The 57,671-nt window shown below is 75.0% G+C and carries 47 protein-coding genes and 1 other RNA gene (1 of these 48 running past the window's edge); 28 read left to right on the plus strand and 20 right to left on the minus strand.

Annotated elements, in window-relative coordinates; genetic code table 11:
- Positions 1-481 precede the first annotated feature (481 nt).
- The 8 genes from amrb99_RS24115 to amrb99_RS24155 all read left to right on the plus strand — a co-directional run bounded on the left by amrb99_RS24115 (position 482) and on the right by amrb99_RS24155 (position 17,476).
- A complete protein-coding gene (locus amrb99_RS24115) occupies positions 482-1,699 on the plus strand; it encodes an alpha/beta hydrolase (protein WP_190859874.1) in 1,218 nt (405 codons plus the stop codon).
- A gap of 235 nt (positions 1,700-1,934) precedes the next feature.
- Entirely contained in the window at positions 1,935-9,269 is a 7,335-nt protein-coding gene (locus amrb99_RS24120) for a type I polyketide synthase (protein ID WP_206700082.1), read from the plus strand.
- The gene (locus tag amrb99_RS53280) at positions 9,266-13,525 is read left to right on the plus strand and encodes a beta-ketoacyl synthase N-terminal-like domain-containing protein (RefSeq protein ID WP_190859876.1); all 4,260 of its coding nucleotides are present in this window, start codon (positions 9,266-9,268) and stop codon (positions 13,523-13,525) included. The genes amrb99_RS24120 and amrb99_RS53280 overlap by 4 nt, the downstream gene beginning before the upstream one ends.
- Entirely contained in the window at positions 13,522-13,803 is a 282-nt protein-coding gene (locus tag amrb99_RS24135; protein WP_190859879.1) for an acyl carrier protein, read from the plus strand. The genes amrb99_RS53280 and amrb99_RS24135 overlap by 4 nt, the downstream gene beginning before the upstream one ends.
- Positions 13,796-14,617, plus strand: coding sequence for an alpha/beta hydrolase (locus tag amrb99_RS24140; protein ID WP_190859881.1), 822 nt, complete (start codon positions 13,796-13,798; stop codon positions 14,615-14,617). Before amrb99_RS24135 ends, amrb99_RS24140 begins: the two co-directional genes overlap by 8 nt.
- 11 nt (positions 14,618-14,628) lie before the next feature.
- Positions 14,629-15,837, plus strand: a complete 1,209-nt coding sequence (locus amrb99_RS24145; protein ID WP_190859883.1) for a glycosyltransferase — start codon at positions 14,629-14,631, stop codon at positions 15,835-15,837.
- Positions 15,834-16,595, plus strand: a complete 762-nt coding sequence (locus amrb99_RS24150) for a hypothetical protein (RefSeq protein WP_190859885.1) — start codon at positions 15,834-15,836, stop codon at positions 16,593-16,595. The genes amrb99_RS24145 and amrb99_RS24150 overlap by 4 nt, the downstream gene beginning before the upstream one ends.
- Before the next feature lie 29 nt (positions 16,596-16,624).
- Positions 16,625-17,476, plus strand: a complete 852-nt coding sequence (locus tag amrb99_RS24155; RefSeq protein WP_190859887.1) for a hypothetical protein — start codon at positions 16,625-16,627, stop codon at positions 17,474-17,476.
- Between the two features lie 9 nt (positions 17,477-17,485).
- On the opposite strand, the gene amrb99_RS24160 is transcribed toward amrb99_RS24155, so the two are convergent.
- From amrb99_RS24160 to amrb99_RS24195, 8 genes are all read right to left on the minus strand, one after another.
- On the minus strand, positions 17,486-17,830 hold the full coding sequence (locus amrb99_RS24160) for a hypothetical protein (protein WP_190859889.1): 345 nt from the start codon (positions 17,828-17,830) through the stop codon (positions 17,486-17,488).
- Between the two features lie 112 nt (positions 17,831-17,942).
- Positions 17,943-18,500 (minus strand): hypothetical protein, encoded by a 558-nt coding sequence (locus amrb99_RS24165; RefSeq protein ID WP_190859891.1) that lies wholly within the window; start codon positions 18,498-18,500, stop codon positions 17,943-17,945.
- 34 nt (positions 18,501-18,534) lie between these two features.
- The gene (locus tag amrb99_RS24170) at positions 18,535-19,269 is read right to left on the minus strand and encodes a WXG100 family type VII secretion target (protein WP_190859896.1); all 735 of its coding nucleotides are present in this window, start codon (positions 19,267-19,269) and stop codon (positions 18,535-18,537) included.
- 19 nt (positions 19,270-19,288) lie between these two features.
- Complete coding sequence (locus tag amrb99_RS24175; protein ID WP_190859898.1) at positions 19,289-19,579, minus strand: YbaB/EbfC family nucleoid-associated protein; 291 nt, start codon at positions 19,577-19,579, stop codon at positions 19,289-19,291.
- A gap of 102 nt (positions 19,580-19,681) precedes the next feature.
- Positions 19,682-19,942, minus strand: coding sequence for a YbaB/EbfC family nucleoid-associated protein (locus amrb99_RS24180; protein WP_190859900.1), 261 nt, complete (start codon positions 19,940-19,942; stop codon positions 19,682-19,684).
- Between the two features lie 203 nt (positions 19,943-20,145).
- Positions 20,146-20,544, minus strand: a complete 399-nt coding sequence (locus amrb99_RS24185) for a hypothetical protein (RefSeq protein WP_347256826.1) — start codon at positions 20,542-20,544, stop codon at positions 20,146-20,148.
- A 52-nt stretch (positions 20,545-20,596) separates the two neighbouring features.
- Positions 20,597-20,959 carry a DUF6191 domain-containing protein gene (locus amrb99_RS24190; RefSeq protein WP_190859902.1) on the minus strand — a complete coding sequence of 121 codons (363 nt, stop codon included), beginning with the start codon at positions 20,957-20,959 and terminating at the stop codon, positions 20,597-20,599.
- 45 nt (positions 20,960-21,004) lie between these two features.
- A complete protein-coding gene (locus amrb99_RS24195; protein WP_190859904.1) occupies positions 21,005-21,589 on the minus strand; it encodes a pyridoxamine 5'-phosphate oxidase family protein in 585 nt (194 codons plus the stop codon).
- Positions 21,590-21,699: 110 nt separating this feature from the next.
- Here amrb99_RS24195 and amrb99_RS24200 point away from each other — a divergent pair, with 110 nt between their 5' ends.
- The 5 genes from amrb99_RS24200 to amrb99_RS51385 all read left to right on the plus strand — a co-directional run bounded on the left by amrb99_RS24200 (position 21,700) and on the right by amrb99_RS51385 (position 25,292).
- Positions 21,700-22,521, plus strand: a complete 822-nt coding sequence (locus tag amrb99_RS24200; protein WP_190859912.1) for a Nif3-like dinuclear metal center hexameric protein — start codon at positions 21,700-21,702, stop codon at positions 22,519-22,521.
- Positions 22,518-23,261: a C4-type zinc ribbon domain-containing protein gene (locus amrb99_RS24205; RefSeq protein WP_190859914.1), complete on the plus strand. Its 744-nt coding sequence runs from the start codon at positions 22,518-22,520 to the stop codon at positions 23,259-23,261. Before amrb99_RS24200 ends, amrb99_RS24205 begins: the two co-directional genes overlap by 4 nt.
- On the plus strand, positions 23,258-24,349 hold the full coding sequence (locus tag amrb99_RS24210) for a bifunctional RNase H/acid phosphatase (RefSeq protein ID WP_307799688.1): 1,092 nt from the start codon (positions 23,258-23,260) through the stop codon (positions 24,347-24,349). Before amrb99_RS24205 ends, amrb99_RS24210 begins: the two co-directional genes overlap by 4 nt.
- 30 nt (positions 24,350-24,379) lie before the next feature.
- An RNA gene (gene rnpB / locus amrb99_RS24215) (RNase P RNA component class A) lies at positions 24,380-24,762 on the plus strand.
- A gap of 44 nt (positions 24,763-24,806) precedes the next feature.
- On the plus strand, positions 24,807-25,292 hold the full coding sequence (locus amrb99_RS51385; protein WP_241755867.1) for a hypothetical protein: 486 nt from the start codon (positions 24,807-24,809) through the stop codon (positions 25,290-25,292).
- Between the two features lie 48 nt (positions 25,293-25,340).
- On the opposite strand, the gene amrb99_RS24225 is transcribed toward amrb99_RS51385, so the two are convergent.
- The gene (locus tag amrb99_RS24225) at positions 25,341-26,300 is read right to left on the minus strand and encodes a helix-turn-helix domain-containing protein (RefSeq protein ID WP_190859915.1); all 960 of its coding nucleotides are present in this window, start codon (positions 26,298-26,300) and stop codon (positions 25,341-25,343) included.
- A gap of 70 nt (positions 26,301-26,370) precedes the next feature.
- Between amrb99_RS24225 and amrb99_RS24230 the strand changes: the two genes are divergently transcribed.
- A complete protein-coding gene (locus amrb99_RS24230; protein ID WP_206700083.1) occupies positions 26,371-26,703 on the plus strand; it encodes a cupin domain-containing protein in 333 nt (110 codons plus the stop codon).
- A gap of 95 nt (positions 26,704-26,798) precedes the next feature.
- On the opposite strand, the gene amrb99_RS24235 is transcribed toward amrb99_RS24230, so the two are convergent.
- The 3 genes from amrb99_RS24235 to amrb99_RS24245 form a co-directional block, all read right to left on the minus strand.
- Positions 26,799-27,290 (minus strand): hypothetical protein, encoded by a 492-nt coding sequence (locus amrb99_RS24235; protein ID WP_190859920.1) that lies wholly within the window; start codon positions 27,288-27,290, stop codon positions 26,799-26,801.
- A gap of 432 nt (positions 27,291-27,722) precedes the next feature.
- Positions 27,723-29,429 (minus strand): sialidase family protein, encoded by a 1,707-nt coding sequence (locus amrb99_RS24240; RefSeq protein WP_190859922.1) that lies wholly within the window; start codon positions 29,427-29,429, stop codon positions 27,723-27,725.
- A gap of 123 nt (positions 29,430-29,552) precedes the next feature.
- Positions 29,553-30,290, minus strand: coding sequence for an FCD domain-containing protein (locus amrb99_RS24245; RefSeq protein ID WP_190859924.1), 738 nt, complete (start codon positions 30,288-30,290; stop codon positions 29,553-29,555).
- Positions 30,291-30,456: 166 nt separating this feature from the next.
- On the opposite strand from amrb99_RS24245, the gene amrb99_RS24250 reads away from it, so the two are divergent.
- The 7 genes from amrb99_RS24250 to amrb99_RS24280 are packed head-to-tail and all read left to right on the plus strand — an operon-like array spanning position 30,457 to position 38,571.
- Complete coding sequence (locus amrb99_RS24250; RefSeq protein ID WP_190859926.1) at positions 30,457-32,052, plus strand: ABC transporter substrate-binding protein; 1,596 nt, start codon at positions 30,457-30,459, stop codon at positions 32,050-32,052.
- Positions 32,053-32,085: 33 nt separating this feature from the next.
- Positions 32,086-33,045, plus strand: a complete 960-nt coding sequence (locus amrb99_RS24255) for an ABC transporter permease (RefSeq protein WP_190859929.1) — start codon at positions 32,086-32,088, stop codon at positions 33,043-33,045.
- A complete protein-coding gene (locus amrb99_RS24260; RefSeq protein WP_190859932.1) occupies positions 33,042-35,021 on the plus strand; it encodes a dipeptide/oligopeptide/nickel ABC transporter permease/ATP-binding protein in 1,980 nt (659 codons plus the stop codon). Before amrb99_RS24255 ends, amrb99_RS24260 begins: the two co-directional genes overlap by 4 nt.
- Positions 35,018-36,034, plus strand: a complete 1,017-nt coding sequence (locus amrb99_RS24265) for an ABC transporter ATP-binding protein (protein WP_190859933.1) — start codon at positions 35,018-35,020, stop codon at positions 36,032-36,034. The genes amrb99_RS24260 and amrb99_RS24265 overlap by 4 nt, the downstream gene beginning before the upstream one ends.
- The gene (locus amrb99_RS24270) at positions 36,031-36,981 is read left to right on the plus strand and encodes a dihydrodipicolinate synthase family protein (RefSeq protein WP_190859935.1); all 951 of its coding nucleotides are present in this window, start codon (positions 36,031-36,033) and stop codon (positions 36,979-36,981) included. Before amrb99_RS24265 ends, amrb99_RS24270 begins: the two co-directional genes overlap by 4 nt.
- A complete protein-coding gene (locus tag amrb99_RS24275) occupies positions 36,978-37,826 on the plus strand; it encodes an ROK family protein (protein ID WP_190859937.1) in 849 nt (282 codons plus the stop codon). Before amrb99_RS24270 ends, amrb99_RS24275 begins: the two co-directional genes overlap by 4 nt.
- Positions 37,827-37,863: 37 nt before the next feature.
- Positions 37,864-38,571, plus strand: a complete 708-nt coding sequence (locus tag amrb99_RS24280) for a putative N-acetylmannosamine-6-phosphate 2-epimerase (RefSeq protein WP_190859939.1) — start codon at positions 37,864-37,866, stop codon at positions 38,569-38,571.
- Here the strand turns inward: amrb99_RS24280 and amrb99_RS24285 are convergent.
- A complete protein-coding gene (locus amrb99_RS24285; protein ID WP_206700084.1) occupies positions 38,543-39,508 on the minus strand; it encodes an alpha/beta hydrolase in 966 nt (321 codons plus the stop codon). The genes amrb99_RS24280 and amrb99_RS24285 overlap by 29 nt on opposite strands.
- 256 nt (positions 39,509-39,764) lie before the next feature.
- Here amrb99_RS24285 and amrb99_RS24290 point away from each other — a divergent pair, with 256 nt between their 5' ends.
- The gene (locus tag amrb99_RS24290; RefSeq protein ID WP_190859944.1) at positions 39,765-40,049 is read left to right on the plus strand and encodes a hypothetical protein; all 285 of its coding nucleotides are present in this window, start codon (positions 39,765-39,767) and stop codon (positions 40,047-40,049) included.
- Between the two features lie 76 nt (positions 40,050-40,125).
- Here the strand turns inward: amrb99_RS24290 and amrb99_RS53285 are convergent, their stop codons facing one another.
- The 3 genes from amrb99_RS53285 to amrb99_RS24305 all read right to left on the minus strand — a co-directional run bounded on the left by amrb99_RS53285 (position 40,126) and on the right by amrb99_RS24305 (position 45,335).
- On the minus strand, positions 40,126-42,357 hold the full coding sequence (locus tag amrb99_RS53285; protein WP_347256827.1) for a SulP family inorganic anion transporter: 2,232 nt from the start codon (positions 42,355-42,357) through the stop codon (positions 40,126-40,128).
- A 203-nt stretch (positions 42,358-42,560) separates the two neighbouring features.
- Complete coding sequence (locus tag amrb99_RS24300) at positions 42,561-44,495, minus strand: hypothetical protein (protein WP_190859949.1); 1,935 nt, start codon at positions 44,493-44,495, stop codon at positions 42,561-42,563.
- Between the two features lie 255 nt (positions 44,496-44,750).
- Positions 44,751-45,335 carry a YbhB/YbcL family Raf kinase inhibitor-like protein gene (locus amrb99_RS24305; protein WP_190859950.1) on the minus strand — a complete coding sequence of 195 codons (585 nt, stop codon included), beginning with the start codon at positions 45,333-45,335 and terminating at the stop codon, positions 44,751-44,753.
- A 380-nt stretch (positions 45,336-45,715) separates the two neighbouring features.
- Here amrb99_RS24305 and amrb99_RS24310 point away from each other — a divergent pair, with 380 nt between their 5' ends.
- Together amrb99_RS24310 and amrb99_RS24315 are read left to right on the plus strand one after the other, a co-directional pair.
- Complete coding sequence (locus amrb99_RS24310) at positions 45,716-47,089, plus strand: NAD(P)/FAD-dependent oxidoreductase (protein WP_190859952.1); 1,374 nt, start codon at positions 45,716-45,718, stop codon at positions 47,087-47,089.
- Positions 47,090-47,179: 90 nt separating this feature from the next.
- Complete coding sequence (locus amrb99_RS24315) at positions 47,180-50,461, plus strand: BTAD domain-containing putative transcriptional regulator (protein ID WP_190859954.1); 3,282 nt, start codon at positions 47,180-47,182, stop codon at positions 50,459-50,461.
- A 35-nt stretch (positions 50,462-50,496) separates the two neighbouring features.
- On the opposite strand, the gene amrb99_RS24320 is transcribed toward amrb99_RS24315, so the two are convergent.
- The gene (locus amrb99_RS24320) at positions 50,497-51,009 is read right to left on the minus strand and encodes an Lrp/AsnC family transcriptional regulator (protein ID WP_206700085.1); all 513 of its coding nucleotides are present in this window, start codon (positions 51,007-51,009) and stop codon (positions 50,497-50,499) included.
- Positions 51,010-51,065: 56 nt separating this feature from the next.
- On the opposite strand from amrb99_RS24320, the gene amrb99_RS24325 reads away from it, so the two are divergent.
- Together amrb99_RS24325 and amrb99_RS24330 are read left to right on the plus strand one after the other, a co-directional pair.
- A complete protein-coding gene (locus tag amrb99_RS24325; RefSeq protein ID WP_206700086.1) occupies positions 51,066-52,457 on the plus strand; it encodes an RNA-guided endonuclease TnpB family protein in 1,392 nt (463 codons plus the stop codon).
- Positions 52,458-52,529: 72 nt separating this feature from the next.
- The gene (locus tag amrb99_RS24330) at positions 52,530-52,928 is read left to right on the plus strand and encodes an MFS transporter (RefSeq protein WP_206700087.1); all 399 of its coding nucleotides are present in this window, start codon (positions 52,530-52,532) and stop codon (positions 52,926-52,928) included.
- 178 nt (positions 52,929-53,106) lie between these two features.
- On the opposite strand, the gene amrb99_RS24335 is transcribed toward amrb99_RS24330, so the two are convergent.
- A complete protein-coding gene (locus amrb99_RS24335) occupies positions 53,107-53,916 on the minus strand; it encodes an ABC transporter permease (RefSeq protein WP_190859958.1) in 810 nt (269 codons plus the stop codon).
- A complete protein-coding gene (locus amrb99_RS24340) occupies positions 53,913-54,905 on the minus strand; it encodes an ATP-binding cassette domain-containing protein (protein WP_190859967.1) in 993 nt (330 codons plus the stop codon). The genes amrb99_RS24335 and amrb99_RS24340 overlap by 4 nt, the downstream gene beginning before the upstream one ends.
- A gap of 199 nt (positions 54,906-55,104) precedes the next feature.
- Here amrb99_RS24340 and amrb99_RS24345 point away from each other — a divergent pair, with 199 nt between their 5' ends.
- On the plus strand, positions 55,105-55,665 hold the full coding sequence (locus tag amrb99_RS24345; protein ID WP_190859975.1) for a PH domain-containing protein: 561 nt from the start codon (positions 55,105-55,107) through the stop codon (positions 55,663-55,665).
- Positions 55,662-57,221, plus strand: coding sequence for a PH domain-containing protein (locus amrb99_RS24350; RefSeq protein ID WP_190859982.1), 1,560 nt, complete (start codon positions 55,662-55,664; stop codon positions 57,219-57,221). The genes amrb99_RS24345 and amrb99_RS24350 overlap by 4 nt, the downstream gene beginning before the upstream one ends.
- 27 nt (positions 57,222-57,248) lie before the next feature.
- Here the strand turns inward: amrb99_RS24350 and sepH are convergent, their stop codons facing one another.
- Positions 57,249-57,671: the final stretch of a septation protein SepH gene (sepH, locus tag amrb99_RS24355; RefSeq protein WP_190859984.1), read on the minus strand. The gene runs 1,437 nt beyond the window's last position; the window shows 423 of its 1,860 coding nt (coding positions 1,438-1,860); its start codon lies off the right edge, out of view; it ends in the stop codon at positions 57,249-57,251.

Below are 57,671 nucleotides of genomic sequence, written 5' to 3' on the forward strand. Positions count from 1 at the left end.
GCGCCCGCGGCCCGGTGGGCGCCCGCCGCAGCGGCGGGAACCTGGACCGCCCGTGCGCCGGGACGGGCGCGCCGGGAGGCGCGGCCCCGCCCGGCGGTGCGTCCGCGACGGAGGCCGTGCCTGTGGAGTTCGCCGGATCGAGGGTCGTCATCACGCACCCACCTGCCGCCCGCCCCGGTAGCGTCCCTGCTACTGGGTGTAACCGACATTATGCGCGACGCCGCGGCCGTGGCGGGAGACCGGGGCGTCCGTGTCGGCCCGGCGCCGCCGGGCGCGCGCTGGAGCGTGCCACCGCCGGGCCGTCCCGCACGCCCATTACGGACCCGCCGGGCCGGGCTGTCAAGGCGATTTAACACGCACTTCACGCGCCGGAGATTTCCCGGCCCCGCTGACCAGTGTATTAATGCGGTGAAGGGCGAAGGGCCGCCTTTGGTCAATGGCCTCGCGCCGTGCTCTGCCAGGACGGTTGGATAATGGCGAAATGATCCTCTCCCCGCGAGGCGTGCGCGACGCCGCCGTCAATGCCGTCCAGCTCGCGCGGCACGGTCATCTCGCCGATCTGCGGCCGATGCCGGCCGACCCGGTGGAGGGCGGGGAGGCCCGCGGGGTGCTGCGCTACCGCCCGCCGGAGGGGGTGGTCCCGGCCGGGCCGCCGGTGCTGTTCGTCCCGCCGCCGTCCGCGCCGGCCCGCTGCTACGACCTGCGCCGCGGATGCAGCCTCGCCGAGCACGTCGTCCGCGCGGGACGGCGCAGCTACCTGCTCGACCCCGCCCGCGCCGGCGGCCCCGCCCGTGCGGGCGACACCGCCCGCGCCTACGCCGCGGGCCGGGCCGGACACGACGCCGGCCTGCGCGAATGGGTCCGCGACCTGCTGCCGGCCGCGATCCGCGCGGTCAGCCGCGACGCGGGCGGTCAGCCGGTCCAGCTCGTCGGCTGGTGCCTGGGCGGGGTGGTGTCGCTGCTCGCCGCCGCCGACGACCCGGACCTGCCGATCGCGTCCGTCGCCGCGATCGCCGCGCCGGTCGACGTCCGCGCGGCGCGGCTGCCCGTGCGGCTGCCGGCGCCGCACCTGCCCTCGCCGCACCTGCCCGTGTCGCGCCTGCCCGTGCCGCACCTGTCCGTGCCGCCGCCGTGGCCCGGGCTCGCCCGCGCCGCCGCCGCGGAGGTGTTCGGCACGCCGTTCGGCGGCGTCCCCGGCGCGCTGTTGAAACGGGTCCGCCGGGCGGCCGGAATCGACAAAGGACTGCTCCGCCCCTATCGGACGCTGACGCACCTCGACAATGCCGATCTCCTCGCCCAGATCGAAGCCGTCGATCAATTCACCGAAGCCGTTCCCGGATTCTCCGGGCGCGCCGCGCGGCGTATTCAGCGCGCCCTTTTCCAGGAGAACGCGCTGGCCGCGGGAGTCCTGGACATCGACGGCCGGCGGGTCGAGCTGCGCCGCGTCGGCGTGCCGGTTCTGGCCATCGCGGGGCGTGGCGACGGCGTCGCACCGGTCCGGTCCGTCCTGCCGCTGATCCGGCTGCTGCCGGGCGCGCCGAAGGTGCGGTTCGAGGTCGCCTCCGGCGGCCACCTCGACGTGCTGACCGGGCGGTCCGCGCGGACGACCACGTGGGCGCACCTGGACCGCTGGCTGGACGAGGGGACCGTCCGGCACGGGATCCGCCGGCAGCGCCGCGCGCCCGCCGTCACCGGCTAGCCCGGTCCCGCCCCGCCCCCGGGATGACCGCCCGGTCGGGTCGGCCGCGGGTCTTCCGCAGGCCAAGGAAGCGTCCAAAGTCCTTTGCGGTGCCGCCATCAGCGCGTCCCCGGGTGTGTCGCCCCCGTGCTCGGCCGCTCACTGACCGTAGTGTTGCCGACCGTTGTCGAGAGCGAGGGTCACCAGCCGCGCGGTCGCCGGGCCGGGCCGCGCGGGACGCGTCGGGGGGCAGTGCATGGCCGCGGACAGGGACACGGCGGCGGGCGGGGACGAGGCGAGGGCCGTCCAGGACGGCCCGGAACGCCGGGCGCCCGGGACCGAGATCGTCGGCGTCACGCCGTTCGGCCGCCCCGCGCCGCACGTCGCGGTGGCCGTCGCGCGCGCCGGCGGGCACGGCGTGCTCGACCTCGGCACCGACCGGGAGCCGGCGCTGGCCGCGCTCGCCGACGTCCGCCACTGGTGGGCGGGCCGCTTCGGGGTGCGGGTCCCGGCGGGCTGCCGGGTCCGCCCGCAGGAGCTGCCGGACGCCGTCGACACCGTGGTGTTCGACGCCCCGGCGCTGCTCGCCGACGACTCGCTGGACATCGCCGGGTTCGCGCGCGGACGCCGGCTGCTGGTCGAGGTCGTGGACGCCGCCGAGGCCGCCGCGGTGCTGCCCGTCGCCGGCGGGTTCCCCGGGACGCGCGGGACCGCGCTCATCGCCCGGGGCCGCGAGGCCGGCGGCCGGGTCGGCGACCTCACCACGTTCGTGCTGCTGCAGCGGCTGCTCGCGGACGCCGCCGTGGACGTACCGGTGCTCGCCGCCGGCGGCATCGGCCCGCGCACCGCCGCCGCGGCCGTCGCCGGGGGAGCGGCGGGCGTCGTGCTGGACGTGCAGCTCGCGCTCGTCCGGGAGCTGGACCTGCCCGCCGACGTCGCCGCGGCGCTCACCGCGATGGACGGCTCGGAGACCCGCGTCGTGCACGGCCACCGCGTCTACACGCGCCCCGACCTGCCGGACATCGGCCTCGCCGGCCTCACCCCGGCGGAGGTCAACGCGCGGCTCGGCGCGACCGGGCTGCGGTCGCGGCTGCTGCCGGCCGGGCAGGACGCGCCGCTCGCCGCCGCGCTCGCCGCCCGGCACCGCACCGCGGGCGGCGTCGTCCAGGCCGTCCGCGAGGGGATCGCCGAGCACCTGCGGGCCGCCGTGCAGGCCGCGCCGCTGGCGTCCCGGCAGACCCCGGACGGCCCCGAGTACCCGGTCGTCCAGGGGCCGATGACGCAGGTCAGCGACCGTTCGGCGTTCGCCGCGGCCGTCGCCCAGGAGGGCGGCCTGCCGTTCCTGGCGCTCGCGCTGATGGACGGCGACCGGGTGCGGACGCTGCTGCGCGAGACCGCCGACCGGCTCGCCGGACGGCCGTGGGGCGTCGGCGTCCTCGGGTTCGCGCCGCCGGAGGTCCGCGACGCGCAGCTCGCCGCGGTCCGCGAGGCCGCGCCCCCGTACGCGATCGTCTCCGGCGGGCGGCCCGCGCAGGCCGCGGCGCTGGAGGACGCGGGCGTCAGCGCGTACCTGCACGTCCCCTCGCCGGAGCTGCTGGAGCGGTTCCTCGCCGAAGGCGCCCGCAAGTTCGTCTTCGAGGGGCAGGAGTGCGGCGGGCACGTCGGGCCGCGCGCGAGCTTCCCGCTGTGGGAGGCGCAGGTCGAGCGGCTCATGTCGTTCGGCGGCGACCCGGCCGAGCTGTCGGTGATGTTCGCCGGCGGGATCCACGACGCGCGGTCCGCCGCGATGGTCGCCGCGCTCGCCGGGCCGCTCGCCGAGCGCGGCGCCGACGTCCGCGTCCTGATGGGCACCGCCTACCTGTTCACCACCGAGGCGGTCGCGGCCGGGGCGATCCTGCCGGGGTTCCAGAAGGCCGCCGTCGAGTGCGCGGGGACGGCGCTGCTGGAGACCTCGCCCGGGCACGCGACCCGCTGCGCCCGCACCCCCTACGTCGAGCGGTTCGCCGAGGCGCGCCGCGAGCTGGAGGCCGCCGGGACGTCCCGCCAGGACATGTGGGGGCAGCTCGAACGCCTCAACCTCGGCCGGCTGCGCATCGCCAGCAAGGGCCTGCGCCGGTCCGCCCCCGTCGGGCCCGACGAGCAGCGCGCCGAGGGCCTCTACATGATCGGGGACGTCGCGGCCCTGCGCGACTCCACGACCACCGCCGCCGCCCTGCACGAAGAGGTCACCGACGGCGCCACCGCGCTGCTCGCCGCGCGCGCCGCCGACCTCGGCATCGCCGGGGACCGCGCCGCCGCGTCCACCGCCGCCCGCCCCGCCGACATCGCGATCGTCGGCGTCGGCTGCGTCTTCCCCGGCGCCCGCGACGCCGACGCCTACTGGGCGAACATCGTCGGCGGCGTCGACTCGGTCACCGAGGTGCCCGCCGAACGCTGGGACCCGGCGATCCACTACGACCCGTCCGAGCCCGGCAAGACCCCGTCGAAGTGGGGCGGGTTCCTGCCGGACGTCCCGTTCGACGCGCTCGCCTACGGCATCCCGCCCAGCGCGCTCGGCAGCATCGAGCCGATCCAGCTCCTCGCCCTGGAGGTCGCGGCGCGCGCGCTGAAGGACGCCGGATACGCCGACCGCCCGTTCGACCGGTCCCGCACGTCGGTGTTCTTCGGCGCCGAAGGCGGCAACGAGCTCGCCACCGCCTACGGCCTCCGCGCCGCCCTGCCGTCCTACTACGGCGAGGTCCCGCCCGGCCTGGACGAGCAGCTCCCCGAACCCACCGAGGACTCCTTCCCCGGCGTCCTCACCAACGTCATCGCCGGGCGCATCGCGAACCGGCTCGACCTCGGCGGCGCCAACTACACCGTCGACGCCGCGTGCGCCGCGTCCCTCGCCGCCCTCGACGCCGCCTGCAAGGAACTCGCCACCGGCGGCAGCGACATGGTGCTGTGCGGCGGCGCCGACGTGCACAACGGCATCCAGGACTACCTGATGTTCTCCGCCGTCCGCGCGCTGTCGCCGTCCGGACGCTGCGCCCCGTTCGACGCCGCCGCCGACGGCATCGCGCTCGGCGAGGGCGTCGCCTGCGTCGTGCTCAAGCGCCTCGCCGACGCCGAACGCGACGGCGACCGCGTCTACGCCGTCGTCAAGGCCGTCGCCGGGTCCAGCGACGGCCGCTCCCTCGGCCTCACCGCGCCCCGCGCCGAAGGCCAGCGGCTCGCCCTCGACCGCGCCTACGAGCGCGCCGGGGTCCGCCCGTCCGACGTCGGGCTCGTCGAGGCGCACGGCACCGGCACCGAGGTCGGCGACCGCACCGAGCTCGCCACCCTCACCGCCGCGTTCGCCGCCGCCGCGCCCGGGTCCGTCGCGCTCGGCTCCGTGAAGTCGCAGATCGGCCACACCAAGTGCGCCGCCGGGCTCGCCGGGCTCGTCAAGACCGCGTACGCGCTGCACACCGGCGTCCTCCCGGGCACCCTGCACCTGACCAGCCCGAACGCCGCCTGGAAGCCGGACGGGCCGTTCGCGTTCGGGACGACCGCGCGGCCCTGGGCCGCCCGCCCCGGCGACCGGTACGCCGGCGTCAGCGGCTTCGGGTTCGGCGGCGCCAACTTCCACGCCGTCCTCGCCGGCTACGACGGCGGCCCCGAACCGGTGTCCGGGCTCGCCGAATGGCCCGCCGAGCTGTTCCTGATCCGCGGCGCCGACCGCACCGCCGCCCGCGCCGAGATCGCCCGGCTCCGGCGGCTGCTGGACGTGCCGTCCGCCCGACTGCGCGACCTCGCGCGGACCTGCGCGTCCGCCGAAGGGCGCGTGCAGGTCGCCGTCGTCGCCACCGGCCTCGACGACCTGCGCGGCAAGCTCGCCGCCGCCGCCGAGTTCCGCACCGCGCCCGGCGTGCACGTCCGCCGGTCGGGCGACCCCGGGCAGGTCGCGTTCCTTTTCCCCGGGCAGGGCAGCCAGCGGCCCGGCATGCTCGCCGGACTCTTCGTCGCCTTCCCCCGCCTGCAGCGCCTGCTCCGCCTCGCCGGCGGACGCTACGCGCCCGTGATGTTCCCGCCCGCCGCGTTCGGCCCCGGCGAGGCCCGCCGGCAGCGCGAGGCGCTCACCGACACCCGGGTCGCGCAGCCCGCCCTCGGCATCGCGGGACTCGCCGTCCACCGCCTGCTCACCGCCGTCGGCGTGCACCCCGACCTCGCCGCCGGGCACAGCTACGGCGAGCTCGTCGCGCTCTGCGCCGCCGGTGTCTTCGACGACACCGACATGATCGAGCTCAGCGCCGCCCGCGCCGAGGCCATCCTCGCCGCCGCGGGCACCGACCCCGGCGCCATGGCCGCCGTCGCCGCGCCGCTCCGGCAGGTCAGGGAGGCCGTCTCCGGCGTCTCCGAGATCGTCGTCGCCAACCACAACGCGCCCGACCAGGTCGTCGTGTCCGGCACGACCGCCGGAGTCGCCCGCGCCCTCGCCGTCCTGGCCGAACGCGGCCTCGCCGCCGAGCGCCTGCCGGTCGCCTGCGCCTTCCACAGCCCCCTCGTCGCCGCCGCGTCCGGCACGCTCCGCACCGCCCTCGCCGGACGCGACCTGCGCTCGCCCGCGTTCCCCGTCTGGTCCAACACCACCGCCGCCCCCTACGACAGCGACCCCGCCGACCTCGCCGCGACCCTCGCCGGGCAGGTCGCCGCGCCCGTCCGGTTCGTCGAGCAGATCGAGGCGATGTACGAGGCGGGCGCCCGCACCTTCGTCGAGGCCGGACCGGGACGCGTCCTCACCGGCCTCACCCGCCGCATCCTCGGCGACCGCCCGCACACCGCCGTCGCCTGCGACGCCGCCGAGGACGGCTCCGTCGAACGGCTCCTGCACGGCCTCGCCGACCTCGCCGCCGCCGGCGTCCCCGTCGACCCGCTGCCGCTGTTCGCGGGCCGCGACGCCCGAGTCCTCGCCCCCGCGTCCGTCCCCGCCGCGCCCGGCTGGATCGTCAACGGGCACCTCGTCCGCACCGCCGACGGCGGCTACCCGGCGGGCGCGCTCCGGCCCGCCGAGCGCGTCCCGGCCGCGGCGCCGGCCCGCCCGGCCGGCTCCGACACCGCCGTCCTGGAGTATCTGCGCGCCGGCCGCGAACTGATCGCCGCGCAGCGCGAGGTCATCCTCCGCCACCTCGGCGCCGAGCCCGCCGGCCCCGGCGTGCCCGCCGCGCCGATCCCGGCGCCCCGCCCCGTCCTGCCCGGCGAGACCCTGCCCCTGCACTCCGCCGAGCCCGAACCGCCCCGCGACGTCCACGCCACCGTCCTGTCGGTGATCAGCGCCCGCACCGGCTACCCCGAGTCCATGCTGGGCGCCGACCTCGACCTCGAGGCGGACCTGTCCATCGACTCCATCAAGCGCACCGTCATCATCGGCGAGGTCACCGAGCGCGTCGGCCTCACCGCCCCGGACGCCGTCATCGAGCAGCTCACCCGCCTCACCACGATCGGCGACATCGTCGACTGGCTCCGCACCCGCCTGCCGTCGGCGCAGGCCCCGCAGCGCCCCGCCGTCCCGCCCCAGTCGGCGCCCCGCCCCGGCGGCCCCGAACGGCCGGCGGCCCCGGCGCCCCGTCCCGCGAGACCCCGCGATCCGGAGACCACCCCGAAGGCGCCGCACGTCCAAACCGCTGGCGGCACCGAACCCCCCCGCCCGGCGACACCGCCACAGACCGGCCAGCCACAGGTCGCCACGCCCCGCGACGCCGAGACGCCCTCGACCGCAGGGACCCCGGAGCAGCCGTCGAGCATGGAGACCCGTTCTGGCAAGGCGATGAGCAGCGCTGCCGGTGCGCCCACGGATCGAGGTGAGTCGCGCACTGCCGCGCCCGTCTCCGAGGGCGACGGTGAGCGGGCCGGTGGTTCGGGGAGCCAGGGGGCGGTGCCGTCTGCCCGGGTGCCTGAGACGCAGGGCTCTGGCGGTGAGGCGGACGACGCGCCCGCCGGTGAGGTGCGGCCGGACGCGGACGACGCGGATCGGCGGCCCACCGGGGAGGCGGCCGTCGAGGTCGTGCGGCTCGGCGGGGACGGGGTCGCCGCGCTCGGCGGGGAGGACGCTCAGGCGGGGCTCTTCGGGCGCGGCGGGACGCCCGTCCAGCGGGGCGGGGAGCCGACGGGCGCGCGCAGGGTGCTCGCCGGGCGGGTCCGGCCGTCGGGGGAGCGGGCCCGGCGCGTCGTCCGGCAGGTGGTGAGGACGGCGGACCTGGAGGCGCTGCCGGTCCCGGCGGACACCGGGACGGTGTTCGACGGGCGGACGTTCGTGGTGGTGGACGACGGGTGCGGCGTCGCGCTGGAGCTGGCGGACCTGCTGGAGCGGCACGGGGCGCGGGTGCGGACACCGCTGGACGTCGACGGGAAGTGCGACGGCCTGGTGCATCTGGCCGCGCTGCGGCCGGGCGCGACGGCGGTGCTGCCGGACGCGTACGCGGGGATCCGCGGCGCGCTGGTGGGCGGGCTGCGGTGGCTGGTCGTGGCGAGCGGGTCCGGCGGGACGTTCGGGCGCGCGTTCGACGGCGGCGGCATCGGGGACCCGGGGCCGGGCGCGGGGCTGCGCGGGCTCGCCGCGACGGTCGCGCAGGAGTACCCGGAAACCCTGGTCAGGGCGCTGGACGTGGACACCAAGGACACGCCGCGGGCGATCGCGTTGCGGATCCTGGCCGAGCTGCTGGACGCCCGGGGCCCGGTGGTCGTCGGGCATGAGGGCGACCTGCGGCACACGATGCGGGTGGTGCCGGTGGAGCTGCGCGGCGAGGCGCGGGTGCCGCTGGGGCCGGACGGCGTCGTCCTGCTGACCGGCGGCGCGCGGGGCGTCACCGCGCGGGTCGCGCTGGAGCTGGCGCGGACGACCGGCTGCCACATCGAGGTGATGGGGCGGACGCTGGAGCCGGTGGGTCCGGCGTCGTTCCCGGACGTCCCGGACGAGGCGGGGCTGCGGCGGGCGCTGGTCGCGCAGGGCGGGCGCCGGCCCGCGGAGATCGAGGCGACGGTTCGGCGCATCCTGGCGGAACGGGAGATCCGCGCGAATCTGGACGCGCTGAAGGAGCACGCGGCGTCGGTCCGCTACCACGCGGGCGACGTGCGGGAACCCCGGGTGGTCCGGGACGTGGTGGAGCGGGTGTACCTGCGGCACGGCCGGCTGGACGGGGTGGTCCACGGCGCGGGCGTCGTGGAGGACCGGCTCGTCCGGGACAAGGAGCCGCAGTCGTTCGAGCGGGTGTACCGGACCAAGGTGGACGGCGCGTCGGCGCTCGCGGCGGCGGTGCGGCCCGACGTCGGGTTCTTCGTCGTGTTCGGCAGCGTCGCGGGCGTGCACGGCAACCGGGGGCAGGCGGACTACGCTGCGGCGAACGAGGCGTGCGACACGCTCGCGCACGTGTGGCGGACGCGGCTGCGCGGCCGGGTGCTGGTGGCGGACTGGGGTCCGTGGGCGGGCGGCGGCATGGTGTCGCCGGAGCTGGCCCGCGAGTACGGGCGGCGCGGGATCGGGCTGATCGATCCGGACGCGGGCGTTGCGGCGCTGCTGCGGGAGATCGCGCACGGGGACGAGACGCAGGTCGTGTTCACCGGGACGGTCCGGTGACGGGGGAGCCGATCGCGATCGTGGGCGCCGGGGCGGTGTTCCCCGGGGCCGGTTCGGCGGCGGAGCTGTGGCGCAACGTCCTGGCGGGCATCGACGCGATCACCGAGGTGCCGCCGGGCCGCTGGGACCCGGCGGTGTACTACGACCCGGACGCCTACGGGCGGGCGCCGGAGTGCGACCGGTTCTACTGCCGGCGCGGCGGGTTCGTGGACGAGCTCGCGACGTTCGATCCGGCGCGGTTCGGGATCATGCCGGCGTCGGTGCCGGGGATGGAGCCGGACCAGCTGATGGCGTTGCGGGCGGCGGCGGAGGCGATCGCGGACGCGGGCGGCGACGACCGGCTGCCGGACCGGACGCGGGTCGGGGTGGTGATCGGCCGGGGCGGCTACATCACCCCGGGGGTCGCGCGGTTCGACCAGCGGGTGCGGACGTCGCACCAGGTGGCGGGGGTGCTGGCGGAGCTGCTGCCGGAGCTCGGCGCGGACCGGCTGGAGGAGATCCGGCGGGCGTTCTGCGCGCGGGTCGGGCCGGACGGCCCGGACGCGTCGGTGGGGCTGGTGCCGAGTTTCGCGGCGGCGCGGATCGCGAACCGGTTCGATCTGCGCGGCCCGGCGTACACGGTGGACGCGGCGTGCGCGTCGTCGCTGCTGGCGGTGGAGCACGCGGTGCGGGCGCTGCGGAGCGGCGAGGCGGACGCGATGCTGGCGGGAGCGGTGCACCACGCGCATCACGCGACGGTGTGGAGCGTGTTCAGCCAGCTGCGGGCGCTGAGCCCCAGCGAGACGATCCGGCCGTTCGACCGGGGCGCCGACGGGACGCTGCTGGCGGAGGGCACCGGGGTGGTGCTGCTGAAGCGGCTGCGGGACGCGGTGCGGGCGGGCGACCGGATCCACGCGGTGGTGGTCGGGACGGGGTCGTCCAGCGACGGCCGGGCGGCCGGGATCATGAGCCCGCTGGTGGACGGGCAGGTCCTGGCGGTGGAGCGGGCGTGGCGGGACGCGGGCCTGGACCCGCGGGCGCCGGGCGCGCTGGGCCTGGTGGAGGCGCACGGGACGGCGACGCCGGCGGGGGACGAGGCGGAGCTGGCCACGATGCGCCGGGTGCTCGGGACCGACGGCGCGCCGGTCGGGCTCGGCACGGTGAAGTCGATGATCGGGCACGCGATGCCCGCGGCGGGGATGGCGGGGCTGATCAAGGCGGCGTGCGCGGTGCGCGACGGGGTGCTGCCGCCGACGCTGCACGTGGACGATCCGCATCCGGCGCTGGACGGGGGGCGGCTGCGGGTCGTCCGGGAGGCGGCGGAGTGGGAGCGGCCGGCGGACGGTCCGCGCCGCGCGGTGGTGAACGCGTTCGGGTTCGGCGGCGCGAACGCGCATCTGATCCTGGAGGAGCCTCCGGCGGGGCGGGCGCGCAGGCGCAGGCGGCTGGACGCCCCGTCCTCGGAGGAGGGCGTGCTGAGGCTGGCCGCCCGCACCACCGACGAGCTGGCGTCGCTGCTGGCGGTGCCCGACGAGGAGCTGCTCGCGCGCGCGGGGGAGAGCCCGCCCGACCTGCCGGTCCGCCTGGCGATCGTCGGGCCGACCGCGCGCAGGCTGGACCTGGCGCGGGCGGTCGTCCAGCGGGGGACGCCGTGGCGGGGACGCAGCGACGTGTGGTTCGCCCCGCGGCCGCTGCTCGCCGAAGGCGGGCGGCTGGCGTTCCTGTTCCCGGGGTTCGAGCCGGCGTTCGAGCCGCGCGTGGACGACGTCGCCGAGCACTTCGGGATGCCGAGGCCGGAGCCGACGGGCCGCACCGACCTGCTCGGCCACGCGGCGGACGTGATCGCGGTGGGCCGGCTGCTCGCCGCCGCGCTCGCCGAGCTGGGCGTCGAACCGGACGTCGCGGCCGGGCACAGCCTCGGCGAGTGGACCGCGATGATCGTCGCGGGGATGTACGACCCGGCCGCCGTGGTCGCGTTCGTGCGGGCGCTCGACCGCGACGGGCTGGACGTCCCCGACGTGGTGTACGGGGCGCTCGGCTGCGGCGCGGACCGGGCGCAGGAGGCGATCGCCGGGCGGCCCGGCCTGTACGTCAGCCACGACAACTGCCCGCACCAGTCGGTGGTCTGCGGACCGCCCGAGGACGTCCGGGACGTGCTGGGCCGGCTGGCGGCCGAGGGCGTCCTCGGCCAGGAGCTGCCGTTCCGCACCGGGTTCCACACGCCGCTGGCGGAGGCGTACGAGAAGCAGGTGCAGCGGTCGTTCGAGGCGCTGGAGATCCGCGAGCCGCGCTTCCCGCTGTGGTCGGGGACGACGGCCGCGCCGTTCCCGTCCGACGCGGACGCGGTGCGGGACCTGGTCGCGCGGCACCTGCTGGAGCCGGTGCGGTTCAGCGAGCTGATCGAGGAGCTGTACGGGACGGCGCACGTGCGGGCGTTCGTGCAGGTCGGGCCGGGGAGCCTGACGGGGTTCGTCGGCGACCGGCTCGGCGCCCGCGAGCACCTGGCGATGGCGGTGAGCGTCCCGAAGCGCGACGGCATGGCGCAGCTGCGGCGGGTCGTCGCGGCGCTGTGGGCGGAGGGGTACGGGGCGTCCCCGGCGCCGCCGGCGTCGGCGGGCATGCGGCTGGACCTCGGGACGCCGCTGGTCAGGCTGGATGGGGCGGTGCCGCCGATCCGGCCGGGCGGCGCGGCGGTGCCGTCGCTGCCGGCCGACGACCCGGTGCTCGCCGAGCTGGAGGCGCTGCTCAACGACGCGGCGACCGGCGCGCAGACCGTCCTGGAGGCGCTCGGCGGCGGGGCGGCGCCCGCGTCCACCGACGAGGCGCCGGCCGCCCCGGCGGACGAGCTGGTGATCTCCCGGGTGTTCTCGCTGGAGGCGATGCCGTACCTCGCGGACCACTGCGTCTTCCCGCAGCCCCCCGACTGGCCCGACATGTCGGACCGGTTCCCGATCGTGCCGCTGGCCACGCTGCTGGAGGTGATGGCGGCGACCGCGCGGGAACTGCTCCCCGACACGGTCGTGGTCGGGTTCGAGTCCGTCCGCGCCGTCCGGTGGGTCGTGGCGGCCCCGCCGACCAGCGCCGCCATCCGCGCCCACCTCGTCGACGGAGGCGGCGCCGCGGGCACCGGCCCGCGCCGGGTCAAGGTCGTCATCCCCGGCCACACCGACGGGACGGTCCTGCTCGCCGAACGCCACAGCGCGCCGCCCCCGCCGGACCGCACCCCGCTGACCGGGGAGGGCCCGCCCGTCGTCTCCGCCGAGCGGCTCTACGAGGAACGCTGGATGTTCCACGGCCCGCTGTTCCGCGGCGTCACCGAGGTGACCGCGCTCGCGGAGGACGGCGTGCGCGGCGTCCTGACGTCCCTGCCCACGCCGGGCGCGCTCATCGACAGCGCCGGGCAGCTGTGCGGCCACTGGATCCAGGTCTACGGGGAGAAGGACCAGACCGTCTTCCCCGTGGGGATCGAACGCGTCTCCCTGTACGGCCCGCCGCCGGCCGCAGGAGAACGCCTCGAGACCACCGTGTGGGCCGAGTCGCTCACGGACACCACCCTGCGCTGCTCCGTCGAGATGGTCCGCGAAGACGGAGCCCTATGGGCGCGCATCGACGGATGGACCACGCACCGCTTCTACACCGACGAAGCCCTGTGGCGGATGAAGTTCACCCCCGAGGTGTCCGGCATGGGGGAACCGCAGGACGGCGGCTGGTGCCTCGCCCGCAAGCGCTGGGACGGCACCGCGTCCCGCGACCTCGTGATGCGCCAGTACCTGTGCGCCGTGGAGCGCGCCGAGTACGAGCGGCTCCCCGGGTTCGCGCAGGGCCCGTGGCTGCTCGGCCGCATCGCCGCGAAGGACGCCGTCCGGGACTGGCTGTGGCGCAACGGCCACGGCCCCCTGTTCCCCGCCGAGCTGACCGTCCGCGACGGCACCGGGCGGCACGCGGCCGTCACCGGACCCTTCGACCAGGACCTGGCCGTGGCCATCGCCTGCGACGCCGACCTCGGCGTCGCGCTGGCCCGGCCCGCCGGCGAGCCCGCGGGCGTCGGCCTGGCGTCCGGCGGCGGGGACGCCCGCGTCCGCGCCGCCAAGCAGGCCGTCCTGCAGGCCCTTCCCGCCGGCCACCCCGAACCCGCCGTCACCGCCTCCGACGCCGAGCACCTGCTGGTCACCGGCGGCGGCGCGGTCACCGAGGTCGGGACGCGCGAGCTGGACGGACACGTCGTGGCCTGGACGGTCACGGCGGGCGGAACCGACATGGAGGAGAGCCGAACATGAGCGACGACGCCCTGACGCAGGTCGTCCGGATGCTGGCCGAGGTCGTGGGGGAGGACTTCCTCCTCGACGTGGAGATCGGCCGCGACACCTCGTTCAACGAGGACCTCGGGCTGGAGAGCATCGAGTTCGTCGCCCTCGCCGACAAGCTGCGCGACCACTACGGCGACGACGTCGACCTCGCCGCGTTCATCGCCGGCATGGACATCGATGAGATCATGGACCTGACGGTCGGCGACCTGGTGGACCACATCGCCGCCACGGAGGCCGCCCATGCCTGACGTCACCGTCCGCGGCGTCCGCTTCCACGTGCAGACCATCGGCCCGCCCGCGCCCGGCGCGCCCGTCGTCGTGTTCCTGCACGGGCTCGTCCTGGACAACCTGTCGAGCTTCTACTACACGATCGCCGGGCCCGTCGCCGAGGCCGGCGCCCACTCCGTCCTCTACGACCTGCGCGGGCACGGCCGGTCCGAACTGACCCCGGACGGCCACGGCGCGGACGACGCCGTCGCGGACCTGTTCGGGATCCTCGACGCGCTCGGCCACGACCGCGTCCACCTCGTCGCCAACAGCTTCGGCGGCGTCATCGCGCTCAAGGCCGCGCTCGACCGCCCCGACCGGATCGCCGGGCTCGTGCTCATCGAGGCGTACGGCCCCGCCGAGCACGACGGCTGGGCCGAGGGCCTGCTCAACACCCTCACCGCGTCCGCGCTCGGCCTGGAGTACGACCGGCTCGCCGACCAGCTCCTCGCCGCCGGATGGCGCAAGACCGGCCGGCAGGTCGCCGCCGCCGACGCCCTCGTCAACCGCACCACCCTGCTCGACGACCTGGCCCGCACCGAGCCCGTCCGCCCCGCCGAGCTGGCCGCCGTCCGCTGCCCCGTGCTCGCCGTGTACGGGCAGCACTCCGACGTCGCCGAGGCCGGGCGGCTGCTGCTGCGCTCCGTCCCCGGCTGCACCCTGCACGTCATGGCCGGCCACGCCCACACCGTGCTGCGCGACGGGACCGCCGAACTCCTGGAGGTCATGTTGCCCTGGCTGGCCCGCCACGCCGGCACCCGCGTCCCCGCCACCGCCGCCGGAGGTGCCCGGTGAAGGGCCGCCGCATGCAGGTGCCGTCCCTGCTCGGCGCCCCCGGCATCCCGCGCGCCGAGACGCCGAAGCGCCGGTTCCTGTTCGCCGTCCCGCCGCTCGCCGGGCACGTCAACCCGACCGTCGCGGTCGGCGCCGAACTCGCCCGCCGCGGCCACACCGTCGCCTGGACCGGCCACCGCGCCACCCTCGAACCGCTGCTGCGCGCCGGCGCGCGGATCTTCTCCGCCGAGGACGACGCGTTCGCCGCGCGGCTCGCCGCCGCCCGCGAGGAGTGGCTGCGCCTGCGCGGCCCCGCCGCCCTGCGGTTCCTGTGGGAGGAGTTCATCGTCCCGCTCGGCCACGCGATGATGCCCGGCGTCGAGACCGCCCTCGACCGGTTCCGCCCCGACGTCGTGGTCAGCGACCAGATCGTCCTCGCCGCGCCCGTCGCCGCCCGGCACCGCGCGATCCCGTGGGCCACCTCCGCGACCACCTCCGCCGAGTTCACCCGGCCGCTCGCCGGGATGCCGCTCGTCGAGGGCTGGGTCCGCGACCAGATCGGCGACTTCCAGCTCGACCACGGCATCGAGGACCTGCTCGACCTGCGGTTCTCCGACCACCTCGTGCTGATCTTCTCCACCGGCGCGCTCGTCGGGGACACCTCGGTCTTCCCCGACCACTTCGCGTTCGTCGGCCCCGCCCTCGACCGCCCGGCGGGCGCCGCGTTCCCGTGGGAGTGGCTGGACGGCCGCCCCGCCGTCCTGCTGACCCTCGGCACCCTCAACGGGCCCGCCGGGGAGCGGTTCTACCGGGTCGCCGCCGACGCCGTCCGCGACCTGGACGTCCAGGCCGTCTTCGTCGCCCCGCCCGGGACCGTCGGCGACCCGCCGCCGAACGTCCTCGTCCGCCCGCACGTCCCGCAGCTCCGGCTGCTGCAGCGGATGTCCGCGGTCGTCTGCCACGGCGGGCACAACACCGTCTGCGAGAGCCTCGCGCAGGGCCTGCCGCTGGTCGTCGCGCCGATCCGGGACGACCAGCCGGTCATCGCACGGCAGGTCGAGGCCGCCGGCGCCGGCGTCCAGGTCCGCTTCGGCCGGGTCCGGGCCGAGGAGCTCCGCGACGCGCTGACCACCGTCCTCACCGGCGACGCGCACCGCGCCGCCGCCGAGGCCGTCCGGGACTCCTTCGCCGCCGCCGGCGGCGCCGCCGAGGCCGCCGACCGCCTGGAGAAGCTGGCGTGATCGCGGTACCCGCGCTGGTGGCGGCGGGCCTCATCGCGGACGCGGTGCGGCTCCGCCGCCGCCTGGCGCGGATCCGCAGGCTCCCGCAGCCCCGCCGGACCGCCCCGCTGAGCTGGGAGGACCGGCGCGAACCCACCGGATACGACGTGATCAGCGCCGACGGCGCCGTCATCTCCGCCAACGTCCGGCACGCCGCCGTCGCCCACGCCCGCGCCACCGGCCTGGACGTCCTCGGCCTGGTCCCCGCCGACCTCCCCGTCGTCCGCGCGCTCGACATGCTCCGCCACACCCGCGACGCGGGATTCGCGGCGGTCGTCCACACCGAACTCCTGGACGACGCCTACACGGGCGACTACACGAGCACCATGGCGCGCCTCCGCCGCTACGACGCCGACGTCGAGCACGTCGTCGTCCCCTGCCACCTCACCCCGCGCGCCCCCGCCTGCAAGGGACGGGCGGCATGGCTGTACGGGCTCGGCGTCACCCTCGCGCAGGCCGTGGTGCCCTCCATCCTCACCATGGCGCTCGTCCTCGCGGCGCTCGCGTCCGACCCGCAATGGGGCCCCATCGCCGTCATCGCCTACTGCGCCGTGCCCTACCTCGTCTTCGCCGGCACCCCGCTCTCGCCCCGCGACCTGCACCGCACGGCGCTGCTGCGGCCCGTCCTCACCCCGTACACCTGGTGGCGGACCCTCACCGGGGACGCCGCGCCCTGGCACCGCCCCGCGTGGCGCCACCCGCGGAAGGACGAGATTTGATCGGCGTCGCCACGTCCCCGGAAATCCGCATGACCGCGTACGTCTACGAACGCGTCCACGGCTCCCCGCCCGCGGCGATGCACCGCGCCCCCATCGGCCTGCCGCTCCTGGACGGCCTGACGATCGCCCTCCCGTGGGGCACCATCGTCGCCGCGGGCCCGTCCGCCGCCCCGTCCCTCTACTCGGTGAACCACCACACCGACGGCGTCGCGTCCCTCTACGGGCCCGTCCCGCACTGGGCCCGCGAGTCCGCCGCCGTCCTGAACTCCCACGCCGACCCCGCCCCCGGCACCCGCCTGGTCATCAACCGCGAGATCCCCGCCGAGACCGGACTCCTCACCGGCGCCGAGACCGCCGCCGCCACCTTCCTCGCCCTCCGGGCCCTGCACGGCCCGCCCGCCGGACCGCACCCCTTCGCCGACCACCCCGCCTACCGGACGGCCCTGCACGCCCGCGCCGCCCACGCCCTGCTGACCACGCCCGGCACCCTCGAACACGTCCCGTTCGACCTGGCCGCCGCGGATTTGCGCGTCCTGATCGTCGACCTCGGCGCCCGGCACTCGTCCACCCTCCCCACGCCGCCCGGCGCCGCCGCCCGAGCCGCCGCCGCCCTCCACACGTCCGGCCCGTCCGCCCTCGGCCCGCTCCTCACCGGCGCCCACACCCCCGGCGACCCGCTTCCCGATCGCGCCCTCCGCACCGCCCTCGACGCAGGCGCCCTCGGCGGCCGCAAGATCGGCGCCTGCGTCGTCGCGCTGGCCCCCACCACGGCCCTCCCGGAGATCCGCGGGGCCCTCACCACCCGCCTGACGCCCGACCTCCCGCGCCCGCCCCGCCTCCTGACGGCCCTCCCCGCCCCCGCCGAAGAGCCCCACCTCTGACCACCCCGGTCACCCGTACCGCGGCCCGTCCAACTCCGGCCGATGCCGCAACCCCGCCTCCCGCGCCTTCTCCGCCGCCTCGGCCTCGGCGGCCGAGTAGACCCCGGCGACCTGGTACATCGTCTCCCGAGTCTCGATCAGCGAATCAGCCGAAGCCTGCAACCTCCGCAGCGCCTCCTCCTGCATCTGGGAGTAGCTCCTCTCGGCCGCCTGACCGAACTTGCTCAACGCCCCGGGGGCAAGCCAGGCCCCATCGACGCTGACCGACGCGTCGACCCACATGTTCACGGCGTCGTTGATCTTGTCTCCGGCCTCGATCAGGTACTTCTTCCCCTTGACGCTGTATCCGCCCATCGATCCTCCTCGCTGGTCGAAATGGAAGAGGGGCCAGCGCTTCCGTGACCGCCATGGCCGCTACCGGAAGCCCTCGCCCGCAAATGTCCTGGTGGTCGCACGGATGCTCGCGTCATGAATGGACATGCGAGATCATCTCGTTCAGGAGGGACTTCGCCGTGTTCTCCATGTTCTGTTCCTTGAGGGCTGGAGAGTCCGTGGCGGTGTAGTCGGCCTTGAGAACCGTATATCCCTGACGAGCGAGCACGCTCAGGGATTCCCTGCCCTTCTGCCAGCAGGCTTCGTCGGCCGAAGTGGACAGCATGGAGCAGTCTTCGTCGTCCTGCAGACCGTGGTAGGTCGACTTGGCGCTGCCGTACTTCTCGGATCCGGAACGCCGCAACGTCTCCGTCACGACGGAAACGTTGAGGAGCCCACTCGTCTTCGAAAGTTCCGTGGACAATGGCGCCTGCCAGCTGCAGCCACTGGAAGCGGCCGTCCTCTGCGCCGGCGTCACGGTGTGATCTCCCACCAGTTCCTGGGCCAGGGATGCGTTGATCAGCGTGCACGCGTCGGGAGCGACCGCCCCGGTCTTGATGAATTCGGTGTCTTTGGCAGCGCCGCCCGAGCAGCCGGTCGCAAGGGATCCACCGGCGATCAGAGCGAGGACGACCCCGTGTGCGCGCTTCACGGTGCCAGGGCGTCGCTGGGATTCACGGCACCTGTCAGCCATAGGTCCACTTGCCCTTGTCAGAGGCGATCGAGGGAATCCTCGCCGGAGCCTGGAGTTGGAGGATCTGGCCGTGCAGTGCCTGCATCGCCCCGGCCTCTTTGTTGCAGATGTACGCCAGGTTCTTCTTCCTGGAGGTGACGTTGCCGATCCAGATGCTGAGTATCCCGTGGAGCGCGGCCCATGCGGCGCTGTCCACGTCGCCCTTCTGCGTCTCCAGTTCCTTGTGGTATTCGATGGCCTTCTCGAGGGTCTCCATGTACTCCTTCATGCCCTCGTTGTACTGGTCGACGACCTGGTTGTGCAGGTCGACCAAGGCGTCTCCGATGGCCTGAAGGATCTTCGCGTTATTGTCCGCGGTGGATATCGCGACCCCGTCCATGTACTGCTGATAGGCCTCGAAGGCCCGGCCGCTCCAGTATCCGCCGAGCTGAATGTACGAGATCTTCATCGGATCGATCGAGTCGTGGTAGTGCGCCGAAGCCCGGTACCACTTCTCCGCGGCCTTCCGCACGGCTGCGGGGTCGGGTTTCATCCTCTGCAGTTCTTTGTAGGCCTTCAAGACCTCCGTGCCCAGCATCACCGAACTGGCGACATCGATCAATATGCCCGGAACGGTGGGGCCTTCCTGCGGCTGATCGAGGCCGGGGAGCGCGCCGCCGGAACCGGTGTTCGAACCCCCGCCCCCGCTACCGCGGCCGGGTCTGGGGCGTGGTCTGGGCGCGCTCATGGTGTGCACCTCTTTCGGGTCAGACGCGGTTGCGGCGGGCGATGCGGGCCGCTTCCTGCTTGTACTGGGCGCTCGCCTCGGCACGCGCGGCCATGAGGGCCTCGAGGATCCTGCGGCCCAGGGAATTCCGGTCGGACGTCGCCAGGGCATCGCGGTCGAGCGAAAGGTGGAGAAGACGGCCGTCGCCGTCCACCTCGAGCGTGCCGAGCCCGGGGCGGATCTTCTGTGCAATCCGTACATACCGCTGCTCGGCGTCCAGGTGGGACAGTTGATTCGCGTAGTCGGCCGCTGCCCGCTCGATCTCGGCCATTCGCCGTTCCGCCGCGTCGAGTTCGGCGAGGCGCTGATCGGCATGGGCTCGCGCACCGCCGTCCGCAGGAGGTCTCAAGGTCGCTGGCTCCCAAGGGATCGGCTACTCGTCGCCGCGCATGCGGCTGTACAGGCGTTCTGCCAGGGCGGCGGAGCGGTCTTCGGCCTCGTTGACGGCCTCCACGACGCCCGCCTCGATGAGCCGGAGCCGCGACGCGTCCAGGCGGGTGGTGTCGATGCTCAAGTCCAGGAGCCGGCCGTTTCCGTCGATCTCCGCTGTGACGAGGCCGTTGGCCTTCACGGTGGTCATCCGGGCTCGGGACAGCTCGGCGTGCAGTTCCTGCAGTTCGGGAGGTGGGGGCATTGACTCGTCTCGTGGTTGGGGGGAACGAGAGTTGTCAGGAGAGTGTAGTGGCGCGTAAGGACGGCGCATAGACGGTCATTGGCACTCCGCGCTTTTCGATTTGCGCGCGAGTGTGCTTTGTGGTTGATCTGCGGGAATGGTGGATTTGGGCGCAGAGAGTTGTGGCCACTCCGCCAAGGGCCCTGGGAGGAGGGTGTGGCGGGTCAGAGTTTGGGGGTGAAGGGGCGGCGGTGGGCGGGGTCGTCGGGCTCGGCCTGGGCGCGCAGGGCGGTCTCGACCAGCTCGATGGCCTGGAGGAGCGAGACGAGGCGGGCGCCCTCGCGGCGGTACGCCTCGAGGACGGCCTCGACGCCGTGCGGCGGGACGAGGGCCGCGAGGTCGACGCGGGCGGAGCGGAACCCCTCGCGGGCGGCCTCGACGGACGCGTTGACGTGGTGCCGGGCCATCCGGGCGAGCGCGATCGGGTACCGGCGCAGCACGCCGTAGCGCCGGTACTCGGGCGGGACGAGCTCCAGCAGCCAGCTCATCGCCGTGTCCTCGAAGCGGTCGGTGCCCGGTGGGTGCACCTGCGAGGGCCAGCCGGGCGGGACGTAGGTGCTCACGGGTCCACGATAACCCGGAATTCGAACCTATGTTCGACCCAAACCGGACATGTCACTCGGTGGCGGGCGGCGGGGTGATCGGGCCGTTGCGGCGGATCCGGATCTTGCCGGAGTCCAGGTCGTCGCGGGCGGAGCCGTCGCCGGTCTGCTCGTGGTCGTCCTGGCGCAGCACCTTCTGCCGCTGCTGCTCCTCCTGCTTGACCTTCTTGGAGCCCTCGAACGCCGAGGCGAGGTCCTCGAACATGCCGCCGCCGAAGCCGGCGCCGGTCTCGCCGTCGCCGCGGATGGCGCCCATCAGCGTCGACCGGCCGGTGCCCTCCGTGGGCCAGTCCACGGGCTCGTGATCGGCCTGCTCGGGGCGGTTGCCCATCGGGCGCCCCTTGACGCGCTTGCGGCGGCGAAACGGTGACTTCACACAGACTCCAACGCGACGAGCCTCCAGATTGATCCCGGCGGGCGTTCAGCCTCCGAACGTCCAGCGGGTGGGAGAACCGGTGAAATCTCCCTGACGCAGCCCGAACGCCTTCTGTGGCCGCACCGCGACGGTCGCGTTCACCTCCGGGTCCAGGAAATCGACACGATAGCGGGTCGCGTACTTGGAGTTGACCAGGTCGATGAAGCGCTGCAGGTCCCGCGGCTCGGTGACGACCTCCGCGCGGCCCTCCAGGACGACCGGGTTCTCGGCCTCCTCCGTGGCCACCACGACCTGCGGGTTCGCCCGCAGGTTGACCATCTTGCGGGACGGGACGCTGCTGCTGAACATCAGCGCCTCCCCGGACCAGGCGCCCCACACCGGCATCGCGTGCGGGCGGCCGTCCGGGCGGACGGTGCACAGCCAGAAGTTGCGGGCGGCGCGCAGCCGCTCGACGGCCCACGACCACGGGAGCAGGCCGCTCCCCTCGGCGGGCCCCCTGATCCCGTAACCGGGCATGTGCGGACGGTCGGCGGCGGGGTCCGGCCCCGGGACGTACCCGGGGCGGGGCTCCGACGCCAGGGCGAATCCGGACGCGGGCTCCGGTGCCGAGGCGAACCCGGAAGCCGACATGGCGCTCTCCCTTCTGCGGACGTTCCCCGGCCCATCGTTTCAGACCGCGGAGCCCTCCGGTGACGCTCGGTGGCTCGTTGGGAGCGGCTCGGCGCGGTAGCCTGCGGGACGTGCGCCTATCCCATGTCATCGCGGCTCTCGACGAGCTCTACCCGCCGTCGTGGGCGGAGTCCTGGGACGCCGTGGGCCTGGTCTGCGGCGACCCCGACCAGGAGGTCGGGCGGGTGCTGCTGGCGGTCGACCCGGTCGCCGCGGTGGTCGACGAGGCGCTGGAGTGGGGCGCCGACCTGGTGGTCGCGCACCATCCGCTGCTGCTGCGCGGGGTGCACTCGGTGGCCGCGACGACGCCGAAGGGCCGGCTGATCCACCGGATGATCGTCAACGGGGTCGCGCTGCACACCGCGCACACCAACGCCGACGTCGCCGATCCGGGGGTCTCGGACGCGCTGGCGCGGGCCGTCGGGCTCACCGGGGAGCTGCGCCCGATCGTCCCGGCCGCCGACGACCCGCGCCGCGGCCTCGGCCGGATCGGGGAGCTGGACGAGCCGGTCACCCTGCGGGAGTTCACCCGGCGGGCCGCGGCCGGGCTGCCGTCCACGGCGTGGGGGCTGCGGGCCGCGGGCGATCCGGACCGCGCCGTCCGCACCGTCGCGGTCTGCGGCGGCGCCGGCGACTCCCTCCTCGACACCGTCCGCGCGGCGGGCGTCGACGTCTACCTCACCGCCGACCTGCGGCACCATCCCGCGTCGGAGTTCGCCGAGCACGGCGGCCCGGCGCTGGTCGACGCGGCGCACTGGGCGACCGAGCACCCCTGGCTGGCCGACGCCGCGCGGCGCCTGGCCGCCGCCGCACCCGAAGCGGGCAAGTTGGAGACCCGGGTGTCCACGCTCGTCACCGACGCGTGGAGCCTTCACGAAGAAGGAGAACAGTGAAAGCCGCACCGCAAGCCCAGCTTCGCCTGATCGACCTGCAGGACCTGGACAGCTCGCTGGACCGCCTCGCGCACCGCCGCCGGACGCTGCCCGAGCTGGCCGAGATCGAACGGCTGGAGGGCCGGCTCACCGAGCTGCGCGACGCGATCGTCGCGGCCGAGACCGACGCCGGCGACCTGGCGCGGGAGCAGAAGAAGGCCGAGCAGGACGTCGACCAGGTCCGCAGCCGCGCCGAGCGGGACCAGAAGCGGCTCGACTCCGGGCAGGTCACCTCCGCCAGGGACCTCAGCGGCCTGCAGGCCGAGATCGAGTCGCTGCACCGCCGCCAGTCCGACCTGGAGGAGGTCGTGCTGGAGATCATGGAGCGGATCGAGGAGGCCGACGGCCGCGTCGCCGCGCTGCGCGCCGACCAGACGGCGGCGCAGGAGGAGCTCGCCGCGGTCGTCTCGCGCCGCGACGCCGCGCTGAAGGAGATCGACGAGGAGAGCGGCACGACCGGCGCCGCCCGCACCGCCGTCGCCAAGGACGTCCCCGACGACCTGCTCGGCCTCTACGAGAAGCTGCGCGGCCAGTTCGGCGGCGTCGGCGCGGCGAAGCTGTTCCGCGGCGCCTGCCAGGGCTGCCACCTGGCGCTCAACACCGTCGACCTGAACCGGATCCGGGCCGCCGCCGAGGACGAGGTCGTCCGCTGCGAGGAGTGCCGGCGCATCCTCGTCCGCACCCCCGAGTCGGGCCTGTGAAGCTGATCGTCGAGGCGGACGGCGGGTCCCGGGGCAACCCGGGCCCGGCCGGGTACGGCGCCCTCGTCCGCGACGCGCTGACCGGCGAGGTGCTGGCGGAGGTCGCCGAGTCGATCGGCATGGCCACCAACAACGTCGCGGAGTACCGGGGGCTGATCGCCGGGCTGACGGCCGCGGCGGGCATCGACCCGTCCGCGCGGGTCGAGGTGCGGATGGACTCCAAGCTCGTCGTGGAGCAGATGTCCGGCCGCTGGAAGATCAAGCATCCGGACATGATCCCCCTCGCGCTGCGCGCCCGGGAGGTCGCCGAGGGCCTCGGCTCCGTCTCCTACGGGTGGATCCCGCGCAACCGCAACGCGCACGCCGACCGGCTCGCGAACGAGGCGATGGACGCGGCGGCTCGCGGCGAGCGGTGGTCCCGCACGATCGAGGAGCCCCCGCGGGAGGAGGCGCCGGGGCCGCCGCCGGTCTCGTCCACCCCCACGCGGACGATCCTGCTCCGCCACGGCGAGACGCCCCTGTCCGCCGAGAAGCGCTTCGCCGGGACGAACGACGTCCCGCTGACCACCCTCGGCCTGACCCAGGCCCGCGCCGCCGCCCTCGCCCTCAAGGATCGCGGGCTCGACGCGATCGTCACCTCGCCCCTGTCGCGGTGCCGCGACACCGCCGCCGAGGTCGCCGCCGTCACCGGCCTGGACGTCCGGGTCGAGGACGGCTTCCGCGAGACCGCCTTCGGCGACTGGGAGGGCCTCACGTTCGCCGAGGCCGGCAAGGGCTGGCCCGCCGAGATGAAGGCGTGGCTCGCCGACCCGGAGGCCGCGCCGCCCGGCGGCGAGAGCTTCGCGCAGGTCTCCCGCCGCGTCCGCACCGCCCTGGACAAGCTGAAGGTCCGCAACCGGCAGCAGACGGTCCTGGTCGTCTCGCACGTCACGCCGATCAAACTGCTGGTCAAGGACGCCCTCGGCGCCCCGATGAAGTCGCTGTACCGGATGCACCTGGACGTCGCGTCCCTGACCGCGATCGACTGGTACGCCGACGGCCCGGCGAGCCTGCGGTCCTTCAACGACGCGCATCACCTGGAACACTGACCGACCCGCTACAGTTCTGTGTACGGCGGACGAGCCGGCCGGACGGCCGCGTCGGGGAGCGATCCCCGTCGAGGAAAGTCCGGGCTCCACAGGGCAGGGTGGTCGGTAACGCCGACCCGGGGTGACCCGCGGGACAGTGCCACAGAAAACAGACCGCCACCGGTCCGCCGGTGGTAAGGGTGAAACGGTGAGGTAAGAGCTCACCAGCGCCCACGGTGACGTGGGCGGCTCGGTAAACCCCACCCGGAGCAAGGTCAAGAAGGGGCTTCGGCCCCGCGCAGGTGCCTGAGGGCGGCCCGCCCGAGCCTGCGGGTAGACCGCTGGAGGCCGCCGGCAACGGCGGTCCGAGATGGATGGCCGTCACCCGCCCTCCGGGGCGGGCACAGAACCCGGCTTACAGGCCGACTCGTCCGCCTTTTCTTTCTGCCACCTCGGTGACCGTCGCGGTCCCGGTTCCGTGGGCGCTGCGGTAGCCGCAGTCGCGGACGGTCTGCGCGGCGTCGTCGTCCACGGCGCCGAAGGGGTAGGCGAAGGCGCGGGCGGGCAGGCCCATACGCCGGAGGGCGGTGCGGTCGTCGCAGACCTGCCGGTGCCGCTCGCCGCCGGGCAGGTCCGTGAGATCGAGGTGGTCGAGCGTGTGGCCGCCGATCTCGTGGCCGGAGGCGGCGAGGTCCATGACCTCGCTCCGGGTCATGCGGCCGGGCCGGCCAAGAAGGCCGGTGCTGACGAAGAAGGTCGCCTTCATCCCGTGGCGGTCCAGCAGGGCGCGGACGTTGTCGTACTGGTCCTGGAGGCCGTCGTCGAAGGTGAGCGACACCCAGGTCCGCGTCTGCGCGTTCGCGAGGAGCGCCGCGCTGACGAGCACCAGGGGCCGGCCGGGTCGCGGTGCCCCATGGGGACGGTGCCGTCCTTGCATGATCGACTCATCGCCCGGGCGAGGTGAAGCGAAGACCTCCGGAAGGCAAAGCGACCGGCGCGCCTGCCGGGTCGATCAGCCCGGCGGCGCCGTGGGGTCGCGGAAGGAGCGGCGGTAGGCGCCCGGGGTCGTGGCGAGGGCGTTGATGAAGCGGCGGCGGAGGTTGGTGGCCGACGAGAGGCCGACGCGGCGCGCGATGGCGTCCAGCGGGAGGTCGGACGACTCCAGCAGGTCCTGGGCCGCGGCGATCCGCTGGGCGAGCAGCCACCGGCCCGGGCTGGTGCCGAGCTGGTCGGCGAACCGGCGGGTGAGGGTACGGGCGGAGACGCCCGCGTGCGCGGCCATGTCCTCGATCGACACGGGTTCGCCGAGACGCGCGGTGACCCACTCCAGCAGCGGTGCGAGCGTGCCGTCGATGTGGGCGGGATGGGGCGGCGCCGAGTACTGCAGCTGGCCGCCCTCCCGATGGGGCGGCATGACCATGGTCCGCGCGACGTGGGCGGCGTACCGGGCGCCCTGGTCGGCGCGGAGCAGGTGCATGCACAGGTCGAAGCCCGCGCCCGCGCCGGCGCTGGTGGCGACGTCGCCGTGGTCCACGTAGAGGACGTCCGGGTCGAGTTCGACGTCCGGGAAGCGCTCGGCGAACTCGGCGGCCTGCGCCCAGTGGGTGGTGGCCCGGCGGCCGTCCAGGAGGCCGGCGTGCGCCAGCGCGAAGGCGCCCGAGCAGATGCTGACGACGCGGGCGCCGCGGGCGTGCGCGCGGCGCAGGGCTTCGACGACGGCGGGGGAGGGCGGCTCCGAAGTGGGCAGCCAGCCCGGGACGATCACCGTCCCCGCCCGGTCGAGGGCGTCCAGGCCGTCGGTGACGACCATGTCGTACCCGGCGAGCGTCGCGACGGGGCCGGGGTGTTCGGTGCACACGCCGAACTCGTACCTGGCCGGGAGGCCCGCCCGCTCGACCCCGAACACCTGGGCCGCGCAGCCGAGCTCGAAGGCCGACTGCGGCGGGCGGACGAGCGCGGTCACACGGTGCATGGCGCGAAAGTACCGCACGATGTCTTTCCAGACACTCGGCGGGGCGGGGCGCGTTCGCCAGGCTGGGGCCATGACGACAGAGCAGAGCACGGTCGGCTATGTGTGGTCGTCCGTTCAGGACGCCCCGGTCCGCGAGGTGTTCCCGGGGATCCGGTTGCGGCCGCTGTGGAGCGGGGACGGCGGCGCGAAGGCGTTCGTGCTGGAGATGGACCCGGACACGGGCTGGGAGGGTGTGGACGTCCACGAACCGGGTCCCGAAGAGGTCTTCGTGGTGTCGGGCGTGTTCAACGACGGCGACCGGGACTATCCCGCCGGCTCGTTCATCCACGCCCCGGCAGGCTCCTCGCACGTCCCGCAGACGACCACGGGCTGCACCCTCTTCCTCTTCTACCCGGAAGGCTGAAGGCGCCCGCGCGGACGGACGGGCGTCGGGCCGCGGCGTGCCGCCCCCATGCGTCGTCGGACGAGGGCGGCACGCCCCGAGAACGCCGGGCGGGCTCAGCCGCCGGGAGTGCCGGGACCGGTCGGGCTGCCCGTCGGAGCGCCGGTCGGGCTCTCCGTCGGGCTCTCGGTCGGGCTGCCCGTCGGGCTCTCGGTCGGGCTCTCGGTCGGGCTCTCAGTGGGACTGCCCGTGGGGCTCTCCGTCGGGCTGCCCGTGGGGCTTTCGGTCGGGCTGCCGGTCGGGGTGGGGCTCGCGGGCGGGACGACGCCGCCGGTGCCCGAGACGGTGATCTTGGTCTGCAGGCCCATGGCGCGGTCGTTGTCGCTCGGCGACCATAGCTGGTACGTCCCGGGCTGCAGCGAGACGTGCAGCTTGGCCTGGGTGCCGGGCGAGATGCCCGGGGTCTGCTTCGGCGTGGTGAGGCCCGGGCCGGAGATGGCCAGGGCGTGCTCCCTGCTGCCCTCGTTCTTCACGGTGAAGACGTAGGGACCCGCCGTGAAGGTGCTCTTGGACAGCTTCAGCGAGTTGTCCTTCTCGGTGACCGTCACGGTGGTGGCCTTCGGCTGCGCGGCGCCGCCGCCCGGGGTGCCGGTGCCGGGGCTCGTGGGACTCCCGGTCGGGCTTGTGGGGCTTCCGGTTGGGCTAGTGGGGCTTCCGGTCGGACTCGTCGGGCTTTCCGTGCCGGGGCTCGCGGGGCTCTCGGTCCCCGGGCTGCCTGTCGGCGTCTCGGTCCCCGGGCCGCCTGTCGGGGCCCCGGTCGGGCTCGTCGGTGGCGATCCGCCCGGGCTCGGGGCCGTGGTCGCGTTCGCGGCGGTGACCGGGAGCAGGGCGCCGGCGGTCAGCAGGACGGCGCCGGTGGCAGTCGAAATGGTGGTTTTGTTCATAAATGCCGGGCTCCCCGGCGCGCCTCCGCCGAAACCGCGCGGGTGTTGCCGAAAGTCCTGGTCAACGGCGGTTCCGGCGGAGGTCGAACGGCGTGGTCAGGGGGCCAGCCAGGGCAGGGTGAAGCGGGTGAAGACGATGCCGCCGGTGTCGCCGATCTCGTAGAGGTCGCCGACCGAGCCGTCGGCCAGGACGGCCATCGTGGAGTAGCCCGCGGCGCCCGGCTTGAGGAGCGCCTCCTGCGGCCAGCCGGAGCCGTCGTCCCCGCTCAGCCGGACGGTGAGGTCGGTGCGGCCGGTCGCGGCGTTGTTGCTGTGCAGGGCGGTGCCGGTCAGGGGCGGGGCGCCGGACGAGGGGAGCGCGTAGGAGATCTCGTCGCCGTTGCAGCCGGGGTCGATCAGGCCGCTGTTCCAGGCGGTGCCGTAGGCGGCGGTGACGTCGGCGGCGGTCGCGTACCACCGGTTGCCGCCCGCGTTGGAGCGCATGTTCTGCGCGACGCGGCCCGTCGACCGCTGGATGATCTTGCTTTCGTTGACGCCGGTCCCGGCGGTGGTGCCGTTGTGCCAGGTCGCGCCGTGGTCGTCGGAGTAGATGTTCGACGCGTGGTCGCCCGACGCGTCGTGGTAGACGATCGGCTGGACGAGCCGTCCGGAGGCGAGCTGGATCCCGTGCCCGGACGAGGCGAACATCCCGGCGTAGGTGGTCTTGCGGACCTGCGGGTTGAGGTCGGTCGCCGCGCTCCAGGTCGCGCCGCCGTCGGTCGAGGTGACGTAGCGGATGTGGGTGTTGGTCGTGGCGGTCGCGGAGGTGTCGCCGGCGGTGGAGCCGGAGTAGCCGACGCCGGGCTTGGGGGAGTAGGTGAAGAAGCAGAAGATCTTTCCGGTGGTGCGGTCGACGAGCAGGCTCGGGTCGCCGTAGCCCTCGGACGTGGTGGGCGCGTGCGCGATGATCGCCGGGGTGGAGAAGGTCGCGCCGCCGTCGGTGCTGCGGACCATCGCCACCTGGATGTTGTTCGTCCCCCCGCCGAGGTCCGAGCTGCCGTCGACGCGGGCGTCCATGGCGGCGACCACCGTGCCGTCGTTCGCCACGGCGAGGGCGGGGATGCGCACGGACTTCGCCGCCTTGCCGAGCCCGGAGATGACCGTGGACGTGGTCAGGACGGTCTGGGCGTTCATCCCCGGCTTGCCGGAGCCGAGCCCGCAGCCGGACGTGCCGGAGACGGTGCGGCTCCAGCCGCCCGACGAGACCTGGAACGTGTAGGGCGTGCCGTCCGGGACCGTCCAGTAGAGGCCGTTGTCGCCGGACGACGCCGGAACGTCGACCGACCATGGGGAGCCGGTACGGCCCGGCCAGGTGACCGTGAAGGTCCGGGCGGCGGGAGAGCGGTTGTCGAGGATGAGGCGCAGGCGGTGCGGGTCCCCGCAGTCCATGGTGGCGCGCGCGCTGAGCGCGTTGGAGCAGTCGAGGGTGCCGGTGTCGGTCTGGTCGAGGCCCTGCGGCGTGGTGGTGCGGAACGTGTAGGCGGTGCCGGACGGCTTGGTGAAGAAGAAGTGCGAGCTGTCGCCGGCGGCGACGTCCGCGGTCCAGGTGCCGGCGCCGGGCCAGGTCAGCGTGAACGTGGTCGCGGAGGACGTCCGGTTGACGACGGTCTCCTGGATGCGGCCGGACGTGCAGTCGGTCGTGACGACCGCGGACTGGCCGGTGTCGGCGTGAGCGGCGGCGGGGAGTGCGGTCGCGGCGAGGGCGGTCATCGCGGCGACGGCGGCGGGGTGGAAGCGGGGCATGGCCTCACCTTCGTTGGACATGGGACGTAGGATGTCCTGTCGCGAAGGAACGTAGGCGCGGACGCCGGGGCCGTCAAGCCCCGACTCCCGAGCGCCCATATGCGGGCTCCGGCGTCGGAAGCCCCGGCGTCGAGCGGCTCCGCGTCAGGAGGCGGAGTCGTCGCGTGCCGTGTCCAGGCGCTCGCGGATGCCGCGGAAGTGCGCCGCCATGGCGGTGGCCGCCGCCGCGCGGTCGCCGGAGACGAGCGCCTCGTAGATGTCGCGGTGCCGCTGCGCCACGTCGGCCGCCTCCTGCTGGACGGGCGCGAGGTCGTGCTGGAGCGTCCGGTAGACGTCCCAGAACGCGCCGAGCAGCTGGTTCACGATCGGGTTGGCGAGCGGCCGGTACAGCAGCTCGTGGAAGAGCCGGTCGGTCTCCGGGGTCACCTGGCCGGCCGCGGCCTCGGCGTCCATCCGGCGCATGATCTCGTCCAGCTCGGCGGTGTCGGACGCCAGGCCGCGGTCGATGACCTGCTCGACGAGGCCGCGTTCGAGGACCTCGCGGACGTCCACCAGGTGCGCGAGGTCGTCGCGGCCCTGCCGCTTGGACATGCGGGCGTGGAAGGTCAGCTCGTCGACCAGCGCGCCGAGCGACATGCTGCCGACGTACATCCCGAAGCCGTGCCGGATCTCCACGATCCCGACGGCCTGCAGCGCCTTGAGCGCCTCGCGCAGCGAGTTGCGGCTGACGTCCAGCTCCTCGACCAGCTCGAACTCGGTGGGCATCGGGTCGCCCGAGGCCAGCCCGCGCTCCAGGATCAGCTGCTTGATCGCCTGCTGCACCTCCTCGGTGCGGCTGCTGCGGCCGCGCGTCGCACGTCCCCGCGTCCGAGCTGCGGTCATCGGCTCACGCTCCCCATCGCGTCGGTTGGTTCCGGGACCCGCCACTTGACCTGGCCGGTGCCGGAGCCTACGGTACACCGACGAACGACGTTGGATGTCCTACCTCCCCTCCCACCTGCGGCCGCCTACCCTGCGACCGCCCCACCCCTTCCTTCCAGGAGACGACGTGACCGATCTCCAGCCGGGCCGCGGCCTGCACCGCCGCGACTTCCTGCGCTACACCGGGCTCCTCGGCGCGGCCGCCGCGATCACCGCCGGCGTGTCCGCGTGCGGCGGCCCGTCCTCCACCGGCTCCGGCGGATCCGGCGGCTCCAAGGACACGATCCAGGCCGCGCTCGCCTACGCCCTCTCCGGCGGCTTCGACCCGATGACGTCGTCCAGCGCCGTCGCCGTGGCCGCCAACTCCCACGTGCTGGAGTCGCTGGTCGACCTCGACCCGGTGACCCGGCAGCCCTACAACGCGCTGGCCAAGGCGGCTCCGGAGAAGGTGGACGACACCACCTACCGGGTCGCGATCCGCGACGGCGCCACCTTCCACGATGGCTCGAAGGTCACCGCCGACGACGTCGTGTTCAGCTTCGAGCGGGTGCTCGACCCGAAGAACGCGTCGCTGTTCGTGCAGTTCCTGCCGTTCCTCGACAAGGTGAGGAAGGTCGACGACACCACCGTCGAGTTCAGGCTCAAGTACGCGTTCGCGCTGTTCTCCGAGCGGCTCGCCGTGGTCCGGATCGTGCCGAAGAAGATCGTCCAGGCGGACCAGAAGAAGTTCGACGCGCTGCCGGTCGGCTCCGGGCCGTTCAGGCTCACCGCCGCGAGCGCCACCGCGGGGCTGTCGTTCGCCAAATTCGACGCCTACAACGGGCCCCGGCCCGCGAAGGTCGCCAAGATGACCTGGCTGCTGCTGTCCGACCCGTCCGCCCGCGTCACCGCGCTGCAGTCCGGACGCGTCCAGGCGATCGAGGCCGTCCCGTACCTGAACGCGGACGAGCTGCGCAAGGCCGCGAGCGTCGAGGCGGTGCAGAGCTTCGGCCTGCTGTTCCTGATGTTCAACTGCAAGGTCGAGCCGTTCGACGACGTGCGGGTGCGGCAGGCGCTGCACTACGCGCTCGACACCGACAAGCTGATCAAGACGGCGCTGCTCGGCAACGCCGCCGCCGCGACCAGCTTCCTGCCCGCCGGGCACCCCGACTACGTCAAGGCCGCCACCGTCTACGGCTACGACCCGGACAAGGCGAAGCAGCTGCTGCGGGAGGCCGGGGTCAGCGGGCTGAAGGTCGAGCTGATCACCACCGACACCGACTTCGTCAAGGACTGCGCGCCGCTGATCAAGCAGAGCTGGGACGCCGTCGGCGTCGCCACCACGCTCAACGTCGGCCAGTCCGGCGGCCAGTACGCCAACCGCGTCGACACCGGCAAGTACCAGGTCATGGCCGCGCCCGGCGACCCGTCGGTGTTCGGCAACGACGCCGACCTGCTGATGCGCTGGTTCTACGTCGGCACCTGGCCCGAGCACCGCAGCTACAACGCCGGAACCCCCGAGGCCAAGAAGGTCGTCGACCTGCTCGACCGGGCCGCCCGCGAGGCCGACCCGGCGGCGCGCAAGACGCTGTGGAGCCAGGCCATCGACGTCGTCGCCGAGCAGGCCGCGCTGTACCCGATCTTCCACCGCAAGCTCGAGACCGGGTGGAAGGGCAAGGCGCTGCCGGGCTTCCGGCCGATGGCGACCACCGGGCTGTCGTTCCTGAACGTCGGCCGCGCCTGACCGTCCCGGACCCGAAGAAGGGACGCCACCCGGATGGCAACGATCCTGCGCATGGCGCTCGGACGGCTGCTGACCCTCGTGCCGATGGTGCTCGGGATCACGCTGTTCGTCTTCGTCGTGCTGCGCTTCTCCCCGAACGACCCCGCCTTCAACGCGCTCGGCGAGGGCGCCACGCCCGAGGCGCGGCACGCGTACGCGGCCGCGCACGGGCTCACCGACCCGCTGCCGGTCCGCTACGTCCGGTTCCTCGGCGACCTGCTGCACGGCGACCTCGGGCTGACCGCGCCGCCGAGCCGGCCCGTCACCGACGCGATCGGGACCGCGTTCCCGCTCACGCTCCAGCTGACGCTGCTGGCGGTGCTGGTCGGCGTGGTGTTCGCGGTGGTCCTCGGCGTCACCGCGGCGCTGTTCCGGGACCGCTGGCCCGACCAGGCCATCCGGGTGCTGTCCATGGCCGGCGTCGCGATGCCGTCGTTCTGGCTCGGCATCCTGCTGATCCAGTGGTTCGCGCTGCGGCTCGGCTGGTTCCCGACCGGCGGGTACGTCAACCCCGGCGACTCGGTGGGCGGCTGGCTGCGCAGCCTCGCGCTGCCCGCGATCGCCGTCGGGTTCCCGGTCGGGTCGCTGCTGGCCCGGGTGGTGCGCACCGCGATGGTCGAGGAGCTCGACCGCGACTACGTGCGCACCGCGATCGGCGGCGGGCTGCCGCGCACCGTCGTGGTCGGCCGCAACGTGCTGCGCAACGCGCTGATCACCCCGCTGACCGTGCTCGGACTGCAGATCGGCTACCTGCTCAGCGGCGCCGTCGTGGTCGAGGCGATCTTCGGGCTGCCCGGCCTCGGCACCCTCATCATGCAGGGCGTCACCGCCGGCGACCCCGCCCTCGTGCAGGGCGTCGTGCTGTGCATCGCGCTGACGTTCCTGGTCGTCAACCTGCTCGTGGACGTGCTCTACCTGTTCGCGAACCCCCGGCTGAAGGGAGCGACGCGATGACCGTCCTGCTACGGGGATGGCGGCGGCTGCGGCCCGCCTCCCGGATCGCGCTCGGCGTGCTGTTGGTGATCGTCATCGCGGCGCTCGCCGCGCCGCTGATCGCCCGGCACGACCCGCTGACCACGGGCGTCGCGGGGCAGGCGCCGTCCGGCGGCCACTGGTTCGGCACCGACCGCGTCGGCCGCGACGTGTTCGCCCGCGTGCTGTACGGGGCGCGCTGGTCGCTGGCCATCGGCCTCGGCGCCGCGTTCCTCGCGCTGGTCGCGGGCGCCGTGCTCGGCTCGGTCGCCGCCACCGCGCACCGCGCCGTGGACGAGGCCGTGATGCGCTGCCTCGACGTCGTCATGGCGTTCCCGGCGGTCGCGCTCGCGGCCGTCCTGGTCACCGTGTTCGGCAAGAGCCTGCCGGTGCTGATCGGCACCATCGCGTTCCTGTACGTCCCGCAGGTCGCGCGGGTCGTGCGCGGCAACGTGCTGTCGCAGTACGGCGAGGACTACGTGGCCGCCGAACGCGTCATCGGCGCCCGCCGCGGCCACATCCTGTGGCGGCACGTCCTGATCAACTGCGCCGCGCCCATCCTGGTGTTCGTCACGATCGTCGTCGCCAATGCGATCGTGTTCGAGGCGAGCCTGTCGTTCGTCGGCGCCGGCGTCCAGGACCCGGACCCGTCATGGGGCAGCGTCATCGCCTACGGCAAGACGCTGGTGCTGGCCGGCGGCTGGTGGGCGACGTTCTTCCCCGGCCTGTTCATCCTGGTCACGGTGCTGGTGCTGAACGTCCTGTCCGAGGGTGTGTCGGACGCGTGGGCCGCGCCCGCCGCCCGCCCCGACACCGCCGCCGACACCCGCACCGACGCTGAGCCCGGCGCCGGGGCCGCGGCCGGAACCGTCGCCCGGACGGCCGCGGCCCCGGCGCCGCCCGCCGCGCGGCTGGAAGGCGACCTGCGCGAGGCCGGACGCCGCCTCGCCGACCGCGCCCGCCCCCTCCCGGACGGCGAACCGCTGCTGCGCGTCGAGGACCTCGCCATCGGGTTCCCCGACCGCTACGGCGACGTGGACGTGGTCGACCGGGTGTCCCTCGACGTGCGGCCGGGCGAGGTCGTCGGCCTGGTCGGCGAGAGCGGCTGCGGCAAGAGCCTCACCAGCCTGGCGATCATGGGGCTGGAGCCGCGCGGGGCCCGGATCGGCGGCCGGCTGCTGTTCGACGGCCGCGACCTGCGCGCCCTGCCCGCCCGGGAGCGCCGCGCGCTGCTCGGCCACGACATGGCGATGGTCTACCAGGACGCGCTGTCCTCGCTGAACCCGGCGATGACGATCCGCGCCCAGCTCCGCCAGCTCACCCGGCGCGGCGGCACCCGCACCCCCGCCGAGCTGCTCGACCTCGTCGGCCTCGACCCGGACCGGACGCTGCGCTCCTACCCGCACGAGCTGTCCGGCGGGCAGCGGCAGCGGGTGCTGATCGCGATGGCGCTGTCCCGCGACCCGAGGCTCGTCGTCGCCGACGAGCCGACCACCGCGCTCGACGTCACCGTCCAGGCCGCCGTCATGCGGCTGCTGCTGCGGCTGCGCGCCGAGCTCGGGTTCGCGCTGATCCTCGTCTCGCACGACCTCGCGCTCGTCGCCGACGTCACCGACCGCGTCGTGGTGATGTACGGCGGGCAGGTCGCCGAGGCCGGCGTCACCTCCGACGTCGTCGCCTCGTCCCGGCACCACTACGCGCGCGGCCTGCTCGGCGCCGTCGTGTCGCTGGAGGCGGCGGACGCGCGGCCCGTGCAGATCCCCGGCGTCGTCCCGTCGCCCGCGCACTTCCCGGCGGGCTGCCGGTTCGCCGACCGGTGCGCCGCCGCCACCGGACTGTGCGCGACGACCCGTCCCGAGGCGTCCGGCGAGCCGCACCGGCACGCGTTCGCCTGCCACCATCCGATCGGCGCGGCGGCCGGCGCGCCCGCCACCGCCAAGGCGGGAGAACAGCGATGACCACACCCGTCATGGAACTGCGCGGCGTGCACGTCCGGCTGCCGGTGCGCGGCGGCAACCCGCTGCGCCGCGCCGCCGTGCACGCGCTCACCGGCGCCGACCTCGCCATCGGACGCGGCGAGACCGTCGGGATCGTCGGCGAGTCCGGCTGCGGCAAGTCCACGCTCGCGAAGGTGCTCGTCGGCCTGGCCCGGCCCTCCGAGGGCACGGTGCTGTTCGAGGGCGACGACCTCGGCGCGCTGCGGTCCCGCGACCGGTCCGCGCGGCTCGGCGCGGCCGTCGGGATGGTCTTCCAGGACCCGGCGACCGCGCTGAACCGGCGGCTGCCCGTCCGGGCGATCCTCCGCGACCCGCTCGACGTGCACCGGCGCGGCACGCCCGCCGAACGCGACGCCCGCGTCCGCGAGCTGATGTCGCTGGTCGGGCTGCCGCCGCAGCTCGCCGCCGCCCTCCCCGGGCAGCTGTCGGGCGGGCAGCGGCAGCGCGTCGCGATCGCCCGCGCGCTCGCGCTGGAGCCGTCGCTGCTCGTCGCCGACGAGCCGACGTCCGCGCTCGACGTGTCCGTCCGCGCGCAGATCCTCAACCTCATGCTCGACCTCAAGGACCGCATCGGCCTGTCGATGGTGTTCGTCTCGCACGACATCCAGACCGTCCGGCGCATGTCCGACCGGGTCGTCACCATGTACCTCGGCCGCATCGTCGAGGACGCCCCGGCCGCCGCCGTGGCCCGCGGCGACACCCGGCACCCGTACACGCGGGCGCTGCTGTCGGCCACCCCGAGCCTCCTCGACCCGATGGAGCCGATCCGGCTGGACGGGCCCGTCCCGTCCGCCGTCCACCCGCCGAGCGGCTGCCCGTTCCGGACCCGCTGCTGGCGCGCCACCGAGGAGTGCGCCGAGGCGATGCCCGCGTTCGCCGCGGCCGGCGACGCCGGGCACGCGTACCGCTGCCTGCATCCCGTCACCGACCCGTCCGACCTCGCCCTTTCCCCCGTTTCCCAGGAGATCCCGTGACCGCCGCTCCCGCCGGACCCGCCGCCCCGCCGCTCACCGGCGTCGTCCCCCCGGTCTGCACGCCGCTGACCCCCGGCCTGGACGTCGACGCCGCGTCCCTCGAACGGCTCGTCGACCACCTCGTCGGCGCCGGCGTGGACGGGCTGTTCGTGCTCGGCTCCACCAGCGAGGTCGCGTTCCTGCCCGACGCGCACCGCCGCACGGTGCTGGAGACGGTGGTCAAGCACGTCGCCGGGCAGGTCCCGGTGCTCGCCGGCGCGATCGACATGACCACGCTGCGGGTCATCGAGCACGCCCGCGCCGCCGCCGAGCTCGGCTGCGACGGCGTCGTCGCGACCGCGCCGTTCTACACCCGCACCCACCCGGCGGAGATCGAGACGCACCTGCGCCGCGTCGCCGCCGCCGTCCCGGTCCCCGTCTACGCCTACGACCTGCCGGTCTCGGTGCACTCCAAGCTGGACGCGGCGATGCTGCTGCGGCTCGCGGACGAGGGCGTCCTCGCCGGCGTGAAGGACTCCAGCGGCGACGAGGGCGGGCTGCGCGGCCTGCTCGTCGCGCTCCGCGACGCGGGGACCGGCGGGTTCAGCGTGCTGACCGGGTCCGAGCTGACCGTCGACTCGGCGCTCGCGATGGGCGCGCACGGCGTCGTCCCGGGCCTCGGCAACGTCGACCCGGACGGCTACGTCCGGCTGTACCGGCTGTGCCGGGAGGGCCGCTGGGACGAGGCGCGGGCCGAGCAGGAGCGGCTGCTGCGGCTGTTCGACATCGTCAACGCGGGCGCCGCCGCCCGGATGGGGCGCGGCTCGTCGGCGCTCGGCTCGTTCAAGGCCGCCCTGCACCTGCGCGGCGTCATCGACTGCCCGGTCACCGCGCCGCCGCAGATCCAGCTGGACGCGGCCGAGACCGGGCACGTCCGCCGCACGCTGGCCGCCGCCGGGCTGCTGTGAGCGGCGGGACGCTCGCCGCGCTCGACATCGGCGGCACGAAGATCGCCGCGGCGCTGGTGGACCGGAGCGGAACGGTCCTGCGGCGCGGGCGCGTCCCGACACCGGCCGGGGGAGGGGACGCCGTGCTCGCGGCGGCCGCCGAGCTGCTGGACGGCCTCGGCCTCGCCGGGAGCGACGTGCGCGGGCTCGGGGTCGGCGCGCCCGGCGTGATCGACCCCGACACCGGACGCGTCGTCTCCGCGACGGACGTCCTGCCCGGATGGGCCGGGACGCCCGTCCGCGAGACCCTCACCGCCCTCACCGGCCTGCCGGTCACCGTGGTCAACGACGTCCGGGCCATGGCCTACGGCGAGGCTCGGGCGGGGGCCGGGGCCGGGCACCACCGCGTCCTGCACGTCTCGGTCGGGACCGGCGTCGGCGGCGCGCTGACCACCGGCGGAGACCTCGACCACGGGGCGCACGGCACCGCCGGGGAGCTGGCGCACCTGCTCGTCCCCGAACGGGGGCCGGTGCCGTGCGGCTGCGGGCGCCGCGACCACCTGGAGGCGGCGGCGTCCGGCCCCGCCATCGCGGCGACCGGCGACGCGCCCCGCGCCGGGGCCCTGCTCGGCCGCGCGCTCGCCGGGCTCCTCGCCGTCCTGGACCCCGACGCCGTCGTGATCGGCGGCGGCGTGGCGCAGATCGGCGCGCCCTACCTGGACGCCGTCGCCGCCGCGTTCCGGGACGAGGCGCTCCCCCCGCTGCGCGCGACCCCGATCGTCCCCGCCCGGCTCGGCACGGACGCGCCGCTGGTCGGGGCCGCCCTGCTGGCCGGAACCCTGCTCGCCGGATCCCCGCCCGCCTGAACATGCCCACCGGCACCCCCGTGAACAGGAGCGCCCGTTGAACGCCGAGACCTTCGCCGCCGCCGTCGCCGGGCGGCTCATCGTGTCCTGCCAGGCCCCGGACGGGCATCCGCTGCGCGACACCGGCGCGCTCGTCCGGATGGCGGAGGCGGCGGCCGGAGGCGGCGCCGCCGCGATCCGCTGCGGCGGGGTCGGCGGGACGCCCGACGTCGCCGCCATCGCCGCCGCCGTGGACGTCCCCGTCATCGGCCTGACCAAGGACGGCACCGGCGGCGTGTTCATCACGCCGACCGTCGAGGCCGCCCGCGCCGTCGTGCGGGCGGGCGCGCACGTCGTCGCGGCCGACGCCACGTTCCGGCCGCGCCCGGACGGCCGCCCGCTCACCGAGACGATCAAGGCGGTCCAGGGGGAGGGCGCGCTGTTCATGGCGGACGTGGCGACCCTGGACGAGGGCGTCGCCGCCGCCGAGGCGGGCGCCGACATGGTGGCCACGACCCTCGCCGGCTACACCGTCCCCGGCCCGCCGCCGGACGGCCCCGACCTGGACCTGGTCCGGGCGCTGCGCGACGAGCTCCCCGGCGCGCTGATCGTCGCGGAGGGCCGCTACCACGCGCCCGCGTCGGCGGCGGCCGCGATCGAGGCGGGCGCCACCTGCGTGGTGGCCGGCACCGCGATCACCGACCCCCGCTGGATCACCGCCCGCTTCGCCGCCGCCCTCACCCCGCGACGCGACGAGCGGGCGTGAGGAGGGCGCTCAGGTCGGCGGCGGCCTGGCGCGCGGCCCGGTCGGCGGTGGCGGACACGCCGCCCAGGCCGAAGAAGCCGTGGTTCAGGGTCGGCCATTCGCGGTGGACGACCGGGACGCCGGCGGCGGCCAGCGCGGCCGCGTAGGCGCCGCCCTCGTCCCGCAGCGGATCGAAGCCGGCCGTGTGGATCGCGGCGGGCGCGGCGCCCGCGAGGTCGGCGGCGCGCAGCGGCGACACCCGCCAGTCGTCGCCGCGGCCCGGCGGGCGGTACAGCTCGGTGAACCACCGCATCCCGGCCAGCGTCAGCCCGTGGCCGTCGGCGCGTTCGGCCCGGGACGGATAGAGGGCGTTCACGTCGGGGTCGGCGTACCCGCCGGTCGCGTCGGTGACCGGGACGACCAGCAGCTGCCCGGCCAGCTCGACGCCCCGGTCGCGGCAGGCGAGCGCGACGGACGCGGCGAGCTGCCCGCCCGCGCTGTCGCCCGCCACGGCGAGCGGCCCGGTCCGGGCCGCGGCGAGGTGCAGCGTCGCGGCGAGGCAGTCGTCGAACGCGGCCGGGAACGGGTGCTCGGGCGCGAGGCGGTAGTCCACGCCGATCACCGCGGCGCCGGTCCCGACCGCGAGGCGCCGCATGTGCTGCCGGTGCGTGCGCAGGTCGCCGGCGATCCAGCCGCCGCCGTGGAAGAACGCGACGGCGGCCTCGGCGGGCCGGGGGCCCGGCTCGACGACCAGCGCGGGCACCGGCCCGGAGGCGGTCTCCAGGACGGTGGCGTGCTCGGCGAACGGGGCGGGCGGGTCGGGCAGCAGCGCGAGCGACCGCTCGTTCACGGCCAGCGAGTGGCGCCGCGCGCCCTCGACGGACGTGTCGGCGGCGGTCGGGTCCTCGGCGCGGCGCCGCAGCCACTCGGCGATGTCGGGATCGAAACCGGTGCTCACGGAACCGGAACCTCCTTGCATGGGACGTAGGACATCCTACATTGCACCTGCGGGCCGTCCAGGGGCCATGTCCCGGACTTACCGGGTTGAGAGGTGCAGTGAACCTCGCACCGGAGCCGAGTGGCGTGAATCTCGGCGGCTTCGGGTCACACGACACAAACGACCTGAAAGAGCGCGCCTAACGTCATGGGTAGAGCTGATCGCCGGGTCGGCGGAGGCTCGGGGCGCGGTGGCCGCCCCGGGGAGAGGAGCGCTGATGTTCATCATCATCGTGTTCGTGGCCCTCGTGCTCGCCGGGGCGCTGGGGTCCCTGGTCTACCTCGCGGTGTTCGCGCGGGCCAGCCGCAGCGACACGCTTTTCACGCCTCCGGCGGGCCTCGGCGCGCGCACCGCGCGGCGGGTGACCGGAGTGTACGTCCGCGACCCCCGGCAGGAGGGCGCCCTGTACCACCGCGGCTCCCCGCGGAACACCGGCCCCGTGATCGGGGCCGACCGGCCGGAGGACGACGGCCGGATGCGCGGCGAGCTGGTCGGACGGTAAGACGGCGGGACGAGCTGGTCAGACGGTAAAAGGGCGAGGGGTCTCCGGGGCGCGGTGCCCCGGAGACCCCTCGGCGTCAGGACCGGCCGGTGTCCCGGTACGCCGACTCCGGGACGTGGTTGGGGATCGTGGCGAACTTCCCCGCGCCGCGATCGAGGACCTTGACCGTCGCGGACTTCAGGTCGAAGTAGAGCCCCACGAGCTCCAGCTCGCCGGCCTCGGCGCGCTCCCGGAGCCACGGGTAGGTGAGCAGGTTGTCGAGCTGCTGCATCACGTTGACCTGGCTGAGCCGGGCCAGCGGGTCGTCGCCGTGGTCCGCCTCGGCGCGGAAGCGCTCCAGCGTCGGCTTGCCGAACTCGAGCCAGCGGGTCAGCCCCTCCAGGTGCGCGACCTCGGCGCCGCCCGCCATCACCGCGGCCATCGCGCCGCAGTTGGAGTGCCCGCAGACCGCGATCGTGCGGATGTCCAGCACGTTGGTCGCGTACTCCACCGTCGCCATCACCGAGTCGTCCGGGACGGCCGAGTCGTGCGGCGGGACGAAGTTGCCGACGTTCCGGTTGATGAACAGGTCGCCGGGCCCGCTGGCGGTGATGATGTTGGGCACGACGCGCGAGTCCACGCACGTGATGAAGAGGAGCTCCGGCTTCTGCTCCATCGCCAGCTCGGCCATGATCGGCCGGACCAGCCCGGCGGTGCTGTCGTGGTACTCGCGGACGCCGTCGAGCAGGACGGACGTCGGGGACGAAGGCTCGGTGGCGCTTCCGGAGCGTCGCTGCCGGTTCGCCCATGGAGCCCACCAGCGCGCCGGGGGGGACGACTTACGCGACGAAGACATATCACCTGTCACCCCTCTTTCATACCAACCCTCGTGAACCTCGTCGATGTCGACCCTGCCCCCTTGGCGTTCGTGCGCCAGCCGCCACTGGTGGACGGCGTCGAAGGCGGCATGGTCCATGAAGTCGACGTTCAGGTCGAGGTCGACGCCCGCACCCGCCGGTACGGACCGCAGCGCGCGCGTCACCTTCGGAACTCCGAGGAACGTCAGTGTCCCCTCCACGACAACGTGCCAGCGGGGCGGAACGATTCCGTCGCCCGGCGCGGGGAGCAGCCGCTCGGTCCGGACGGTGAGCCGGGTCAGCCGCCGCAGCGCCAGCACCGCCGTGACGGCGATGCCCAGCAGCACGCCCTCGCCGAGGCCGAGGACGACCACGCCGGCGAACGTGGCGGCGTAGGCGGGCGCCTCCCGGTGGTCGCGCAGGTCGCGGATCCGCGCCGGGTCCACCAGGCGGACGCCGAGGACCACGAGCAGCGCCGACAGCGCCGACAGCGGGACGCGCTCGATCACGGGCCCGCAGGACACCGCGAGCACCAGCACCCACACCCCGTGCAGGACGGCGGACAGCCGGGTCCGGGCGCCCGCCTCCAGGTTGGCGGTGCTGCGGACGATCACGCCCGCGACCGGGAGGCCGCCGAACAGCCCGGACACCGCGTTCGCCGCGCCCTGCGCGGCCAGCTCCCGGTCGAGGTCGGTGGGCGGGACCCCGGCGGGCCGGACGCGGTCGACCGCCACGCTGCACAGCAGCGACGCGACGGCCGCCACGACCGCGAGCGACACGACGGCGCCCGCGACGCCGTGCGGTGACCCGTGCGGCAGCTCCGGGAGGCCCCAGCCGTGCAGCATGGACCCCGGCAGGTCCACCCGGTCGACCGGCCAGCCGAACGCCCACACGGCGGCGGTGGCGGCGGCGATGGCGGGCAGCGGACCGGGGACCAGGTGCAGCCGGCCCCCGCGCGGCAGCCGGGACCAGCCCAGCAGCACCAGGACCGTCAGCGCGCCGACGAGCGTCGAGTACGGCGCCGGGTGCAGCAGCTGCCCCGGCAGCTCCCGCAGGTTGGCCACGGCGGACTCCTGCGGGCCGCCGCCCAGCACGACGTGCACCTGGGCCAGCACGATCACCGCGCCGACGCCGGCGAGCATGCCGTGCACCACGGCGGGCGACACCGCCAGCACGACGCGCGCCACCCGGCTCAGGCCGAGCGCCACCTGCAGCACCCCGGCGAGCAGGGTGATCGTGCAGGTGGCCCGCCAGCCGTAGCTTGCGATGAGGTCGGCGACGAGCACGGTCAGCCCGGCGGCGGGGCCGCTGACCTGCAGCGGCGACCCGCCCGCGAGCCCGGCGACGACACCGCCGGCGACGGCGGCGACGAGCCCGGCGGCGACCGGCGCGCCCGAGGCGACCGCGATGCCCAGCGACAGCGGGATCGCGACCAGGAACACGACGAAGGACGCGAGGACGTCCCTGCGCACTGTGGATGCGTTGAGTGGCTTTGAAGTCACTCAACGTATCCAATCAGGTTCTCCGGTATCCGCCCCGGGACGCACGGCCCGCAGCGCGCCGGAGACCCGTCCGGACGCGGCGTTCCCGGAGAAGGACGCGGCGTCCCCGGAGAAAAGAGCGAGGACCGCCGGAGATCCGGCGGTCCTCGCTGCGGTGCTCGCGCGACGGCGCGTCAGCGGCGGTAGTTCTCCCAGTCGTCGGGCTGCTGCCGCGACCCGTACGGGTCGGCGTCGTTCGGCTGCCCGCCCTGCTGGTAGCCGCCCTGCTGCGACGGACCGGGGTAGCCCGAGCCGTACGCCTGGGTGGCGCCCGGGTCGTGCGGCGCGGCCAGCGGGTCGCCGCTGTTGTAGCTGCTGCCGCTGAAGTCGCCGTAGGCGCCCGTGCCGCCGCCCTGCCCGCCGGAGCCGTACGGCTCCCGGGACCCGCCGCCCAGCGGGTCGTCGTAGCGGGGCGACTCGCCGTAGGCCGGGGCGGTCGGGTACCCGTCGGTGTGCGAGCCCTGGCCGTAGCCCGCCCCGGGGCCGGTGCTCGACGGGCCGAACCCGCTGTCGTACCCGCCGGAGCCGGACGCGCCGCCGGACGAGGGCGGGGGCCAGGGCCCCGTGCCCGAGCCGCCGCCCGCACCCGTGCCCGAGCCGGTGCCGGTGCCGGTGCCCGAGCCGGTGCCGAACGAGCCGGTGCCGAGCGGGTCGCTCAGCGGGTCGTTCAGCGAGCCGTACGAGCCGCCGGAGTCCCCGGACGGGCCGCCCGAGGAGCGCTGCCGGTCGGTCTGGATGCGCTGGAGCAGCTCGTCCACGGTGGGCAGCTTGTGGTTGTCGGTGTCGGAGCCCGATCCGCCGGACGGCGCCCCGCCGAGTCCGCCGTGCGCCGCCGGAGCGGCCGGGGCCGGGGGAGCGGGCGGGATCGGCTCGGCCGGGCCGGGCAGCCCGCCGGTCGTCTCGCCGAACCCGCGCGCGGGCTCCTCGGGCCGGCCGAGCGGTAGGCCCAGCGGGTCGGACGGCGGCGGCGCCTGGTGCGGCGCGGGCGGCTGCGACGGCGCCGACGAGCCCAAGGGCAGGTCGAAGGCGTCGGAGCGGCCGCCGGACGGGCCGGTCGCCGGACGGGAGCCGAGCGGGTCGCCGCCGAAGTCGCCGTAGGACGGCTCGTGCGAGGACCCGTACTGCGGCTGCTCGGGGACGCCGTACTGCGGCTGGTCGCCGTAGGAGGGCTGGTCGCCGTAGCCGGACTGGTCCTGCGTGCCGTAGTGCGGCTGGTCGGCGTGCCCGCCGAACTGGTCGCCGCCGCCGTAGGACGGGTCGTACTGGTCGGCCGCCCCGTACGCCGGCTGCGGCTCCTGCCCGCCGTACACCTGCTGGTCGGGCGCGCCGTAGGGCGCCTGCGAGCCGGGGCCGGACGGGCCGCCGAGCGCGCCGAGGTCGGTCGGGATCGGGTCGTGCGAGGTGGAGCCGGGGTCGGCGGCGTACGGCGCGTTCTGGAAGCCGCCGGGGGCCTGCTGCGGTCCGGTGCCGGACGGGCCGCCGAGCCCGTTGAGGATCGTCCCGTCCGCGCCCAGGGAGACCGGCTGGGTGAGGCCGGGCTGCTCGACGGCGGGCTGCGGCTCGGGCGGCGCGATGTGCTGGGTCGCCTGCGCCTGCGCCTGCGCCTGCTGGGCGTTCAGCGGGTCGGCCGACGGGTCCGGCTCGCCCGCCTCCTGGCCGTGCTGCCAGGGGAACTTCGGCTTGTCGAAGGTGATGGTGGCCCAGTAGTCGTCGTCCTCCATCTCGTCGGACGACTGGCCGCCGGGAGCGGGCGGCGGCGGGGACGGGGGAGCGGCGGCGGCGGGCGGGGCGGCGAGCGGGCCGCCGGCGACGCGCCGGTCGAAGCCGGGGTCGGGGGCGGCGTTGCCGTAGCCCTGGTCGTACCCGGGGCCGTAGCCGTCGTCCTGCGCGCCCATGTCGTCGGGCGGCGGCGGCGCGGCGCGGCGGCCGCGGGGCTGCTGCTGCGGCTCGTCGTCCATCCAGTCGTCGTCGTCGCGGCCCGCCCTGCTGGCCCGCAGCCCGAGCGCCACGAGGACGACCACCAGGACCACGACCACAATGAGGCCGAAGACCACGATGTAAGAAGTCATGCCACCACCCAATGCCTTGGCCCGGCGAGAGTCGTCGGCGCGGTCCGCGGGTCGGGCCCGTTCGTCGCCGGCGGTCGGTCGTCCTCGGAGCTAGTCCGATTCTGTCCGACCGCTATGACCGTTGTCACACCCTTCGCGCACATTTACCCTCACCCGACGCGTATCGGCCGGCCCGTCCGGGCCACCCGCACACCCCTGTTGGCTCCAGCCCCCCGAAGGGGTCCGCGCCGACCCCGGGGCCCGGAGGCTCCACGGTCAACGCGCCTGCTTGCCGCCGAAGTTCCCGGTGATCCGGCCGCGGCCCACCGTGTGCTCGGCGATGGCGCCGAGCGAGTCCCGGAGCTTGGCGCCTTGGCGGAACGGTGCCGGACTGTCCAGAGCGTAGATGGTGAACCGGTACCGATGCCGCTCTCCCTTGGGCGGGCACGGGGGCGCGTATCCCGCCTTCTTGCCTGTGGTGAGCCCCTCGACGGCGCCCTGGATCTCGGCGCCCTCGACGAGCTCGTTGGTCGTGCCGTCGATCCCCGCGATCACCCAGTGCACGTAGGCGCCCTCCGAGCCGTCCGGGTCGTCCATCACGATCGCGAACGACCTGGTGCCGGCCGGCGCCGACCAGTGCAGCGGCGGGGTCTTTCCCTCGCCGCCAGGGTACTTCGCGCAGCCGTACCGCGTGGGCAAGTCGCGCCCATCGCGGAAGACCGGGCTGGTCACCGTGAACCACTCCGACAGCTCGGCGCTCTTGTTCTGGGGCTGGCCGATCAGCCCGCAGCCGCCCAGCGCCGTGGTGAGCGCGAGGGCGCCCGCCGCGGCCAGGATCGGACGCCGTTCTCTGCTCTTCATGTCGTTACGCTCCCGGCCGAGATCGTACGCTGCGCGCCGCCGGATCGCCGTCCTCCCGGCCTGGCGCGCTCCGCGCCGGTGGCGCCCCCTTTCCCGTCCGGCCCAACCTTAGGGCTTCCACGGGTGTGGAACGGGCCTTTCCGCCCCCCGCGGCCGCGGCGGCCCTCGTGAACGCCGGTGTGAGTTGCGTCATGCCTGCTTTGCCCCGTTCCGGGCGAAAATTTGGGAAGGAGTGGCGAGTTTCACACGCTTGGTAACGCTCTACTTTGCCGGTTCAGGAAGTTTTCGTGTTCTTTCCTGGTTCTCGGTTGGTGTCGGGCACGTTCCATCAGCTAGTTTGTGAATGTCTTCACAAGCCGACCGTGACATAGGAGGCCGCAATGGCCAGGACCGCCGAGGAGACCCCTGGCGCTCCCCACATCCTCATCGTGGGTGGCGGCTATGTGGGCATGTACACCGCCCTGCGCCTGCAGAAGAAGCTCCGCAAGGAGCTCAAGCGGGGCGAGGTCAAGGTCACCGTGGTTGACCCGAACTCGTACATGACGTACCAGCCGTTCCTCCCCGAGGCCGCCGCCGGGAACATCTCGCCGCGGCACGTCGTCGTCCCGCTCCGCCGGGTGCTGCCCCGCTGCACCGTCCGCAAGGCGCGGGTCACCGAGCTCAACCACGACGAGGGGTGGGCGATCGTCCAGCCGCTGGCCGGACCGCCGGAGCGTATCTCCTACGACTACCTGGTCATGGCGGCCGGCGCGGTGCCGCGGCTGCTGCCCATCCCGGGCCTGGCCGAGAACGGCATCAGCCTCAAGACCGTCGGCGAGGCGATCCACCTGCGCAACCACGTGCTGGAGCAGCTGGAGATCGCCGAGTCCACCGACGACGTCGACCTCCGCCGCAAGGCGCTGACCTTCGTGTTCGTCGGCGGCGGGTTCGCCGGCGTCGAGGCGATCGCCGAGCTGGAGGACATGACCCGCGACGCCACCAAGTACATGCGCAAGGTCACCCCGCAGGACCTGCGGTTCATGCTCGTCGAGGCCGCCGACCGCATCCTGCCCGAGGTCGGCCCCGACATGGGCAAGTGGACCGCCGAGCAGCTGCGCGGCCGCGGCATCGACGTGAAGATGAAGACCTTCCTGCAGTCCGCCGTGGACGGCCAGATCGAGCTGTCGGACGGCAGCAGCTTCCAGGCCGGCACGCTGGTGTGGAACGCGGGCGTCAAGCCGTCCCCGGTGGTCAAGCACGGCGACCTGCCGCTGGACGAGCGGGGCCGCGTCAAGGGCACCGAGTACCTCACCATCGAGGGCCTGGTGCGCGCGTTCACCGCCGGCGACAACGCCGCCATCCCCGACCTCACCCAGGACGGGATGTTCTGCCCGCCGAACGCCCAGCACGCCGTCCGGCAGTCGAAGGTGCTGGCCGACAACATCGTCCGGTCGCTGCGCGGCAAGGCCCTCAAGCCGTACGTGCACGGCAACCTCGGCGCCGTCGCCGGGCTCGGCCTGCACAAGGGCGTGGCGAACCCGATGGGCTTCAAGCTCAAGGGCTGGCCCGCCTGGTTCTTCCACCGCAGCTACCACGGCGCGATGGTCCCGACCTTCAACCGCAAGATCCGGGTCATCGCCGACTGGACGCTCGCGCTGTTCCTCAAGCGCGAGACCGTCTCGCTCGCCAGCGTCGAGCAGCCGCGCGCCGACTTCGAGCTCGCGGCCCTGGACGACGTCAAGCCGAAGGCCAAGTCGAGCGAGCCCGCGGCCTGACCCGCGCCTGACGCCCGGCACCCGGCGCCCCGGCGGTCCCCGTGACCGCCGGGGCGCCGGCGTGTCCGGCGGTGGGGGAGAATCGCCGGTGTGCGGATCGGGATCCTGGGGCCCCTGGAGGTGCGTGCCGACGGCGGCCCCGTCGAGGTCGGGGGCGCGCGGCTGCGGGCGCTGCTGACCCTGCTCGCCCTGGACCCCGGTGCGCTCCTGCTCGCCGAGCGGATCATCGACGCGCTCTGGGAGGACGGCGTGCCGCGCGGCGCGCCGAACGCGCTGCAGTCCCTGGTCTCGCGGCTGCGCGCCGCCATCGGCCGGGAGGCGGTCGAGTCGCGTCCGGGCGGCTACCGGCTCGCCGTGCCGCGCGCGTGCGTCGACGCCCACCACTTCGAGGCGCGGGTCGCCGCCGCGCGGCGCGCCTCCGATCCCGCCGCCCGGTCGGCGGGGCTGCGCGAGGCGCTCGCGCTGTGGCGCGGGCCCGCCCTCGCCGACGCGGCCGGGCTGCGGTTCGCCGGCGCGCCCGCCGCGCGGCTGGACGCGCTGCGCCGCGCCGCGCAGGAGGAGCGCATCGACGCCGACCTCGCGCTCGGCCGGCACGCCGAGGTGATCCCCGAACTGCGCGCCCTCGCCGCCGACGACCCGCTCCGCGAACCCGTCACGGCCCTGCTGATGCGCGCCCTCTACGGCGCGGGCCACCAGGCCGAGGCGCTCACCCGGTACGAGGACGCCAAGCGCGCCCTCGCCGACGGGCTCGGCGTCGACCCGTCGCCCGAGCTGGCCGCCGTCCACTTGGCGGTGCTGCGCCGCGACCCGGCGCTGGCCGCCCGCCCGGCCGCCGCCCACGCCCCGCCGCCCGCGCCGCGTCCCCCGAAGGGCAACCTGAGCGCACCGCTGACCAGCTTCATCGGACGCGACGCCGACCTCGAACGGGTCGGCGCGCTGCTGGCCCGCGCCCGCCTCGTCACCCTCACCGGCCCCGGCGGCGCGGGCAAGACCCGGCTGTCGGTCGAGGCCGCCCGCAGATACGGCGCCCCCGGCTGCCCGGTGCCGCCCGCGCCGGACGGCGCCGTGCCGCCCGCGCCGGACGGCGCCTGGCTCGTCGAGCTGGCACCGGTCATCGACCCGGGGGAGGTGCCCGCCGCCGTCCTCGCCGCGCTCGGGCTGCGCGAGGCGCCGCAGCCGATGCCCGCCCGGCGCGCCGCGCCGCCCGACCCCCTGGACCGTGTCGTCACCGCCCTGGCGGGCCGGCGCATGCTGCTGGTCCTCGACAACTGCGAGCACCTCCTCGACGCCGCCGCCCGGCTCGCCGACCGGGTCCTGGCCGGCTGCCCCGGCGTCCGGATCATGGCGACCAGCCGGGAACCGCTCGGCATCACCGGCGAGACGCTCTGGCCCGTCGGGCCGCTGGAGGCGCCGCCGCCGTCCGCCTCCCCGGCGGACGCGCTCGCCCGGCCCGCCGTCCGGCTGTTCGCCGACCGCGCCGCCGCCGTCGCGCCCGGCTTCGCCGTCACCGGCGCCAACGTCGCCCCCGTCGTGCGGATCTGCCGGGCCCTCGACGGCGTCCCGCTGGCGATCGAACTCGCCGCCGCCCGCATGCGGGCGCTGACGCCCGCGCAGGTCGCGACGCGGCTCGACGACCGGTTCCGGCTGCTCAGCGCGGGCAGCCGCACCGCCCTGCCCCGGCACCGGACGCTGCGGGCCGTCGTCGAGTGGAGCTGGGACCTGCTGGACGAGCCCGAACGCGCGCTGTGCCGCCGGCTGGCCGCCTTCCCCGGCGGCGCCACGCTGGAGGCCGCCGAGCAGGTGTGCGCCGGGCCGGGCCTCGACCGCGCCGCCGTCCTGGACACCCTGGCCGCGCTGGTCGACAAGTCCCTGGTCACCGTCGCGGGCGCGGACGGCGAGCCCCGCTACCGGATGCTGGAGACGATCCGCGCCTACGGGATGGAGCGGCTGGCCGAGGCGGGCGAGGAGCAGGCCGTCCGGCGCGCGCACGCCGACCACCTCGTCCGGCTGGCCGAGGAGGCGGAGCCGCACCTGTACGGGGCCGAGCAGCTCGAATGGCTGCGCCGCCTCACCGCCGAGCACGACAACATCTCGGCCGCGCTGCGCTGGACGATCTCCACCGGGGACGCGGCCACCGCCGTCCGGTTCTGCGCCGCCCTCGGCTGGTACTGGTTCCTCAACGGCCGGCTGCGCGACGGCGCCGACCACCTGGTGCGGATCCTGGAGCTGCCGGACGTGCCCGCCGACACCGTCACCGCCCGCGCTCTCGCCATGGGCGCGATGACCTCGCTGGACAACCAGGTCGTCGGCGACCACGTGCTCGTGATCGACTGGCTCGCCCGGGCCCGCGACCTGTGCGCCGGCGCGGATCCCGCCGCCCTGCACCCCGGGCTGCGGCTCATGCTGACGACCCTGGAGCTGTACGAGTCGGGCTGGAACCACCCGGAGCCGGGCGCCGTCGAGCCGCTCCTGCTCGATCCCGACCCGTGGGTGCGGGGGCTGGCCCACTACATCCGCGGGCAGATCGCCCTCAACTTCGGCTGGATCGAGCGGCTGGACGACGACTTCGGCCGCTCGCTCGCCGCGTTCCGCGAGGCCGGCGACCGCTGGGGGCTGTCGTTCGCGCTCAGCGCCCGGGCGGAGGTCGTCGGCCGGCGCGGCGACCACCGCACGGCCGTCGCGCTGCACGAGGAGGCGCTGCGGCTGAACGCCGAGCTGGGCGGCGGCACCGTCGCGCTCGTCCACGTGCACATGAAGCTGGCCAACGAGCTGGACCTGATCGGCGAGCGCGGCCGGGCGGAGGAACTGCTGCATGCCGCGCTGGAGGCGGCGCTGCTGGACGGCGTCCCGCTCCGCCGTCCCGAGGAGGTCGCGGCGCTCCACTACCAGCTCGGCGAGTTCGCCCGCCGCTCCGGCGAGGAGGCGGAGGCCCGGCGCAGGCTGGCCCTCGCCGAGGAGCTCACCGAGGGCCTCCCCGGCCCGCAGCAGTTCCGGGCGATGGTGCTGTGCTCGCGCGGGCAGCTCGACATGGCGATGGGGGCGATGGACGACGCGTCCGCCCGCCTGCACGAGGCGCTGCGCGGCGCCGCGCACGCCCAGGACCACCCGATCCTGGCGTACGTGCTGGCGGGCCTGGCCGAGCGGTGCCGCCTGCTGGGCGATCCCGAGCGGGCCGCCGTGCTGCTCGGCACCGGCGACGCCCTGCGCGGCACGCGCGACCTGTCGCAGCCGGACGTGCTGGCCATCGAGGCCGCCGTCCGCGCGGACCTCGGAGCGGACGCCTTCGCGGCGGCCTACGAGCGCGGTCTCGCCCGCGCGCTGGAGGACGTCCTCTCCGAGTTCGGCCTGGACGCACCGCCCGGCCGACCATGACGCGGCCGCCCGGTGCCGGCGGCGCCGCCGGCTGATCAGAGGCGCAGCGGCGGGCCGGCGCGCTTCACGGTGCGGATCACCGGCGCGGTCTCCATCGTGGCGATGCCGTCGAGCGGGGCGACCCGCTCGGTGAGGTAGCGCGCGAGGTCCTCGGTGTCGCGGCAGTTCACGACCGCGACCAGGTTCGTCGGGCCGGTGGTGAGCGCGACGAACGACACCTCCGGATGAGCGGCCATCGCGGACGCGACGTCCTGCAGCGCCGACGGCCGCACCGACGTCCACAGCCGCGCCTCTGCGTGGAAGCTGAGCCGGGCCGGTTCGATGTCGACCTGGTACTGCAGAACGCCCGCGCCGCGCAGGGCCTCGGCGCGGCGCCTCACCGTGGACTCCGACCAGCCCGTCGCCCTGGCCAGCTCGGCGTGGCCCGCCCGGCCGTCGACGGCGAGGGCGGCGAGCAGCGCCCGGTCGGCGTCGCCCACCTCGACGGGCTGCGCCGCGTCGTCGGGCGCGGGCGGCCGGAGCCGGGCGGCCTGGTCCTCCGACAGCACCGCCGGCCCGAGCCAGGTGCGCGTAGCTCCGCAGCAGCAGGTGCGCGGAGACGCCGATGACGCGGCGGGTGCGGGGCAGCTTCTCCAGCAGCAGGGCGTCGCGCTCGTCCGCCGACCGCGTCTGCGTGTTGCACGAGATCTCCGTGCCGCCCGACAGCAGGTGGACGAACGAGGTGTCGTCGCGCGCCGCGAGCGCCCGGCACGGTGCGCTTCTGGGTTTGTCAGTGGCGGTCGGTATGTTGCGGCGCATGTCCCGGTACCGGCTGTGCCCGACCCCTGCCCAGGAGGCGGGGCTGCTGGAGCACTGCAGGCACGCCCGGTTCGTGTGGAACCTGGCCGTGGAGCAGCATGCGTGGTGGACGTTTCGCCGAGGCCCCGCGCCAGGCTATGTCGCTCAAGCCCGCCAGTTGACTGAGGCTCGCGCCGCCAACCCGTGGCTGGCGGCCGGGTCGCAGACGGTGCAGCAGCAAGCGCTCAAGGACTTCGCCCAAGCGATGGCGAACTTCTTCGGCGGCACACACCGGCGCCCCACATGGCGCAAGGCGGGGCTGCATGAGGGGTTCCGGATCGTCGGGGCTCGCGGCCGTGCATGGGGCGTGCGGCGGCTGTCGCGCCGCATCGGTGAGGTGCGGGTCCCGAAGGTCGGGTGGGTGAGGTTCCGACTGTCCCGTCCCGTTCCCGCCGGGGTGAAGTCGTTCCGGGTGACCCGTGACCGCGCCGGCCGGTGGCACGTTGCGTTCGCGCACGTGCCCGAGCCGGTGCCCGCGCCCGGCAACCGTGAGGCGGTCGGCGTCGACCGGGGCGTGGCGATCAGCGCCGCGCTGTCCACTGGCGAGACCCTTACCGTTCCCGGCCTGACCACCGCCGAGGCCAAGCGGTTGGACCGGCTGCTGCGCCGCTTTGCCCGCGCCCGTGAGGGCTCGAACCGCCGCGCCCGCCTCAGAGCCGCCATTGCCCGCCTCAAAGCCCGTGAGAGCGACCGCCGCAAGGACTGGGGCGAGAAGACCAGTACCGACCTGGCGTCCCGCTTCGACATCATCGCCGTCGAGAACCTGAACATCGCCGGGTTGACTCGGTCGGCGCGCGGCACCGTCGACGCCCCCGGCGTCGGCGTCCGTGCCAAGGCTGGGCTCAACCGGGGCATCCTCGCCAACGGGTGGGGCCTACTCGTCAGCCGGCTGGAGCACAAGGCCCCGGGACGCCTGGTCCGGGTCGACCCGGCGTACACGTCGCAGACCTGCAATGCCTGCGGGCACCGCGCACCGGACAACCGCAAGAGCCAAGCGGTGTTTCGGTGCGTCGCCTGCGGGTGGTGCGCCAATGCCGATGTCAACGCCGCATGCAACATCAGAGACACCGCCGTTGGGCGCACGGTGGCTGCGCGGGGAGGCGGGGCATCGGCCCGGCCCGTGAACCGCGAACCTCAACCCACTCTCCTCTCTGTATAGCGGGACCGGGTTGGAATCCCCCAAACCTTCAGGCGGGGAGGACGTCAACGTGGACACCACGATCGCGCGGTTGTGCTGCTCAGCGGCCTCGGCTGCGCGCTGCAGGCGCACCTGGACGCCGGCTCCGGCGCGTCCTCGATCACGCTCGGGCTGATCGTGACCGGCGCGGGCGTCGGCCTGATGATCCCCGCGATGGGCGCCGCGGTCCTGACGGCCGCGCCGCCGGACCGGCGAGGGACGGCCGCCGGGGCGATGACCACGTTCCGGCAACTGGGCCAGACCCTCGGCGTCGCCGCCCTGGGCGTCCTGTTCCAGAACGCCCGGCCCGACACCGCCGCGGGCCTCGACCACGTCTACCTGGCCGCCGCGCTCACCAGCCTCACCGCCGCCGCCCTGGCCGCAACCGCCCTCAAACGCCCCGGACCGACCCCCTCCAAGACCCCCGGGGATAAAGCCGATCTGGCCGGCTGAACACCCTTACGGAAGGCCAGACCCCGGCCCCCGCCACGGGCAGGCACGCGGAGCGAGTGCAGCGAGCGCAGCGGGCCTGCCCGCCGGTTGAGGGGCTGTTTCGCGCGGAGCGCTAGCGGAGCGGGAAACAGCCCCTCAACCGTGACGGGGGTTCCAGGGGGTCGCCCCCCTGGGAAAATCAAGCCCGCTTCTTGAAAGCCCGCAGCGACAGCGGGGCGAAGACCAGGGAGATGCCGACGCCCCAGGCCAGCGCGATCCACGCGTGCTCCAGGACGGGGCCGCCGACCAGCAGGCCCCGCATGGACGTGACCAGCTGGGTCACCGGGCTGTTGTCCATGCAGAACGCCAGCCAGCCGGGGATGCCCTTGGTCGTCGGGATGAACGCGGTGCTCAGGAAGCTCAGCGGGAAGATCACCACGAAGCCGAAGATCTGCACCTTCTCCGGTTCGTTGACCTTCATGGCGATGTACACCGACGTCCACGAGAACAGCAGCGCGAACGTGAGCAGCAGCAGGAACGCGAGCAGCACCGAGAGGACGCCGGTGTGCACCCGGAACCCGATGGCGAACCCGACGCCCAGCAGGATCAGCATCGACCACGCCTGCTTGACGGTGTCGGCGATGATCCGCCCGGCGAGCGGCGCGGACCGGGAGATCGGCAGGCTGCGGAACCGGTCGAACACGCCCTTGGTGATGTCGGTGTTCAGCCCGAACCCGGTGCTCATCCCGGCGAACAGCGCGTTCTGCGCGATGATCCCCGGGATGACGATCGGCAGGTAGGCCTGCACGCTGCCGGCCATCGCCGGGCCGAACACGTACGCGAACAGCAGCACGAACATGATGGGCTGGATGGACAGGTCCAGCAGTTCCATCGGGTTGTGCTTGATCTGGACGAGGTTGCGCCAGGCCAGCGTCAGCGTGTTGCGGGCGGCGATGCCCGGCGACACGCGCTTGGCCAGGTCCTGCGGTGCGAACGCCGTGGCGGTCATGCCGTGGCCCCTTCCCGGTCGGCGGCCTGCTCGAGCGCGCCGGCCTCCGCGTCGATGTCGTCGGTGTGGTGGCCGGTGAGGGCGAAGAACACCTCGTCCAGGCTGGACTTGCGCAGCGACAGCTCGCCGACCGCGACGCCGGCGTCGTCGAGCCGCCGGACGACGGCGGGCATCAGCGCCGGGTCGGTGATCGGCGCGGACACCAGCCCGCCCCGGGTCTCCGGCTCGGCGCCGGTGAGGTCGGCGACGATCCGCGCGGCGGCCTCGCCGTCGGCCTCCCGGATCGGGCGCAGCTCCAGTACCTGCCCGCCGACCTGCTCCTTCAGCCGGTCGGACGTGCCCTGTGCGATGACCTGGCCGCGGTCGATCACCACGATGTCGTCGGCGAGCTGGTCGGCCTCCTCCAGGTACTGCGTGGTCAGCAGCACGGTGACGCCGTCGTCGGTCAGGCCGCGGACGATGTCCCAGAGGCCGCCGCGGCTGCGCGGGTCGAGGCCCGTGGTGGGCTCGTCCAGGAACAGGAACTGCGGCCGCCCGACGAGGCTCGCCGCGAGGTCGAGGCGGCGGCGCATCCCGCCGGAGTAGGTCTTGGCGGCGCGTTCGGCCGCCTCGGTGAGCTGGAAGCGCTCCAGCAGCTCCGCCGCGCGCGCCCGGGACGCCCGCCGGGAGATGCCGAGCAGCCGTCCGATGAGGATGAGGTTCTCGGTGCCGGTGAGCATCTCGTCGACGCCGGCGTACTGCCCGGTCAGGCCGATCAGCTGCCGCACCTTGTGCGCGTCCTTCACCACGTCGTACCCGCCGACGCGGGCGCTGCCCTCGGTCGGCTCGATCAGCGTGGCGAGGATCCGCGTCGCGGTCGTCTTCCCGGCGCCGTTCGGGCCGAGGACGCCCAGTACGGTGCCGGGCTCCGCGGTGAGCGAGACGCCGGCCAGCGCCCTGGTCTCACCGAACCGCTTCACCAGGCCCTCGGCCTGGATCGCGTAGGACATGTGGTCTCCTGGGACTCGGTCTGCCGGACATCCCGCCCGACGGGTGAGGACCCGTCAACCTATGCGTGCCCCGGGTCCCTGCGCATCCACATTTTCCGCCGCCCGCGGCGGCGTCTCGGGCACGTTCGCCACCCTCGCAGCCGCCACTGACAAAACGCTGGTAGCGCGCCGTTTTCCCGGGACGTTCTAGACTCGCGGTGTGACGTCGGTGCGGCGCAGTCACCACAAGGACGGCGGGGGCCCGCACCCGCCGCGGCTGCGGCCGCCCGCACACCGGGTGTCGCCGCGCGCCATCGCGCACTGGGCGATCGAATACCTCCTGCTCTGGGGGCTCGCGTTCGGGCTGGCGCTCGGCGTCGCGGCCTGGCTCGGCGACGCCGGGTGGAGCGGGATGCCCGGCTGGCTGTCCGGGCGCGTCGGGTGGCTGCCCTACATCGTCGGGACGGCCGGGTTCCTCATGGTCACCGCGGCGCCCGTGTGGCGGTACCGGGTGCACCGCTGGGAGGTCAGCGCCGACGTCGTCTACACCCGTACCGGCTGGTTCAGCCGCGAGTGGCTGCTGGTGCCGGTCAGCCGGATCCAGACCGTCGACACCGAGCAGGGCTGGATCGAGCGGCTGCTCGGCCTCGCCACCATCAAGGTCAACACCGCCTCGCACACCGGCTCGTCGGAGGTGGCGGGCCTGCCCGCGGACGTCGCGACCCGCCTCGCCGAGCAGCTCGCGCACCGCGCGCACGACCTCCGCGACGACGCGACGTGAGCGTCCGACCCGAGGCCGGAGAGCCCGCCGCGGCGGGTCCCCCGCCCGCCGCCGTCGCGGCCGCGCCGCGCCGCCGCCGGCTGCACCCGCTGACGTTCGTGGTGGGGGCCGTCCGCGAGCTGATCGCGCTGCTCGCCGCGGGCGCCACCGGACTGCTCGTCGGCGGCATGTCCACCGCGTTCTACTTCACCCTCGCCGGGCTCGGGTTCGGGCTGGCGTTCCACGTCGCCGGCTGGGTGACCTTCACCTACGTCCTGTACGCCGACCGCATCGAGCTGCGGCGCGTCCTCCTCGGACGGTCGGTCAAGAGCATCCCCCGCGACCGGATCCGCGGCGTCGACGTCACCTCGTCGCTCCCGCAGCGGCTGCTCGGCCTCGCCGTCGTGCACATCGACGCGGGCGCGGAGGGCGGCGAGGGCACCCTCAACGCCGTGTCCCGCCAGGAGGCGGACCGGCTGCGGCGGGTGCTGCTGGCCCGCCCGACCGCCGACCGGCGCCCGCCGCGCCGCCTCCTCGCCCGGGTGACGCCGCGCTGGTACCTGTACGCCCCGCTCAGCGGCGCCTACCTGCTCACCCCGTTCGCGCTGGCGGGCAGCGTGCTCGGCACCCTCTACAACCTCGGGGACGATCTCGGGCTCATCACCCGGCAGCGCGTCGAGACCGTCGGGCACGACGTCGCCGGGGTGGCGCCCGCCCTCGCCGTCGCGCTCCTCGTGCTGATGCTCCTCGCCATGCCGGTCATGTCGGTGATCGTCTTCGCGCTGTTCAACTGGGACTTCACCGTGCACGAGCGGGACGGCTCGATCCAGGTGGAGCGCGGCGTGCTCACCCGGCGGGCGGTGTCCCTCGAACGGCGGCGGCTGCGGGGCGTCGAGCTGACCGACAACCCGCTCGAACGGCGCGCCGGGGTCGTCCGGCTCGGCGCCCTCATCACCGGGCTCGGGGACGCCGCGCACCGGGGGCGGCTGCTGCCCACGGCGCCGCGCCCGGCCGCCGAGGACCTCGCGGCCCGCGTCCTGGGACCCGTCCCGGGCCCGCTGATCGCGCACCCTCGCGCGGCGCGCGGCCGGCGCGTCGCGCGCGCGGTCGCGCCCCTCGCGGGCGTCGCCGCCATCGCGGTGCTGGCCGGCCAGCCGTGGGTCGCCTACGCCTGCGCGGCCCTCGCCGTCCTCGCCGTTCCGCTGGGCCTGGACCGCTACCGCCAGCTGGGGCACGCCTCCGACGGCACCCGCCTCACCGTCCGCTCGGGTTCCCTGCGCCGCCGGCAGGTCGTCGTCGACCACGGCGCGGTGATCGGCTGGCGCGTCCGCCGGACGCTGTTCCAGCGCCGGCTCGGCCTCGCCACCCTGTTCGTCGCGACCGGTGCCGGTGACGGCGGCTACTCGGCGACGGACATGTCCGAGTCGGACGCCGTCGCCTTCGCCGCCGCCATCACGCCCGAATGGCTCGCGCCGTTCATCGAGCGCCCCGCACCGGGACCGGCCGCGAAGCGGGACGCCGCGCCCCTGGACGTGCGGAAGCGGGACGCCGGGCCCCAGGACGCGGCCTCGGCCTGACCGCGGCCCGGACGGCCGCGGCCCGCGTCACTCGGGGCGGCGGGCGCCGAACATGATCTCGTCCCAGGACGGCACGGACGCGCGCTTCCCCTTGGCCTTGCGGCGGGGCCGCGCGGGCCGCTGCGCCGCGGACTCCGCCGCCGCGGCCGCCGGGGAACCGGTGACCGGCTTGTCCTGAGCGGCGGCGGGCATGGTGGGCCGGGCCGGCTTCTTCTTCGCGGGCGGCCGGGACGGCTCCCGGCGCGCCGGATGCTGCGGTGCGGGCTGCTGCTGTGCCGGCTGCTGGGCGGGCTGCGGCGGAGCCGGGTCCGGCCGGGCGGCCTTCTCGTCGGGCGCGGGCGCCGGGCGCTCCGGTGCCGGGCGCCGGTCCCGCGCGGCCTCGCCGCCGTCGCTCTCGGCGGGCTCCTCGCTCTCCCGCGCCGCCGCCGGTGCCGGGGCGTCCTCGGCCTC

The sequence above is a fragment of the Actinomadura sp. RB99 genome (assembly GCF_014706005.1).
In the GTDB taxonomy this organism is placed as follows: Bacteria; Actinomycetota; Actinomycetes; order Streptosporangiales; family Streptosporangiaceae; genus Spirillospora.

Coding starts and splice junctions, on each gene's coding strand:
- amrb99_RS24115 (WP_190859874.1), top strand. CDS start 482: ATGATCCTCTCCCCGCGAGGCGTGCGCGACGCCGCCGTCAATGCCGTC.
- amrb99_RS24120 (WP_206700082.1), top strand. CDS start 1,935: ATGGCCGCGGACAGGGACACGGCGGCGGGCGGGGACGAGGCGAGGGCC.
- amrb99_RS24135 (WP_190859879.1), top strand. CDS start 13,522: ATGAGCGACGACGCCCTGACGCAGGTCGTCCGGATGCTGGCCGAGGTC.
- amrb99_RS24140 (WP_190859881.1), top strand. CDS start 13,796: ATGCCTGACGTCACCGTCCGCGGCGTCCGCTTCCACGTGCAGACCATC.
- amrb99_RS24145 (WP_190859883.1), top strand. CDS start 14,629: ATGCAGGTGCCGTCCCTGCTCGGCGCCCCCGGCATCCCGCGCGCCGAG.
- amrb99_RS24155 (WP_190859887.1), top strand. CDS start 16,625: ATGACCGCGTACGTCTACGAACGCGTCCACGGCTCCCCGCCCGCGGCG.
- amrb99_RS24160 (WP_190859889.1), bottom strand. CDS start 17,830: ATGGGCGGATACAGCGTCAAGGGGAAGAAGTACCTGATCGAGGCCGGA.
- amrb99_RS24170 (WP_190859896.1), bottom strand. CDS start 19,269: ATGAGCGCGCCCAGACCACGCCCCAGACCCGGCCGCGGTAGCGGGGGC.
- amrb99_RS24175 (WP_190859898.1), bottom strand. CDS start 19,579: ATGGCCGAGATCGAGCGGGCAGCGGCCGACTACGCGAATCAACTGTCC.
- amrb99_RS24180 (WP_190859900.1), bottom strand. CDS start 19,942: ATGCCCCCACCTCCCGAACTGCAGGAACTGCACGCCGAGCTGTCCCGA.
- amrb99_RS24195 (WP_190859904.1), bottom strand. CDS start 21,589: ATGTCGGCTTCCGGGTTCGCCTCGGCACCGGAGCCCGCGTCCGGATTC.
- amrb99_RS24225 (WP_190859915.1), bottom strand. CDS start 26,300: ATGCACCGTGTGACCGCGCTCGTCCGCCCGCCGCAGTCGGCCTTCGAG.
- amrb99_RS24230 (WP_206700083.1), top strand. CDS start 26,371: ATGACGACAGAGCAGAGCACGGTCGGCTATGTGTGGTCGTCCGTTCAG.
- amrb99_RS24240 (WP_190859922.1), bottom strand. CDS start 29,429: ATGTCCAACGAAGGTGAGGCCATGCCCCGCTTCCACCCCGCCGCCGTC.
- amrb99_RS24245 (WP_190859924.1), bottom strand. CDS start 30,290: ATGACCGCAGCTCGGACGCGGGGACGTGCGACGCGCGGCCGCAGCAGC.
- amrb99_RS24255 (WP_190859929.1), top strand. CDS start 32,086: ATGGCAACGATCCTGCGCATGGCGCTCGGACGGCTGCTGACCCTCGTG.
- amrb99_RS24260 (WP_190859932.1), top strand. CDS start 33,042: ATGACCGTCCTGCTACGGGGATGGCGGCGGCTGCGGCCCGCCTCCCGG.
- amrb99_RS24265 (WP_190859933.1), top strand. CDS start 35,018: ATGACCACACCCGTCATGGAACTGCGCGGCGTGCACGTCCGGCTGCCG.
- amrb99_RS24290 (WP_190859944.1), top strand. CDS start 39,765: ATGTTCATCATCATCGTGTTCGTGGCCCTCGTGCTCGCCGGGGCGCTG.
- amrb99_RS24300 (WP_190859949.1), bottom strand. CDS start 44,495: ATGACTTCTTACATCGTGGTCTTCGGCCTCATTGTGGTCGTGGTCCTG.
- amrb99_RS24305 (WP_190859950.1), bottom strand. CDS start 45,335: ATGAAGAGCAGAGAACGGCGTCCGATCCTGGCCGCGGCGGGCGCCCTC.
- amrb99_RS24310 (WP_190859952.1), top strand. CDS start 45,716: ATGGCCAGGACCGCCGAGGAGACCCCTGGCGCTCCCCACATCCTCATC.
- amrb99_RS24325 (WP_206700086.1), top strand. CDS start 51,066: ATGACGCGGCGGGTGCGGGGCAGCTTCTCCAGCAGCAGGGCGTCGCGC.
- amrb99_RS24335 (WP_190859958.1), bottom strand. CDS start 53,916: ATGACCGCCACGGCGTTCGCACCGCAGGACCTGGCCAAGCGCGTGTCG.
- amrb99_RS24340 (WP_190859967.1), bottom strand. CDS start 54,905: ATGTCCTACGCGATCCAGGCCGAGGGCCTGGTGAAGCGGTTCGGTGAG.